We start from the raw sequence: 57,671 nt of genomic DNA, 5'->3' as shown, positions 1-57,671 counted from the left end.
TGGAATGTCTGTGCGGTGTAGGTGAGCGCATCGCACAGAATCAGGCGGCCTTCGGCATCGGTGTTGAGTACTTCGATGGTGATGCCGGAAAGGCTGGTGAGCACGTCGCTGGGACGATAGCTGTCGCCATCGGGCATGTTCTCGACCGCGGGTACCACGCAGACGAGGTTGAGCTTGAGGCCCATCTTCACCGCGGACACGAACGCGCCCAGCACGCCGGCCGCGCCGCCCATGTCGAACTTCATCTCTTCCATGCCCGGACCGGGCTTGAGGCTGATGCCGCCGGTGTCGAAGGTGATGCCCTTGCCGACGAAGGCGTACGGCTTTTCGTCATCCGCGCCGCCTTTGTATTCGAGCACGATCAGCTTGGGCTTGTTGGCCGAACCCCGGCCCACGGCCAGCAGCGAGCCGAAACCGAGCCGGGCCATTTCTTCGTGATCGAGAATCTTGCAGCTGACGTTCGCCTGGCCTTCGGCAAACTTCTCTGCCTGCTCGGCGATGTAGGCCGGGTTGCAGATATTGGGTGGAAGATTGGCCAATTCGCGCGCAAAGCGCACGCCTTCGGCAATCGCGGCTGCCTGATCGAGACCGGCCTGCGCGTGATCCGTACCCGCGAAGACGATGTTGCCCAGTTCCGGCTGCGCGCTCTTTTCGCGCGGCTTGAACGTGGCCGTGTAGCGATACGCGGCGTGATCGGCGGCCAATGCCGCGGTGCGCACGCGCCAGGTGGCGTCACGACCGGGCACATCGACTTCGGCGAGGAACGACACGGCCGCGTCGATCGGCAGGCGGCCGAGCGCACGGACTGCTTCGGCATTCACTTTCTGGAAGCGGGCGGCGTCGAAGGTCTTCTGCGTGCCCAGGCCGATCACCAGCACGCGCTTGGCCTTCACACCCTCGGGCGCGAACAACAACGTCGTGCTGCCAGCCTTGCCGCTGATGTCCCCGCTTTCCACCTGGCGCTTGATCGCTCCGCCCGCGGCGCTGTCCACGCGAGCCGCCGCGCTGGTCAGCAGGCCGTTTTCATAGACGCCGACCAGCACGCAAGGTGTTTCGACGGATTCGGGGGCAGCGGAGCCCAGGCTGAATTGAAGCGTCATCGTCAAGTTCCTACGGGAGACCGGCGTGCATCGAACCGGCTAGACTTAGGGTTTGCCTCCCCAAGGTCGGAGGGGCATGGAACCCACGATTCTATCGCATGCTGAGCATCCTAGACCGATACTTCCTGCGCGAGTTGGGCCAGACTGTTGGCGCCACGGTCATCGTGCTGTTGGTGATCATGGCCGGCACGTCCTTTGCCCACGTGCTGGAACAGGTGGCCAAGGGAAGCTTTCCGGCCAGTGTCATGTTCCAGGTGCTGGGCCTCAACATGGTGGACACCCTGTCCAGCATGTTGCCGCTGGCAGGGTTCCTGGGCGTGCTGCAGACCTTCGGGCGCATGTACCGTGAAAGCGAAATGCATGTGCTGTCGTCGTCGGGCATGGGCATGGCCGGGCTGCTGCGCCCCATGTCGATCGTGGCGGTGGTGATGATCGTCGCGGTCAGCCTGGTGTCGATGTGGCTCGGGCCGCTGGCGTCGCGCACTTCGGACAGCATGGTGGCGGTGGCCAATCGTTCGATCATCGCGGCAGGCCTGGATGCGGGCCGCTTCACGGAATTGCCGGGCAAGGGCGGCATCATCCTTGTCGACTATCTGAGCCGCGACGGCCAGGAACTGGGCAACACCTTCATCGCCGCCGAGCGCACCAATCACGATGGCAGCCTGGTGATGAAGATGGCGACCGGCAAGCACGGGCACCTGTATTCCAACAGCGATTCGAGCAATCGCTATCTCGCGCTGTTCCAGGGATGGCAGTACGAGATTCCGCTGGGCGCCGACAACTGGCGCAGCATGAAATACGAGCGCAACGACAGCGCCTTGTCGGCGATCCAGTCCGACGACGCCCAGGATCCGATCCATAACTTGAGCATGATCGACCTGATCAAAAACGACACGCCCGACGGACGTGCCGAATTGGCATGGCGCACGCTGGTACCGATGATGACGCTGGCGCTGCTGATGCTGGCGATGCCGTTGTCGCGGCAGACCCCGCGCGAGCCGCGCTATGGACGCATGTTGATCGCGGTGCTCGGTTTCTTCGTGTACTACAACCTGCTGGCCCTGTGCCGAGGTCAGCTCGCCAAGGGCCATTGGCATCACGCGTGGCCGATGTGGCTGCTCAGCTTCCTGCTGTTCGCCCTTGCAGCCGCGGCATTCCGTAACCATTACATCGCGCGCAAGCCGCGCAAGGCGAGCGCCTGATGGCGAGGTTGCGAATCAAGCGGGTGGATTGGCTGATCGGCGTGACCGTGCTCGGTTCGATGGTGCTGGTGTGGCTGGTGCTGATCGGGTTGGACGCGATGATCCAGTTCGTGCGCCAGCTCGGATACATCGGTCGCAACGGCTACACGCTCAGCAATGCGATTTTCTACATCGTGGTGACGATTCCGCGCCGCATGTACGAGATGTTCAGCTTCGCGGCGCTGATCGGCGGCTTGCTGGGCCTTGGCGGTCTGGCATCCACCGGCGAACTCACGGCTTTGCGCGCATCGGGCATGTCGCGCCTGCGCATCGCGGTGTCGGCAGTGGGCGTGGTGGCGGTGCTGGTCGTCGGCGTGGTGGTGATGGGCGAAACCGTCGGTCCGTGGGGCGACCAGCAAGCGCAGGCCCTGCAGTTGCGCCTGCGTTCGGGCGGCAACCTGGGTCTGACCAGCACCGGCCTGTGGGCACGCGATGGCGACCGCATCATCAACGCCAAGGACAAGGCGCTGCGCAACGCGGGCGATCATTCGTATGTGCAGTTGATCGACGTGCGGGTGTTTACGCTCACGCCCGACGGGCAGCAGTTGAGCCGTTTCGATGAAGCCAACACGGCCGAACAAGTTGGCAAGCAATGGGTGCTGAACAAGGTTCGCACCACGACGTTGGACGAGAGCGGCGTTCACAGCCAGACCTCGCCCAGCGAACGCTGGGATTCCAAGCTCGATCCCGAAGTGTTGCAACAATCGCTGGTGCAGCCGCAATACCTCGCCATGCGCGATTTGCAGCACATCATCGATTACAAGAAGAAAAACGGCGAAAACACCAGGCCGTACGAAACCCCGTTCTGGGGACGCGTGATGTACCCGCTAAACGTGCTGGTACTGGTGCTGTGCGCGATGCCGTTCGCCTTCGGTGCCTTGCGCTCCGGTGGCCTGGGCAAGCGCATCTTCATGGGCATGCTGCTGGCGATCAGCTGGTATTTCGTGCAGAAGGCGATCGTGAGTTTCGGCACGGTTTACGGCATTCCTCCGCTGCTCGCGAATGTGCTGCCGGCGATGTTGCTGGTGTTCATAGGCTGGTTCTACTTCCGCAAGAACGCCTGAGACGGCCGAGGCCATGTCGCCCGGCTTGCCGCGCTACGTTCTCGACACGAATGTGTGCCTGGATGCGTTCGTCTTCGACGACCCGCAGTGCGCGTCGCTGCTCATGGCGGCGCGTATCGGCGAGATCGAGTTGGTGACGCGCGACGATTGCCGCGCCGAATGGCTGGCCGTGCTGACCTATCCCCAGCTCAAGTTGAGTCAGGAGCGACGCGCACAGGCCGTGCAAGCTTTCGATACTTGCGTCCGCTGTTTGTGTCCGTCGGATATGACCGTGCATGGTGATGCCGTGCTGCCTCGTTGCAGCGACCGCGACGACCAGAAATTCCTGGAGCTGGCACACCAATCGGGCGCGGTGGCGTTGCTGACGCGTGACGACGCCTTGTTGCGCCTCGCCCGCCGCACTAAGCGAGAGGGGCTGTTTGCCATCCTGCCGCCCGCGTTATGGCGAGAGGTCGAAAGCGGCCTGGGATGACTTGCCGATTGCCGGCGTGACCGGCAAAGTGATGCATTCCTTCGTAAAGGTTGAGGTGTGATATGGACTGGGTCGATCTGCGCAGTGATACGGTGACGCGGCCGACACCGGCCATGCGCGCCGCGATGCTGGACGCCGATGTCGGCGACGACGTCTACGGCGAAGATCCCACCGTCAATGCGCTTCAGCAACGCCTGGCAAACGATCTCGGCTTCGAGGCAGGTCTGTTTGTGCCATCGGGTACGCAGTCGAATCTGCTGGCTTTGATGTCGCACTGCGAGCGCGGCGACGAATACATCGTCGGTGCCGACGCGCACACGTACAAATTCGAAGGCGGTGGCGCGGCCGTGCTCGGTTCGATCCAGCCGCAGCCGATCGCGCACGATGCCGATGGTTCGTTGCCGTTGGACAAGGTGGCCGCGGCGATCAAGCCGATCGACCCGCATTTTGCACGCACTCGCCTATTGGCGTTGGAGAATACGTGGCACGGTCGTGTGTTGCCGGCGGACTATCTGCGCGCCGCGCATCACTTCGCGCGCGAACGTGGACTTGCGCTGCATCTGGATGGCGCGCGGCTTTACAACGCCGCCGTAGCCAGCGGCGTGCCGGCGAGAGATATCGCGCGGCATTTCGACAGCGTGTCGGTGTGCCTGTCGAAAGGTTTGGGCGCGCCCGTCGGGTCCGTGCTGGTGGGTTCCGCCGCGCTGATCGAGAAGGCGCGGCGTTGGCGCAAAGTCACCGGTGGCGGTTGGCGTCAGGCTGGCATGCTCGCTGCGGCCTGCATGTACGCGCTGGATCATCACGTGGCGCGTCTGGCGGACGATCACGCACGCGCGGCGCGTCTGGCGGATGGCCTGCGCGAGATTCCGGGCATCACCTTGCTTGGGTTGCACACCAACATGGTGTTCGTCGATGTGCCGGCCGATCGCCTGCGCGAACTCGATGCGCATCTGCGCGCTGCATCGGTACGCATCAGCATCGGTTATCTGCCGACGCTGCGGCTGGTGACGCATCTGGATGTCGATGATGCCGGTGTGGCGCGCGTCATCGAGGCGTTCAAGACGTTCTTCGCGGCTTGAAGTTCGAACCCTCTCCCCTCTGGGGAGAGGGAGCCGCGCTCCGTGAGATTTGAAATCAGGCGCGCTTCGAAACCAGCGCCAGGTCCGAGCGCCGAATGAAATCCTTCACCTGCGGATACACCACTTCGCGCCAGCGACGTCCGCTGAAGATGCCGTAGTGCCCCGCGCCCTGGATCACGCGGTGCGCACGGCGTCCCGATGGAATGCCGGTGCACAGATCGTGCGCGGCTTCCGTCTGGCCGATGCCGGAGATGTCGTCCAGCTCGCCTTCGATGGTAAGCAGGCTGGTGCGCTTGATCGCCGAAGGGTCCACGCGCTCGCCCGACACTTCCCACAGACCGCGCGGCAGCAGGAATTGCTGGAACACGGTGCTGATGGTGTCGAGGTAATACTCCGCCGGCATGTCCAGCACGGCGTTGTATTCGTCGTAGAACTTGCGGTGCGTTTGCGCGTCGTCCAGATCGCCGCGCAGCAGGTTGAGATAGAAATCCCAGTGCGAATTCAGGTGGCGACCGGGGTTCATCGCAATGAAGCCGGCATGCTGCAGAAAGCCCGGATATACCTCGCGGCCATGTCCCGGATAGTTCGTCGGCACGGTGTGGATCACGTTGCCCTTGAACCAGCTCAGCGGCTGCGTCATGGCAAGGTTGTTGACCTGCGTTGGGCTACGGCGCGGATCGATGGGACCGCCCATCATCGTCATGCTGCGCGGCGTGGCTTCGCCGCGCGCAGCCATCAGCGAAATCGCCGCCAGCACGGGCACGGTCGGCTGGCACACCGAGATCACATGCAGCGATTCGGCGCCGATGTGGCGGATGAATTGCTCGATGGTCGCCACGTAGTCGTCCAGATGGAACGGACCCGCCGCCGCCGGCACCATGCGCGCGTCGATCCAGTCGGTGATATAGACCTTGTGATCGAGCAGAAGCGTACGCACGGTATCGCGCAGCAGCGTGGAGTGATGGCCCGACAGCGGCGCCACCACCAGCACGACCGGCTCGGTCTTCATCTTCTCGATGGTTTCCGGATCGTCGCTGAAACGCTTGAAGCGGCGAAGCTGGCAGAAAGGCGTTTCCAGATCGATGCGCTCGACGATCGCAATCTGGTTGCCCTGCGCATTGGTGATGCTGTGGATATCGAACGACGGCTTTTCGTAGTCCTTGCCGAGCCGGTGGATCAGCTCATAGCCCGCGGCCATGCGCTGCGCGCCCGGCACGCTGGCGAAGGGACTGCTGGGGTCTGTGAGCAGACGAGCGCTGGCTTCGGCGTAGTGACTCAGGGGGCCGAGGAAGGCGCGTTGCCATTCGTGTAGCTGATAAAGCATAAGAACGTGACCGCCAGTTCAAAGCTGCATGATAACTCGATACGCAGCGTAATGCTGCAATGCGTCAGGAATTTGACCCCTTGTAGATCAATGGCTTGCGGATTCGTTGTCGTCTTTTTGAAATATGACGAGCCCGCGGCCCCGATTTTCCTATCCGATTCGGCGGATTTCGGTGCGGGCTGCCAGGTCGTGTACGGCGCGGCGACGCGGATCGAGCAACGCCACGGCGAACCAGATACTCCAAGCCACCGCCAAGGCCGAGAGCGCCATGCGCAGACCGAGGGCCGGCGCCAGCAACAGCAGCAGCAAGGGCAGGGCGGCTGCGATGACGCGCACGAAAGTCTGTGCCAGCGATGGCTGCAATCCATTGCGAGTAGTCACCCGGATGCGCCACGGCCGCATGCCCAGCGTCTGCCCGCCGCGACGCCAGGACACGATGAAATACGCAGCAACGACCAGGGCCTGCAAAGGCTGGTACCACCACGCGATATGGATCTTGCCGCTCGTGGCGATCAATTGGCCCTGTGTCGCCAATTGGCAAAGCAGGCCCACCACCATCACGATGGCGATGACCGCGACGACGTCGTAAATCAATGCCATCAATCGGCGCCAAAGCGGGCAGGCAGCATCGGTGGTGTGGGCTTGTGTCATCGGATCGCTTGCATGGCGGACGCGCAATGCCCAGCATCGCATACATGAAACAGAGCATCAGCATCGCCGACGTCGACGTGCAGGACATCGACGCCTTCATCGAACGCGTCTGGTCGGAAGACGGTTTGGCCCAGCGCACGCTCGAAGCCTATCGGCGCGATCTCGAAGCGCTGGCTCGCTGGCTGGCTGGGCGCGGGCGGCGACTGCGCACGGCGCGGCGCGAAGACCTGTCGGCCTTCCATGGCTCCCAGCCGGTGGCGGTGCGATCGATGGCGCGTCGTCAATCGGCCTTTCGCCGCTACTACGCCGCGTTGGCGCGCGACGAACCGGGTTTCGACGATCCCACGCTGTTGATCGAGCGTCCGAAAATGCCGCGCAGCCTGCCCAAGGCGCTGGCCGAGCGCGAGATCGAAGGACTGCTCGATGCGCCGGATGTGTCCACCACGCTGGGATTGCGCGATCGGGCCATGCTGGAATTGATGTACGCGTCGGGATTGCGCGTATCGGAGTTGGTGGAACTGCCTCTCTCTGCATTGAACGCGCGCCAGGGTGTGCTGCGAATCACGGGCAAGGGCGGCAAGGACCGGCTGGTGCCGGTTGGCGAGGTGGCGCTGGAACGCGTCCAGGCCTATCTGACCGAGTCGCGCCCGGTGCTGGCCAAGGGCAGGCAACCCGCGGCGCTGTTTCTCAGCAAGCGCGGCGAGGGCATGACCCGCCAGATGTTCTGGACCCTGGTGAAGCGTCACGCGATGTCGGTCGGCATCAACGCCAAGCGCATTTCGCCGCATGTGTTGCGGCACTCGTTTGCGACGCACCTGCTCAATCACGGTGCCGATCTGCGCGCCTTGCAGATGCTGCTTGGTCACAGTGCGTTGAGCACCACGCAAATTTATACGCTGGTTGCCAAGGAAGGTCTGAAAAGGCTGCACGCCCAGCACCATCCGCGAGGTTGATCGCAGGGAGTCGTACCGGGAATGTGCGACAATTGCCGCCTCTCCCGGTATGCGAACTCGCATGAAGCCGGCACGCAGTGAGGTTGTGATGTCGAAGAAATTCTGGTTGACGCTGTGCTCCGGCGTGCTCGCTCTCCAGGCCGGTCTGGCCATCGCCCAATCCGCTGTATCGGTGCCGCCGCCTGCTGCGTCGACGCCCGAAAGCATCGTGCGGCAGACGATCATGCGGCTCGTACCCAAGGCCAAGATCGATCAGGTGACCCCTGCGCCGATGCCCGGCTTCTATCAGGTCATCACATCGGGCCACTTGGTATACGTCAGCGCCGACGGCAAGTACGTGATGAATGGCGATCTGATCGACGGCGTCAAAGGCACCAGCCTGACCGACGACGCCTGGGCGACCTATCGCAAGGCCGAGCTGGCGAAGGTGCCGGTGTCCGAGCGCATCGTCTTCGCGCCACCACATCCGAAGTACACGGTGACGGTATTCACCGACGTGACGTGTCCGTATTGCCGCGTGCTGCACAGTCAGATTGCGGCGATCAATAAGGAAGGCATCGCGGTGCAATACCTCGCATGGCCGCGTTCGGGCGTCACCGGTGAAGACGGCAAGCCGACGTCGACGTACAACGAGATGGTGTCGATCTGGTGTGCCAGCGATCGCAACGACGCGTTCACCCAAGCGAAGAAGGGGCGCGATCCGAAGCCCACGACGTGCAATAACCCGGTGAAGGATCAGTTCGACCTGGGGCTGAAGCTCGGCGTCACCGGCACGCCGGCCGTGTACGCGGAAGATGGAACGCAGATCGGCGGCTATCTTGCGCCTGAGCAGATGCTTGAAGCGGTGAAGGAGCACTCCGGCGCGGGTGGTTGATCCATCGACACCGCGTGAACGCATCCCAAGAATGCCCCTGATCCGGCCTCGTTGAGGTCCACACAGGGATGTGCCATGCGGAAATCTGCGCGAACGGCGGCCGTGCTACGTGCGCTGCCGTTTCTGATCGGTCTTGCTGTCAACCCGGCTCATGCGACGTCGGCGACGACGTCGCCGGTGATGTTGCCCAATCTCTATCATGCCGGTGCAGTGCTCAGCGAATACTGGGTGAGCGAAAAATACGACGGCGTGCGCGGTTATTGGGATGGCGAAAAGCTTCTCACGCGCAGCGGCAGCGTCATTCATCCTCCCGCCTGGTTTACGGCGCACTGGCCCAAGACGCCGCTGGATGGCGAACTGTGGGCCGGACGCGGCCAGTTCGATCACGCATCGGCCACCATCCGGCAACAGCCTGCCGATGACGACGCGTGGCGCCATATTCACTACATGGTGTTCGACGCACCCGGGCAACCCGGCTCATTCGATCAACGCATTCCCGCGCTCAAGCAGCTGATCGCGCAGATGGGCGTGCCCTGGGTGCAGGCGGTCCGGCAATTCAAGGTCGCCGGCGAGGTCGAGCTGAAGCGGCAGTTGGATGAGGTGGTGCAAGGTGGCGGCGAGGGTCTGGTGTTGCACCGTGGGACCTCGCTCTATCACGCCGGTCGCAGCGAGGACATGCTCAAGTTCAAGCCCTTCGATGATGCCGAGGCACGCGTCGTCGAGCACGTGCCCGGCAAGGGCAAGTACACGGGGATGATGGGTGCGTTGCTGGTGGAAATGCCCGACGGTACGCGTTTTCGCATCGGCACGGGGTTCACCGACGAACAACGCCGCAACCCGCCGCCCATAGGCAGCGTGGTGACGTTTCGGTACCAGGGGATGACATCCGGCGGCAAGCCGAGATTCGCGCGCTTTATGCGTGTTCGCAATGAGATGTAGACGCAAGCCCTTGTTTGCAGGGCGCACATGGCGTCGCTTCGGCGGCAAATCAACCGTGCGCGCGAGGAAGCGAAATGGGCCGTTTAGCGCCGATGCGGGGGTCTAAGGTACAATGACGCGATCCATCGCCTAGCGCCTTATCCCCCGCAATGATCGCACTCGACGGGCAGAGCGCCCTCTCGCCTTTTCGTCTGGAACGTCTTAATGCCCGCCTGGATGCTTTGCATCGCGGTGTTCGGGTGCAGGCGTGCTGGTTTGTCTATTTCATCGATGCCGCCGCTGCGCCGGAAGGCGAGCAGCGCAAGCGCCTGCTCGAGGTGCTTGAGGCCAGGGACGGTAAACCCGAAGCGGCTTCGCTTTGGGTTGTCCCGCGCCTGGGCACGATCTCGCCGTGGTCCAGCAAGGCCACCGATATTCTGCATGGCGCCGGTTTCGACGTTCGCCGCGTCGAGCGCGGCATGGCCTGGCAGGTAAGCGGTCTGCCAGCCGCAGGCGATGCGCGCTACAACGACGTGCTGGCGGTCTTGCACGATGCGATGACGCAATCGGTGCTCACCAGTCTCGATCAGGCGCAGGGCCTGTTCCTGGCCGGCAAACCCGGCGATCTGGTGCATATTGCGCTTGGCAACGATCCGCGCGCGGCATTGGCCAAGGCGAACACCGAACTGGGTCTGGCGTTGGCCGACGACGAGATCGATTACCTCGCCGAGCGTTACGCCGAGCTGGGTCGCGATCCGACCGACGCCGAGCTCTTCATGTTCGCGCAGGCCAATTCCGAGCATTGCCGCCACAAGGTGTTCAATGCCAGTTGGACGCTGGATGGCCAGGAACAGGACAAGAGCCTGTTCGCCATGATCAAGAACACGCATCAGCATTCGCCAGAGCACACGTTGTCTGCATACAAAGACAATGCAGCGGTGATCGAAGGCAACACCGGCAAGCGCTTCACCAGTGGCCAGGACGGCGTGTGGCGTGCCGGCGAAGAACGCATCGACTACGCCATCAAGGTCGAGACGCACAACCATCCGACGGCGATTGCGCCGTGGCCCGGTGCGGCCACGGGCGCGGGCGGCGAAATCCGCGATGAAGGCGCGACGGGTCGCGGCGCGAAGCCCAAAGCCGGTCTTGCCGGTTTCTCCGTGTCGGATCTGCGCATTCCCGGTCATCCGCAGCCGTGGGAAGTGGAGCGTCCGCTGCCGCCGCGCATGGCCAGCGCATTCGAAATCATGCGCGATGGTCCGCTTGGCGCTGCGGCGTTCAACAACGAATTCGGCCGTCCGTGTCTCGGTGGCTATTTCCGCACGTACGAGCATGAAACCGGCGAAGCCGGCGTACGTCGCGGATACGACAAACCGATCATGATCGCGGGTGGTATAGCCAATATCCGTCGCGAACATGTGCAGAAGCGCGACGTGCAGCCTGGCCATGCCGTGATCGTGCTGGGCGGTCCGGCGATGCTGATCGGCCTGGGTGGCGGTGCGGCATCGTCCGTTGCCTCCGGCGCATCGAGCGCGGAACTCGATTTCGCATCCGTGCAGCGCGACAACGCCGAAATGGAGCGTCGCTGCCAGCAGGTCATCGATGCATGCTGGTCGCGCGGCGAACACAATCCGATCGTCAGCATCCATGATGTCGGCGCGGGCGGCTTGTCCAACGCGATTCCGGAATTGCTCAACGACGCCGGAGTCGGCGGCGAGATCGATCTGTCGAAGGTGCCTTGCGACGATCCCTCGCTGTCGCCGATGCAGGTGTGGAGCAACGAATCGCAAGAGCGCTACGTGTTGGCGATCGCGACCGCCGATCTGCCCGAATTCGAAGCGTACTGCGTGCGCGAACGCTGCCCCTACGCCGTGGTCGGCACGGCCACGCAGGAGCGCGTATTGCGCGTGACCGATCCGCGCCGCGACTTGAGCGTGATCGATCTTCCGATGGACGTGCTGTTCGGCAAGCCGCCGCGCATGCATCGCGATGCCAAGCGCATCAAGCCGCGCATCGACGTGGTGCCGGACCTGAGCGGCATCGGCCTGGACGAAGCGCTGATGCGCGTGCTGCGCCTGCCGAGCGTGGGCAGCAAGAGCTTCCTCATCACCATCGGCGATCGCTCCGTGGGCGGTTTGTGCGCGCGCGATCCGATGGTCGGACCGTGGCAGGTGCCGGTGGCGGACTGCGCCGTCACGCTGCTCGATTTCGACGGCTACAAGGGTGAAGCGATGGCGATGGCCGAGCGCGCGCCGGTGGCCCTGCTCAACAGCGCCGACGCCGCGCGTCTTGCCGTGGGCGAAGCCATCACCAATCTCGCGGCTGCGCCCATCGACGATCTGGGCGAAGTGCGCCTGTCGGCCAACTGGATGGCGGCGGTCAATCATCCCGGCGAAGATGCTGCGCTGTTCGACGCGGTCAAGGCCGTGGGCATGGAACTGTGCCCGGAGCTGGATATTTCCATTCCGGTCGGCAAGGACTCGCTGTCCATGCAGACGGTGTGGAAAGACGGCGATACGCCGCAGCGCACCGTTGCGCCGGTGTCGCTGGTGATCACGGGCTTCGCGCGCGTGAGCGATGCGCGCCGCGTGCTGACGCCGCAACTTCGCCTCGATCGTGGCGATTCGGATCTGTGGCTGGTGGATCTGGGTGCGGGACGCGTGCGCATTGGCGGTTCGTCGCTGACGCAAGTATTCAATCGCGCCGGCGGCGTGCCGCCGGATCTCGACGATGCCAAGCATCTGAAGGCCCTGTTCGATCTGGTGCAGGAAGCCAATCGCAACGGCCTGCTGCTCGCGTATCACGATCGATCCGACGGCGGCGTGATCGTCACGCTGCTCGAAATGGCCTTCGCGGGTCATTGCGGTTTGGAGATCACGCTCGACGGTTGGGCGGAAGCCGCGCTCCGTGCGCTGTTCAACGAAGAACTGGGCGCGGTGATGCAGGTCGCCAGCGCCAACCGTGAAGCATTCGAGGCATTGCTGGTCAAGCACGGGCTGGCCGGCATGAGTCATCGCATCGGCCGCCCGAAAGAGAAGCTCGGCATCAAGCTGTTCCACAACGGTGACACGCTGTTCAAGTGGAACTGGACGCAGCTCTTCAAGGCGTGGAATGAAACCAGCCACGCGATGCAGCGCCTGCGCGACAACCCGACTGGCGCCGATACCGAATTGACCTGGCGCATCGACGATGCCGACGCCGGCATTTCGCCCAAGCTGACCTTCGATCCCGCGGAAGATATTGCCGCGCCTTATCTGAAGCGGTCCGCGCGTCCGCGCGTGGCGGTCCTGCGCGAGCAGGGCGTCAACGGCCAGGTGGAAATGGCGGCGGCCTTTACGCGTGCCGGCTTCGATGCGGTGGACGTGCACATGTCCGACCTTGCCAGCGGGCGCATCAAGCTCGACGACTTCCGCGGCTTCGCCGCGTGCGGCGGTTTCTCCTACGGCGACGTGTTGGGCGCCGGTCGCGGCTGGGCGACGTCGATTCTCTACAACGAACAGCTACGCGCGCAGTTCGCGGCGTTCTTTGCCGATCCCAGCCGTTTCGCGCTGGGCGTGTGCAATGGCTGCCAGATGCTCAGCCAGCTCAAGGACATCATTCCCGGCGCACAGCACTGGCCCAAATTCCTGCGCAACTCGTCCGAGCAATACGAGGCGCGCCTGGCCACGCTTGAAGTGCTCGATTCGCCGAGCGTCTTCTTCAAGGGCATGGCCGGTTCGCGCATTCCCGTGGTGGTGGCGCATGGTGAAGGGCGCGTGAGCTTCCCGCAGACATGCAGCCCGGCCAAATCGGGAAGCGCGGTGCGCTTCGTCGACAATCGCGGCAAGCCCACCGAAAACTATCCGCTTAACCCGAACGGTTCGCCGGGTGGCCTTGCGGGCTTCACCGCGGCCGACGGCCGCGTGACGATCCTGATGCCACATCCCGAGCGCGTGTTCCGCAGCGTGCAGATGAGCTGGCATCCGGAAACCTGGGGCGAGGATTCGCCGTGGATGCGCATGTTCCGCAACGCAAGGGTGTGGTGCGGCTGAGTCCAGCCCCATTGCGTCGATGGCCCCGTTGGTTGTGGGTCATCGCATGGGCCTTGTTGCTTGCGTGCCTGCCATGGTGGATCGACTTGCCATTGCTGCTGGCGCTTGCCACGACACAATGGGCGCAGGTACCACGCCTGCGGCCCTACAGCGGCATCATTCGACGCGCATTGCGCTGGGGATTGGCGGGCTTGCTGATCGCCAGTTATCGTGCTCTCGGCGGTCATGCGCTTGGACTCACGTTGACGTTGCTGGTGGCTTTGCTTGGTTTTTCGCTGCTGGTGCTGCTGGAATCGTGGCAGGATCGCAAGCCGCTGCGCAGCGTGGCGCTGGCCGCCGAATCGCCCGAGTGGCATGAGATGGCGTTGGCGCCGATTGGACCTGCGGCCGTCATCATCGAAGTTTCACCGCCTGTCTGGACTAGGCTGGAAGATACCGATCTTCACGCGCGCGCCGATCTGGCATGGACTGCAGAGCGCAGCTGGCGTATCGGGGAGCATACCAGGGTCGAAAATGTCGAACCCCAGGTTTCCGTGGCGCCGGGGCAGCGATGGCTGGCGTTCCCGATCGCCGCCGGACGTGGCATTGTGCTGTACGATCGCGCCCACGACAGGCAATACCGGCTGCGTGGCTGGCAGCTTTACGGTTGGCATGCACAAGAAGCGTGGCTCACACGTGGCGAGGACATGGCACCGCTGGCCCTCTCGCATGTGCTCGGCCAGGATCAGGTCGAGGAATAGACAAGGTTTTGTTTGACTCGCTCGTCGTGTCCATCGTCGCAAGGTCATCATGTCAGCACTCGATACCGCTACACCGGCGCTCACCGTCATCGTTGTCTCTGCCGACAGCGGTCCCAGTCTGCGCGACTGCGTGAACAGCGTGCTGGCGTGTTCGACGCCGCTCGAATTGCTGCTGATCGACAACAAATCCGGCGACGGCGTGCCGCAGGCGATTGCGCGTGCGCGCGAGAAGGATCAGCGGCTCAAGGTGATCTACAACCATGCCAATCTGGGCTTCGGTCCAGCCATCAATCGTGCGGTGGCGCAGGCGCATGGGCAGGCATTGCTGATACTCAATCCCGATTGCCTGCTGGAGGAATCCGCACTGCAGCGATTGCTTGCCGTGCTGGCTACCGAGCCCAAGGTGGGCGTCATTGGCGCAGTGGTATGCGATGCGAAGGGCGTGCCCGATCCGGCGTCGTATCGGCGCGATCCCGTCATGGCGCGTGCGCTTTCCACCCTGTTCAAGCGCAACGATGAAGGCGTGAACATCGACGGCAGCATGCCCGATCACGTGGTCGAGGCCGAGGCGATCTCCGGTGCGGTGATGTTGATGCCGCGCCGCGTGTTCGAGTGGCTCAACGGCTTCGACGAAAAGTATTTCCTGCATTGCGAAGATCTCGATATCTGCAGGCGCGCGCGCGACGGAGGATGGCGCGTGTTGCTGGCTGGCGATGTCCGCGTGCTGCATGGAAAGGGCGGTTCGAGCCGGCATCGTCCGGTGTTTGTGAGCTACCACAAACATCGGGGCATGTGGCGCTGGTTCCGCAAGTTCGATCCGGCGGCGCAAAGGCCGCATGTGGCGGCCACGGTTTGGTTGGGGCTGTGGGCGCACTTCCTGTTGCAGATTCCGGGGCAGTGGTATCGGATGGCCAAACGATGACGGCTGCCTCGCGTATAGGCACGCTGGCGACGATCGGTCTGCTGGTGATGACGGCGGTGTGGGGTTCCACCTTTGTCCTGATCAAGGATGTCGTGGGTCGCATGCCGGTGGCGGATTTTCTTGCCGTGCGCTTCATCGTCGCGGCGGTGGCGATGTTTGCCTTGTTTCATCGGCATGTGGCACGCCTGGGACGCAAACAGCTGCTTCGCGGTATCGCGCTGGGTGCGCTGTATGGCGTGGGGCAGTTATTGCAGACGTGGGGACTGTCGTTGATCTCGCCGAGCGTCAGCGGCTTTGTCACCGGGATGTATGTGGTCTTCACGCCGATACTCACCACCGTGCTGTTGCGGGAACGCTTGCCGGCCGCGGTGTGGTTGGCGGTCGGACTGGCGACGTTGGGGTTGGCGTTGCTTTCGCTCAACGGTTTTTCGGTCGACACCGGCGTATGGCTCACGCTCGCATCGGCGCTGCTCTATGGTTTGCATATCGTGGCGCTTGGCCGCTGGTCGCGTGCCGATGATGCGTTCGGTCTGTCGGCGGTGCAGATGGCGGTGATTGCGCTGGTGTGCCTGTTGGCGACCGCCGGTCACGGCGGTCCCACGTTGCCGCCCGATCGCAACGCATGGCTGGCCGTTCTCTACATGGCGTTGATTGCCGGTGCAGGCGCGATGCTGATGCAGACCTGGGCACAGGCGCATTTGCCGGCTACGCGCGCCGCGATCGTGATGACGACCGAGCCTGTATTCGCCGCCGCCTTCGCCGTGGCGCTGGGCAGCGACGTGCTGACCTGGCGCATGCTGCTGGGTGGCGGACTGGTATTGGCCGCGATGTATATGGTCGAACTGATGCCGCGCCGCGGCGCAGCCGCTGAACGTTCCGCCGAGGCCGTGCATCACGAAGTGTGAGGCCGGTTACCCTTCGCGCGGGATGGCGACGCCGGAGGCATCCTTCGGACGCTTTGCGTGCGGTTGCATGGCGATGCGAACCAGATACGCCACGATCGCGACATTCCCGATCAAGGCGGCCAGCTTCAGCCAATTGAAGCGCAGCAGCACCTCATAGATTTCCACCGGAATCAGCGAACCGGTGGCGATGACGGTGAACCATTCCGCCCAATGCTTGCGCAGCCACAGGCCCGTTCCTTCGGTGGCGAAGATGGCCGCATAAGCCAAAGCCACGATGCCGATGGCGACGAACTTGCTCGGTCCCATCTGCTCCAGCAGCTCGACCAGGCGCCAACGCAGGCCGCTGGAGTCGGTCAATGAAAGATGCTCCAGCGAGTGCACCAGGCGTTCGAAGTTCTCTTGCTGGTGCAGGCCGAATGCGGCCACCGCCACGAAGATCAGGCATACCGTCTTGATCGCCTTGTAAATGGCGATGATGCGCAAGCCGAGGCTGTGCCTGGCTTCAATGTCGGAACTTGGTCGGGTGATACGGTGATCGCTGGGGGACATGGGGACCGGTCACGGGCGTGCGTGAGGGCAAGTCTAACGGTTCGGGGATGGGGGAGGGCCAGGTCCTTAATGCGGACATGGCCCCGGTTTTCCAACATGCGGCCAGCCGGCCGTTCAGCAGCAGCGGCTGCCCATCTCCTCGTGGCGTGCGGCTTGCCGCTCGCGGGAGAACTCGGCGCAGGTGAGAGTCTCCCGGGGCATTGACCGGAACGCATGGTGTTGTAAGTGCCGTTTTCGCCATCTCTGGCGGTGCACCGTATCGAGCCTTGCAGGTATCGGGCGTGCACGGTTGGTGTTGTCATCGGCCTGTGGAAGGCTTGTGTTAACGCCGTCCCGGCTACAGTAAAAAAGAACAAGCATTCCGTGCGCGAGGTTTGCATGATCCGTGAAATCCTGAAGATGGGCGATCCACGTCTGCTGCGTGTCGCCCCACCCGTACCCGACAGCATGATCGGCACCGCCGAACTCGATGCTCTGATCGCCGACATGTTCGAAACCATGCATCACGCCGGTGGCGTCGGGTTGGCCGCGCCGCAGATCGGTGTGGACATGCAGCTGGTCATCTTCGGCTTCGACAGTTCCGAACGATATCCGGATGCGCCGCCGGTGCCGCAGACCATCCTGCTCAATCCGGTCATTACGCCGCTGTCGCAGGACATGGAGGAGGGTTGGGAAGGCTGCCTTTCGGTGCCGGGCCTGCGTGGCGCGGTCAATCGCTATTCGCTGATCCGCTATGAGGGCATCGATCCCAAGGGGCAGCGCATCGATCGCACCGCGGAAGGATTTCATGCGCGCGTCGTGCAGCATGAATGCGATCATCTGATCGGACGGCTGTATCCCTCGCGCATCACGGACTTCAGCAAGTTCGGTTTTACCGAGGTGTTGTTTCCCGGGATGGATCCGGCCGTCGACGAATGATCGGATTCACATGCGCTTCCGGCCAGGAAGGCCGGAAGCGCATCGGGCAACTTAAACCGGCTGCGGATGAAGCAGGAACCAGCCCAAAAATACGACGCCCGCGATGACGCAGTAGGTGCCGAACGAAGCCAGTCGTCCACGACCTTCGAAGTAGCTCATCAGAAACTTCAGGCTCAGCCACGCGGCGATCGCCGTCAGTATGCCGCCGAGGAACGCGTCGGCAAGCTGCTGCGGGGCGTGCAACAGCTTCGGTATTTCGAGCACGCCTGCAGCGAGAATGATGGGCGTGCCAAGCAGGAAGGAAAATTCCGCCGCTTTTTCCTTGTCCAACCCGGTGGCCGAGCCGGCGATCATGGTGAGTCCGCTGCGCGAGAATCCGGGAATCAGCGCACCGATCTGCGCAAGGCCGACAAGAAACGCCTGCCGGAAGCTCAGCTTTTCCGGCGGCTTGTGCGCACGCGTCCGCTGCAGGCGATCGCCGAGCCACAGCAACAGGCCGTTCGCGATCAATGCCATCGCCACGATCCGCAGATCGTGGAAGACGAGCTCGAGCCGCTTCTCGAGCAACAGCCCGACCACGCATGCCGGAATGGTGCCGATGATCAGCGACCACATCAGGTGGCCGTCGTCATTGGGGCGTCCGGCCAGCGATCCGAAAAAGCCGCGAATCAGCGCAACCCAGCGTTGACGGAAGTAACCCAGCAGCGCAAGCGCCGTGCCCAGGTGCAGGGCGACCAGAAAGGGAATCAGCTGCGGGGCATGTTTGTCGATGTGCATGCCGAACAGTCCGGGGACCAGCAGGGTGTGTCCCAGACTGCTGACGGGAAAGAGTTCCGTCACACCTTGCAACACGCTCAGGAAAACCAGAAACCAAAGACTCACGCATCATTCCTTTCAAGGGCCATTGGGGGATTATGTCAGCCTAAGTCGCTTGCGTGACAGGAATAGGCTGGCCATTATCGGGCGATTCAAGATGGGGAGTCCGAATGGAGAGGATGTCTGTCGGGGCGGGGAAGGGTGTCGAGGCGGGAAGTCTTGGGCCGCGCAATCCCGGCATCGATCTGCTGCGCGGCTTGTCGATTCTGTTGGTGGTGCTGCACCACATCGGCCTGCGCATTCCTCTCAAGCATGGTGTCCTGGCCGATTACGTGCCGGTCTTTCTCCTCAACGCCATCAACTACAACGGCTACGAATCGGTTTTTGTCTTTTTCGTGATCTCGGGGTTCCTGATTACGGGCAATGCACTCCAGCGTTGGGGTGGCCTGAATCGCGTGGATGCCCGGGCGTTCTACGTCCGCCGCTTTGCGCGCATCGCACCGTGCCTGTTCGTGTTGCTGGCGGTGCTCAGCGTCCTGCATCTGTCGGGCGTTCACCATTACGTGATCCAGCGCGAGGGGCAGAACCTGCCTCGAGCCTTGCTCTCCGCCGTGGGCCTGCATCTGAATTGGTATGAAGGCCACTACGGATATCTGCCCGGCAATTGGGACGTCTTGTGGTCGTTGTCCATCGAAGAGGCGTTCTATCTCGGATTTCCGCTGGCATGCCTGCTTGTGCGGCGCACGTGGATGCTTGCGCTGATGCTCATCGTGCTCGCACTGTCGCTGCCGTGGACGCATGCGGCATTGGCAAGTAACGAGGTATGGCAGGAGAAGGCTTATCTGCCGGGCATGGCGGCCATCGCCACGGGCGTGCTCGGTGCTTTGATTGCACGGCGCTGGCAACCGAATCGGCGTTGGGTCATGCGTACTTGGATCGAGGTGGGCTGCCTCGGCTTGGCTGCCATTTTATTTATCGAGGAATGGCTATGGCCCACGCTGCACGATGCGTGCTTGCTGCTGCTGACCGTGTCGGTCATGTGTCTGCTGATCGGTTTGCAGTGGCGGCAGAGTGCTGGTGCTTGGCGTGCATGGCGCGGGCTGAACTGGCTGCGATCCTTTGGCCGCTTGAGCTATGAAATTTATCTGAGCCACATGTTTGTGGTGACGGCAGCCGTACGCCTGTTCCATCTATGGAGCGGCGACATGAAATGGGGTGTGCTGTGGTATTTGCCGACGGTGCCTTTGTGCTGGCTGCTCGGCTACCTGGTCGCGCGTGTGATTTCGGTGCCCAGCGAACGCTGGATTCGCGCGCGGTGGCTGAAATCGCCGGCGACATCCATGCCTGCCGTACCGGTAGTCGCTTCCGTCGAGAGCGCCTAAAGCGGCAGAGGCATGCAGCTGCAAGCTGCATGCCTCGAATCGTCAATGCGATTTGAGCTTGAACTGCTGGGTGATCAGATCGAGCTTGGCCTTCATGTCCTCGGGCTTGTGCGTGCCCTGGGTTCCGTAGAAAGCCGTATAAAGTTCGGCCGGCGCATCGTTGGCCGGGGCGTCGATGACGCTGGCGATATCCATCTCGTCGCCGTCGTTGTAGGCCACGCCGTCGTAGGGATGCTGTTTGTGCAACAGCTTGCCCCAGTTCTGCTTGTAGTTGTCGTCGAGATCGGCACTCGGCGCGACATGGCGCCGGATGCTGATGCGATCCGGATCCGTGTTGTTCAGGCGGATCTGCACATAGCCCGCTTCCAACACAAACTTGTCGTTCTTCTGGTAATAGCCGACGCCAACGGAAAGCAAATTGTCCGGCCCGATCGTCTGCAACGAGGCCGGATAGCTGAAGTTGATGCTGCTGGAGTCGTAGCCGAAGCGCTTGCCGTAATCGAAGTCGATGTGCGTGTCTTTCAGCACCTCCGGCAGCAAGGACTTGTCGGACAGGAATTCTTTCCACTGGGCCAGCGTGCCGCCGTAATCGACGTTGAAGAAATCGGTCAACGCTTTCATGTCGATCAGGCTGTCATGCGTCACCATCGAAGGATTGATGCGCATCATGATGGCGTAGCCATCGGTGACCGGCAGCGCAAACACGACCACTTCGCCATTGATATGCGGTTGCGGCCAGATGAACACCTTCCAATGCCGCTGCCAGCTGTCGGTGTAGGTGGTGTCGGTGGTGGGCTTGCCCATCGAGGTGATCTTGATCTTTTCCGGGCCGACTTGCCGGTACCAGTAGCCGGTCTTGAGCACCAGATCCATCATCGCCTTCGGGTCGCCGTAGAAAACCGAGGCCTTCATGTCGTCGGGGCGGCGCAGATGCATCAGGAAGTTGTGGCCGACATAGCCGCTGGCGACATAGCCGTTGCCGCTGAGCGGAACCCGATTGAGTTCGCGTCCCGCGTAACCCCACTGGCCGCTGCGGTTATGCACGATCAGTTCCGGGAAGAGGCTCAACTCGGGCGTGTCGTGCAGAATCTGCCTGGAGCCCGCGCCGTGCGGAAATAGATCGCCCGCTTGTTGTTGCAACAGGGCCTTGAGTTGTTGTTCGTTGTAAGCGTTCTGCAGCTTCAGATAGGTGGCGCTGAAGTCGTCGTAGCTTTTCGGCAGCGGAAACTGGGCCTTGAAGTTGCCGTTCTGGTCGTAGTCGAGCACGTCCAGCTGGTAAGACATGCGCTTGTCCATCACCGCCAGCTTGTCCGGTGCATTGAGCACTTCGCTGATCGGCAAGGCGTAGTTGAGGTTTTCGTTCGCCGACTTCATCAACACGACGCCGATGACCTTGCCGTCCTGGTCGAGCAGCGGACCGCCGCTGTTGCCGGGCGAGGCGGCAGCCGAGAAGCGCATCCACTTCCAGCGACCGTTTTCTTCCTCGGGCGTATCGGAAGTGTAAAGACCATCGCGGATCACCACGCCGGTTCCGAGTGCGTTGCCCACGGCGTAGACGACGCTGTTGACCGCCGGCTTGATGTTGGTGTCCAGCGAGACGTTGCCGGGCTGCTCCTTCAGCGAGAACATCACGAAGTCCTGCTGTAGCGAGAACTTCAGGATTTTGTCGATGGCGTAAACGTGGCCGTTCGCATCGCGCAGCGCGGGCGGTCCGGTCAGATCGCCGATGCCGACCATCAGCACGTGGCCAGCGGTGACATAACGATTGTTGCCCAATGAAAAAGCGGTGCCCACCGAGAAATATTTGTCGGTGCGTTCCTGATAGGGCAGCAGATCGAGCGGCAGCGGCTTTTCGTAGATCAGCGGATCGTTGACCTCCTTTGGGATAACCACTTCGAACGTCGCCGCATTGATCTTCGCGGCCAGGCTGGGATCGGGGCTGGCGGCGTGGGCAGGACCTATCAGTCCCACCGAGATCACGACCAGACACCATGCCAGCGACAACTTGCGCACGAACCCAACCATTCTTGCGGTCACGTTTCGATCCCACCCATTCGATGCCGGCATACGTTTCCTTCGCATGGTTGCCGACCGGCGCCACGCCGGATCTCCGCGCTGGATACTGACATAGCGGCAGGGCTTTGGGGATGGGGGGATTACGCGATTGCGGGGCGAAAACCGACGCGTTATGGCGCGCGGTTGTTAGCCATTTCAAGGTTGCAAACGGCTTGCAACGCAATCGCGAAAGAAACGTGCCAGTCAGGCTGGTTCAGGCAGGGAAAAACCGCATCCATCGACCCTTCGCAGGGTTGCAAAAACGTCAACTTGCGGCGACCGCACCGGACGCCGGTGCGAGTCTTCCTTCGAACGGGGAGTGCCGACCGCGTTAGTGCTGGCGATAGCGGTTGATGGTATCGCGCAACGCGATGGTGGCCGTGCGAGCGGCCTGGGCGAAATCCGCGCCGCTGCCTGCGTAGAGAATGGCGCGCGAGGAACTGATCATCAACCCGGCGCCTGCCGAGGTGCGGCCGTTGCGAACCACGGCTTCCACGTCGCCGCCCTGCGCGCCGATGCCCGGAACGAGCAATGGGACATCGCCGACCAGGGAACGCACTTGCGCGAGCTGCTCCGGCCACGTGGCGCCCGTGACGAGCGCGCAGTTGCCGTGCGTATTCCAGTCGCGCGCAATCATTTGCGCGACATGCTGATAGAGCGGCTTGCCGCCGATGTCGAGATCCTGCAGATCGGCGGCACCGGGATTGGAGGTGTGGCACAGCAGGATCACGCCTTTGTCGGCGCGATCGAGAAACGGCTGCACCGAATCGCGGCCGAGGTAGGGATTGAGCGTGACGGCGTCGGCGCCGTAACGATCGAAGGCTTCGGTGACGTAGTGCTGCGCGGTGCTGCCGATATCGCCGCGCTTGGCATCGAGGATGACCGGCACGCCCGGATGTTTGGCGTGAATGTGCGCAATCAGCCGCTCGAGCGCATCTTCCGCGCGCAGTGCAGCGAAGTGGGCGATCTGCGGTTTATAGGTGCAAACGAGATCGGCGGTGGCATCGACGATGGCACTGCAGAATTCGAACACGGCATCCGCGCGGCCTTTCAGATGCGCGGGAAATTTCGCCGGTTCCGGATCGAGTCCCACGCAGACCAGCGAGTTGTTGCCGGTCCATGCCTGTTGCAGGGATTGCATGAAATGCATGGTCTCTCTCCTTGTCGCCTTATTCCCTCTCCCCTTCGGGGAGAGGGTGGGGTGAGGGGACAATCTTGCGGTGTAGATGAATCAGGACGCGATTCTATTGAGGCCTGGGCAAGGCGTGACCCCTCACCTCAATCCTCTTCCTCGCTCCTCAGAGCGGGGCCATCCATGGCCCCTCCCCGCGTCCCGGGGGAGAGGAGGCAGACGCAAAAGCCGTGCTTTAAGCCAGCTTCTTGTACTTCACACGATGCGGCTTCGAAGCTTCCTCGCCCAGGCGACGCTTCTTGTCCGCTTCGTATTCGTTGTAGTTGCCGGGGAAGAATTCCACGTGCGAGTCGCCTTCGAAAGCGATGATGTGCGTGGCGATGCGGTCGAGGAACCAGCGATCATGCGAGATCACCATCGCGCAGCCCGGGAACTCCAGCAGGGCGTCTTCCAAGGCGCGCAGGGTTTCGATATCCAGGTCGTTCGAAGGCTCGTCGAGCAGCAGCACATTGCCACCCTGCAGCAGGGTCTTGGCCATATGCAGGCGGCCGCGTTCACCGCCGGAGAGGTTGCCGACGATCTTCTGCTGATCGGTGCCCTTGAAGTTGAAGCGGCCGATATAGGCGCGCGACTGGATCTCGAAGTTGCCGATGGTAAGGATGTCCGATCCACCCGAGACTTCCTGCCATACGTTGTTTTTCGCGTCGAGCGCGCCGCGCGACTGGTCGACGTAGGCAAGCTTCACGGTGTGACCGAGTTTCACTTCGCCGTTGTCAGGCTTCTCGACGCCGGTGATCAGTTTCATCAGCGTGGATTTACCGGCGCCGTTCGGACCGATCACGCCGACGATGGCGCCCGGCGGCACCTTGAACGACAGATCGTCGATCAGCAGGCGGTCGCCGAACGACTTGCTCACGTTCTTGAACTCGATCACTTCCTGGCCCAGGCGCTCGCCCGGCGGGATGAAGATTTCGTTGGTTTCGTTGCGACGCTGGTAGTCGACGGAGTTCAGTTCCTCGAAGCGGTTCAGTCGCGCCTTGCCCTTGGACTGACGGCCCTTGGCTGCGGAGCGCACCCATTCCAGTTCCTTCTCGATCGCCTTCTGGCGCGACTTTTCCTGCTGCGCTTCCTGCTTCAGGCGCTGGTCCTTCTGTTCCAGCCACTCGGTGTAGTTGCCCTTCCAAGGAATGCCGCGGCCGCGGTCGAGTTCGAGAATCCACTCGGCGGCGTTGTCGAGGAAGTAGCGATCATGGGTGACGGCTACCACGGTGCCGGGATAGTCCTGCAGGAAGTGCTCCAGCCATTCCACCGATTCGGCGTCCAGATGGTTGGTGGGCTCGTCGAGCAGCAGCATGTCGGGCTTGGAGAGCAGCAGGCGGCACAGCGCCACGCGGCGCTTTTCGCCACCGGACAGCGGGCCGATCTTGACGTCCCACGGCGGCAGGCGCAGCGCATCGGCGGCCACTTCGAGCTGGCGCTCCAGCGCGTGGGCGTCGTTGGCGGCGAGGATGTTTTCCAGCTCTTGCTGTTCGGCGGCAAGCTTGTCGAAATTGGCGCCTTCCTCGGCGTAAGCCGCGTAAACCTCTTCAAGACGCTTCTGAGCGTCGAGAATGACGGATACGCCTTCCTCCACCGCTTCGCGAACTGTCTTGTCGGGATCCAGCTGAGGCTCCTGCGCCAGGTAGCCCACCTTGGTGCCGGGCTGCGGGCGGGCTTCGCCCTGAAAATCGGTGTCCACGCCCGCCATGATGCGCAGCACGGTCGACTTGCCCGCGCCGTTCAGGCCCAGCAGGCCGATCTTGGCGCCCGGGAAGAAGCTCAGCGAAATGTCCTTGATGATCTGGCGCTTCGGGGGAACGATCTTGCTGACCCCGTTCATGGTGTAGATGTATTGCATGCTGGCTCCGAAAGCGTGCGCGTGGCCGGCCCGGGTGGATGGGCGACGCGCGGGGCGTGGGTATCAAACCCGGCATTATAGCGGCTGCGTGGTCATTCCCGGTGACGGTTGACGGCCCGGACGTCGCTCCCGTGCAGCCAGATGGCCATCGTTGCGCCATTTTTCGCGCCATTGACGGTCAGCTCCGGCCGCCATGCTCCACGGATCACGGATGGAGCGATCAATGGAAGCTGCCGGCCCCCTCAAACGTGGGGACGATGGGCTGAACTGGCTTCGACGCTGGGATGGCCGCATAGCGGTGTGGGCCCAATCGCGCGGCCGCTACGCCACCGCGTTGCACGAGTTGGCGTGCTTCGGCGTCAAGCAGGCGTCGGCCTGCCTGTTCGGCGGTTGCATGGTGGCCTTGCTGTGGCTGACCTGGGCGTTCTATCCGCGTGGCGCGGCGCTGGCGCGCTACGACTTCCTCACGCTCGCCGCGCTGGCGATCCAGTGCGTGCTGATCGCCACGCGGCTGGAAAGTCGCGACGAGGCGAAAGTCATCCTGATGTTCCACGTGGTCGGCACGGTGATGGAGCTGTTCAAGACCTCCGTGGGATCGTGGGTCTACCCGGAAGCCTCTCTGTTGCGCATCGCCGGCGTGCCGTTGTTCTCCGGTTTCATGTACGCATCGATCGGCAGCTATATCGCGCGGGCGTGGCGGCTGTTCGATTTTCGTTTTGTGCGGCATCCGCCTTTTGCGGCGACGGTGTGGCTGGCGATTGCGATCTACGTGAATTTCTTCACGCACCACTTTTTGCCGGATGTGCGCGTTCTTCTGTTCATCGCCGTTGCCGTGCTGTTTGGACGCACGTGGGTTTATTTCCGCATCCGCGATGTGCATCGGCGCATGCCGCTGTTGCTCGGTTTCGTGTTGGTCGCGACGTTCATCTGGTTCGCCGAGAACATGGGCACGTTCACTGCCGCTTGGCGCTATCCGGCGCAGCGACACGCGTGGAGCATGGTGCCGCTGTCGAAGCTCGGTGCATGGTTGCTGTTGATGATTATCAGCTATGTGATGGTGAGCGCGGTGGCGATGCGGCGACCCGCGCTGGATGATTGCGGGTTACGTGGCCCACGTAATTAGTGCTTTTGTCGATCCGGCGATGCCATCGCCTTTGCGCAGGGAACATGAAGCTTACGTCGAAGCGGTGATGCTCATATCACGACGCGTGTTTGAATGGTTGAACGATTGCGACGAAAACTATTTCCTGCATTACGTTCGTTTTGCTCTACGAGCATGTGGTGTGCCTTGATTGTCGCCAGTTGCTGCAAGTCAGACCATGCCTCAATGCAAGGCTGCGAATCGCCCAAACTTCCGAGCAGGTTCATTGTGTCTTGATCAGCTGTGGATGCCTGCATGAAAACGTGGGAAAACCTCAAAGCCTCACCTCGGTTTTCAGTTTTCAGTTTTGACAACGCATCTACTTTTTTGAATTGGGCAGAAGCCTTCCCTGGTGGATCGCTGTCGACATTTCAATGTATGACTTTTTTCGCTCAATTTTACAGGAAAAACCTCACATACGATGCATGCTTTTTGTAGTAATTTTTCTACGAACAAGTATTAGGCAAACGGAGTCGGTGTGTTCGTTTGTGCTGGGTGTCGAGGAGTGCGCATGACATCCATAAAGGGCAGGCCTGGTGCTGGGCTACGTCGAGGTCTCGTCGATAGGCGAGAGTGACTTCGTCGTCAAAACTGCAGCCGCATGCGTTCGACACGGTTTTGTTCGCGGCGCAGTGACATCAATGAAAGAAAGAGGTTCTATCGTTCATGCAAAATGTAACCATGATCCGCAGCCTTGATGATCTATCATATGTATGTCAGCAGGTTCCGCGGATATTAACTTTATTCAGTGGTGGCTTAGACAGCACATTCCTCCTCAAGGAATTAGCGAGAAGCGCAGGCACTGAAATTTTTTGCCTAACCATTGACCTGGGTTGCGGTGTCAATCGGTCAGATCTTGAAGAACTTGCACATCGGTTTGGCGCTCGCTCCATTGTAGTAGATGGTCGCGCAACCTTCGCACGCGATGCCGTTCTGTCGGCTATTCGAGCCAATGCTCGATATATGGGTATGTATCCCATCAGCTCGTCCCTGTCGCGTCCGATCATCGCTCGCTATGCCGTTGAGTTCGCCATGAAGCTTGGTTGCGGAGCAATCGTGCACACGGCCAATCAGTCGCAGAACAGTTTGCGGCGATTGAATGGCTCCATCGAACAGCTTGGTTTCTCTGGTTATTACGGGACGCCATATGAGTTTTCAGCGCTTACCCGCGAGGAGAAAATTGCCGGACTCAAAGCTGTCGGCTTGAGTAGCTTTCAAGCTCGCGGTGTTAGCGGTGATGCCAATTTGTGGTGCCGGGAATTTGAATCCGGGTCTCTTGATAACCCAGAAGCATTTTGTGTCCCTGACGGATTATTCGACTGGACGGCGGAGAGCTTGTCGCGGCGCTTCAGTTCTGACTTCGCTATCCGTTTTGAACGTGGCGTGCCGGTCGCCATCGATGGGATAGATATGCCATTAGTGGAATTGATCGAGGCGACAAATCTCAAAGTGGGTAGCTTTCAAATCGGCCGCTACGCGGGACTTGAGCATTTGGAAAAGGGGGAAAAGGTGCTAGAGGTTCGTGAAGCACCCGCGGCCTTCATCCTGATGGATGCGTACCGTCATTTGGAGACCGCCGTGCTCAATGCAGAGGTGCTGCGCGAGAAAATTTCACTTGAACAATTATGGGTCCGTGAAGCTATTGAAGGACGTTGGTACGACGAACTGAGAACCGCGGCCGAAAGTTTCATCGCAAGCGCCGCGTCGAGAATCTCCGGCACGGTTGAATATCGTCTACGCCAGGGCGCGGCAGACGTGTGCTCGATACAAGCCAAGAACGCGCGCTACCTCACTGACCGCGACACATGGGAGAAAGCCGTCGCAGCCATTCGCGGGGCACGCCGCCTTAGCGACATGCCGGTCGTCACCGACACCAAGACGGAGATGGTTGCAGCATGACTAGCGCCATGAACTCCCAGAGTAAAATTCTGCAATCCAGAGCATTCTTGCATGGCGGTCCAGCAGACCTATTCGGCACTGGCTTCACTACATCCCCCGCCTGGAACCTGCTTGCGGATAGTTGGAACGACCTGAAACAAGACGAATACATGGCTGATGGCGGAACCTACCGATACCGGCGCTACTCTGAGTTCCAGGTCGATTCCACGGATCGGTCGGTAACGGTGCTGCCCCATGTCCCGTATCGGCAAAGCCGGGAATACAATCCTTTAAATGGAGGAATTGACCGATGGTATCGGGCAATTCGTGAAGACATCCAGAAAAATTCGGCATTCCAAGATGCGCTTCTTTCTTGTATCGATGTGCTAGCGCCATTGCAGCCACGCTCGCGATGGACAGTCAAAGTCTTCCAGAACCGGATCTTTGCTAAAGCCGGAGAAGTTGGCAAGCCAACACCCGAAGGCGTTCACCGCGATGGATGCGATTTTGTCCTGTCGCTTCTGATTAAGCGCCACAACATTGTCGGCGGCGAAAGCTCCGTCTATTCAAGTGACGGTGAACAGGTCGAAGCCTCGGTCATGCTGAAGGATGGGGGCGACTTCCTATTCCTGGACGATCAGCGAACGAAGCACTGTGTCCAACCCATTGCGCGCCTCGTCCCAGTCGATGAAGGCTATCGCGACATGTTGATTGCGATGTTCGCACCGTGAGTACAAACGAAGCAATTCTCGACGGCCGTCGTGCTTATTTGTGGGCGGAGGTCATGCTCCTCCTAGTCGCGTTGGTGTGGGGCGCGAGCTATGGCTTAGCTAAAACAGCAGTGCTGTTTTACCCCGTGCTTGGCTTCTTGGCTGTCCGCTTTTGCATCACGTCGGCTCTCTTGCAACCAGCATGGCGGGGATTGACAAGGCACAGGAGAGTGGCGGTATTGAAAGCTGGGGTTCCCCTTGGCCTTATTCTCTTATCCATTTTTGTCAGCGAAACGTATGGTCTGTCGCTGACGCGGGCGTCAAACGCCGCCTTTCTCATCAGCATGTGTGTGGTGTTCACGCCCTTTGTGGAATGGATCGTGCTGGGATTTCGCCCGAGCATCGCTGGCTTTGTGGCGGCGGGTGTTTCTCTGGTCGGAGCGTGGTTATTGACCTCAGGGGCGACCCTGTCGTTGAACGGTGGTGATGCCCTGATACTGGCGGCGGCAGTGTTACGGGCCATGATGGTGACGTTTACGAATAAACTGACCAGAGGACGAGACATTCCCGCATTTCCGTTAACCGGAGTTCAAACCGGGGTCGTCGGATTGGGCTGCGTGATACTCGGGATTGCCGTGTTGCCTGGCGGACTTCCAGAACTTCCTCATGCGCCCCTCTTCTGGTCCTCAACCGGATTCCTTGTGGTGTTTTGTACGCTATTCGCTTTTTTCGCGCAAAATTACGCGCTCCGGCGTACGTCTCCCACCAGGGTCTCTCTCCTTATGGGAATGGAGCCCGTTTTTGGTGCTCTCTTCGCCGTCTACTGGCTTCACGAAACTCTGAGCGCCAGAGCGTGGTTGGGCGGCGTGTTGATTATGTCTGCTTCGGTATGGGCTGCATTGCGACGTTCGTCATCCATGCCAGAGATCAAAAGAATGGTTCAAAAGAATAAAAGAACAGTTCCTAGTTCACTTACTGACACTGGTTTAGGCGATAGATAAGGGCATGATGGGTGTTCACGATTGGTGTCGTTTGCCCCCTCTGCCGAACATGAGTGTTGTCCAAAGACGGAGAATCTCCTCATGGGCAACTCGAAAAAATCCGCTTTAGGCTCGAATGACCCGGGCTTGTATCTCGGCGGGCCATTGATCCATCGTCCGTCCCAGGCTGGCGGCTTCTGCCTCGATCCGCTTCACGTTGTGACAGACGATCTCGTCGTGGGGAAAGCGTTGGCAGCAATCGAGAGCGCTTGAATTGCGGAGCGACACCTACAACGGACAAGCTGGTGTAGCCGTCCGCCGAAAAGCCTGTGGCGCTGATGCGTGCGGGATCAATCAGGCTTTTCCACCACGGACTGTGGAGCAGCATACTGACGTCGCTTTCGTGCGCCGCACGGCTCCCGCCCCCCAGCAGAAGTGGTTGGACCTTTCGCTGATCCCAGGCAATGTGGGGATGGATAGCCAGGGCGATATTCCATGCGCCTCAATACGTTACGGTTTCGGCTTGGACAGCCCGCATCGTCCGCTTATGCAGATTTCGCGGTGGCCGCAAACCCCCGCGACTATTACAATTTCGCGTCTGAACCCCGCTCGCCACCCCAAGAGGCTCGAATGTTCCCGAAGACTGACACCATCGCCGGCTATGACGATGAACTGGCCAAGGCCATTGCCGACGAAGCCCGACGCCAGGAAACCCACGTTGAGCTGATCGCCTCGGAGAACTACGCCAGTCCGCGCGTGCTGGAAGCCCAGGGTTCGGTGCTCACCAACAAATACGCCGAAGGCTATCCCGGCAAGCGCTACTACGGCGGTTGCGAGTATGTGGACGTGGCCGAGCGCCTCGCCATCGAGCGCCTCAAGCAGTTGTTCGGCGCCACCTACGCCAACGTGCAGCCGCACTCCGGTTCGCAGGCCAACCAGGCGGTGTACTTCGCGCTGCTCAATCCGGGCGACACCATCCTCGGCATGAGCCTGGCGCACGGCGGCCACCTCACGCACGGCGCCAAGGTGAACATCTCCGGCAAGTTGATGCATGCCGTGCAGTACGGCGTGAACGAACAAGGCCTGGTCGATTACGACGAAGTCGAGCGCCTCGCCCTCGAGCACAAGCCGAAGATGATCGTTGCCGGTTTCAGCGCCTATTCCCAGGTGATGGACTGGGCGCGTTTCCGCGCCATCGCCGACAAGGTCGGTGCCTATCTCTTCGTGGACATGGCGCACGTCGCCGGCCTGATTGCCGCGGGTGTTTATCCCAGCCCGTTGCCGCATGCGCACGTGGTCACCTCCACCACGCACAAGACGCTGCGCGGACCACGCGGCGGTTTCGTGATCGCCAAGGACGCTGGCGAAGAGATCGAGAAAAAATTGCAGTCCATCGTGTTCCCCGGCATCCAGGGCGGCCCGCTGATGCACGTGATCGCGGCCAAGGCCGTCGCGTTCAAGGAAGCGCTGGAGCCCTCGTTCAAGGATTACCAGGCGCAGGTGGTGAAGAACGCCAAGGCGATGGCCAAGACGCTGATCGAGCGCGGCTACAAGGTCGTTTCCGGCGGTACCGAAAACCACCTGATGCTGATCGACCTGATCGGCCGCGACGTCACCGGCAAGGATGCGGAAGCCGCGCTCGGCAAGGCGCACATCACGGTCAACAAGAACGCCGTGCCGAACGACCCGCGCTCGCCGTTCGTGACCTCCGGCCTGCGCGTCGGCACGCCCGCCGTGACCACGCGCGGCTACAAGGAAGCCGACGTGATCGAACTCACTCAATGGATCTGCGACGTGCTCGATGCGCCGGCCGACGAATCGGTGATCAAGGCCGTACGCGAGAAGGTCGCCGCGCAGTGCAAGAAGTTCCCGGTGTATGCCTGAGGCGAGAGCCATGCAGGCGCTGCGCGTGGGTTTGATCGGCGATCGCGATGACGGCGTCGTCGCGCATCGGGCGATCCCGCTGGCGCTTGCGATGGCCGCAGAGGCGACTGCGACACCCATCGAGGTGTCCTGGATCGGCACGGACACCGTCGGCAACGGCGAGGTCCTGAACCATTTCGACGCGTTGTGGTGCGTGCCGGCCAGTCCGTACCGGAGCATGGACGGCGCGCTCACCGCCATTCGCCATGCCAGGGAAGGGGGCATCCCTTTCCTTGGCACCTGCGGCGGCTTTCAGCACGCCGTGGTGGAATACGCCCGCAACGTGCTCGGCTGGGCCGATGCGGACCATGCCGAGACCGCGCCGGATGCCGCCCGTCCGGTGATCGTGCCGCTCCTGTGCGGGCTGGTCGAGGTGCAGGACCGGGTGCATCTGGTGCCCGGCTCGCGCATCGCGGCCATCTACGGCAAGGACGCGATCCAGGAGGGCTACCACTGCCGCTACGGCCTTGGCAGCGGTTTCAGCGGGGCGATTGCCGGTCGGAACTTGCGCATTACCGCCGTAGACGATCAGGATGATGCCCGTGCGCTGGAGCTGGACGGTCATCCGTTTTTCATCGCCACCCTGTTCCAGCACGAACGCGCCGCGTTGAACGGCGTTTGTCCGCCGCTTGTGGAAGCGTTCCTGCAAGCGGCCAGCGAGATGCGCATAGGGAAAGCCGCCTGACCCATGCATTGTCCTTTCTGCCAGCATGAAGACACCCGTGTGATCGATTCACGCCTTGCCGAAGACGGTGCCACGGTGCGCCGCCGTCGCGAGTGTCCGAAATGCGGCGAACGCTTCAATACGTTCGAAACGGCCGAGCTGAAGTTGCCCGCGATCGTGAAAAGCGGAGAGCGGCGCGAAAGCTTCGACGAGCGCAAGCTGCGCACCAGTTTCGAGCGCGCGCTGCAGAAGCGTCCGGTGGCAAGCCATGACGTGGATGCGTCCGTGCGCGCGGTGATCGACGACCTGCGCAAGAGCGGCGAGCGCGAAGTGCCGTCGCGTCATGTCGGCGAACTGGTGATGCGTGAGCTGAAGAAGCTCGATCAGGTCGCCTACGTGCGCTTTGCTTCGGTCTATCGCAAGTTCGAGGACGTGCATGCGTTCCGCGAAGAGATCGAAAAGCTGGAGCGCGATCTTCCCGGGCTGGAGAATCTGCAGCTTTCGCTGCTGGGTGATGCCGCTGCGGCTGCGGCGGTGAAGCGTCACCGCAAGAATTGAGTGCAGCGCGAAGCGACTGCGTCACGTCCACCCATTTGCTTCAACACCCTCACCGTCATTCCGGCGCAGGCCGGAATCCAGTCTTAATAAACCGTGCGAAGCACTCGAAATAGATTTCGTGTCCTTCGGACGCCTATTGATACTGGATTCCGGCCTGCGCCGGAATGACGGTGAGGCGGGATCAGCGCTCTCGTCGGTCAGCCAAGACTTTCCAACCAGGGTTCGTCCGTTCCTTCTTCCACCCCTTCAAGCAAGAACGTGGACAGATACCGCTCACCGGTATCCGGCAACATCGCCAGAATCACGCTGCCTTTCTCGGCCGTTTCCGCAAACTTGAGCGCGGCAGCCACCGTGGCGCCAGCGGAAATGCCGACGAAGATGCCTTCTTCCTTCGCGAGGCGGCGCGAGGTGTCGCGGGCAAGCACATCGTCAACCGGCAGGTCCAGATCGAACACCTTGCGATTGAGCACCTCGGGCACAAAATCCGGCGTCCAGCCCTGGATCTTGTGCGGTTGCCACGGTTGATCCTTGAGCAGGGAAGCGCCGGCAGGCTCGGAAACCACGATCTTCACCTCAGGACGTGCGAGCTTGAGCATCTCGCCGACGCCGGTCAGCGTGCCGCCAGTGCCCCAGCCGGTGACGAAGGCATCCAGCCGACGGCCAGCGAAGTCGCGCAGGATTTCCGCTGCCGTGGTGTTGCGGTGATAGGCGGGATTCGCCGGATTCTGGAATTGCCTAGGCAGAAACCAGCCGTATTTCTCCGCCAATGCTTCGGCGCGCTTGACCATGCCGCTGCCGCGCTCGGCGGCTGGCGTCAGGATCACCTTCGCGCCGTACGCACGCATCAGCTTGCGTCGCTCGACGGAGAACGTTTCGGTCATCGTCGCGACGAAGCGATAACCGCGCGCGGCGCAGACCATCGCCAGCGCCACGCCTGTATTGCCCGATGTGGCTTCGACCACGGTATCGCCGGGTTTGAGCAGGCCTTTCTTCTCGGCGTCGAGGATCACCGCAATAGCGAGACGATCCTTCACCGAGCCGCCCGGATTGAACGCTTCGACTTTCGTATAAAGCGTGACATGGGCTGGCGCGACGCGATGAAGGCGAACGATGGGCGTGTTGCCGATGGTGTCTAGAATGCTTTCGTGGATCATGGTTTATATCCTGGTCGGAAGCGGCAAGAACCCGGCAAGCGTACTCCTGCCATACGTGACGCGACAAACGGTGCGTGATCGCGCAAACTCACAGCTTATGAGTAGACGTCCAGACACGTTCGGTACCATTGATCATATGCATATGGCGCAAGCTCTGCGCCTGGCCGAGCGCGGTCTCTACACCACGCAGCCGAATCCGCGCGTGGGCTGCGTGATAGCCAACGGTGAGCGGGTTCTCGGCCAGGGCTGGCACCAGCGGGCCGGCGAACCGCACGCCGAAGTGTTTGCCTTGCGCGAGGCGGGTGAGCAGGCGAGAGGCGCGACGGCCTATGTCACCCTGGAACCATGCGCGCATTGGGGTCGCACGCCGCCATGCGCGGATGCGTTGGTCGCGGCAGGCGTAGCACGCGTCGTCATTGCAGCCGAAGACCCGTTTCCGCAGGTCGATGGCCATGGCGTGGCGAAGCTGCGCGCGGCAGGCATCGAGGTCGAGACCGGGTTGATGCGCGATGCAGCCCGCGAACTCAATATCGGTTTCTTCAGTCGCATCGAGCGCAAGCGTCCGTGGGTGCGCGTCAAACTTGCCATGAGCTTGGACGGCCGCACCGCGTTGGCCAACGGCGCGTCGGTATGGATCACCGGTGACGCGGCGCGCGCGGATGTGCAGCGTTGGCGGGCACGCAGCTCGGCCATTCTCAGTGCGAGTGGTACCGTGCTCGCAGACAATCCGCGTTTGACGGTTCGGGCATTGTCATCGGAAGGAAACGAGCCTGTCGCGTTTACGCCGCCGATGCGCGTAGTTCTCGATCGTCACTTGCGAACGCCGGCAGGCAGTCACGTACTGGACGGACACGTGCAAACCCTGCTTCTGCATGAAGCCAACGCGTCGGCCACCGATGAACGTTTTGCGCGTGTCGAGCGGGTTGTCGTTGACGAAAAGAATGGCGGGCTCTATCTACACGCAGTCATGAGGTTGCTGGCCGAGCGAGGTTGCAACGAAGTGCATGTCGAAGCCGGCCCGATGCTCTGCGGCGCACTGTTCACGGAAGGCTTGGTCGATGAACTGCTGATCTACGTGGCACCGGTGCTGCTGGGCGACAGCGCCCGCCCGTTGCTGGGTTTGCCTACGCTCACGGACATGGCCGACCGCTGGCAGCTCCAGGTTCTGGACCAGCGCCAGGTCGGCCAGGACTGGCGAATCCGCCTGCGTCCGCAGGCGTGAACGCTGAATTCCGCCCGGGTGGCCGAAGAACCGGCTCCCAGGTGTTAAACTAAACAGGCCGGTTTTCGGCACTCAAGAACAAACGTCTTCAGGGCGGGGTGGAATTCCCCACCGGCGGTAGGGGTCGCAAGACCCAAGCCCGCGAGCGCTTCCGGCCCCGCCGGAAGGTCAGCAGATCCGGTCAGAAGCCGGAGCCGACGGTTTACGCAGCAGCGGTTCGCCGCTGGGCGCACAGTCCGGATGAAAGAAGACGGCTGCATGCATCGCGCAAGCGGTGCATGTGCCTCATGCCTTGGGGCGTTCCCACACCGCTTTGCGTGGAGAACGTTTCATGATCAATCGTTGCTTCAAGTTCGCGGCCATCTTCGTCCAGGAGGTGCGCTGATGTTCACCGGAATCATTCAAAGCGTGGGCCGCATCGTGCGGCAGGAGCCGCGCGGCGGCGATGTGCGGCTGCATGTCGATACCGCCGATCTCGATCTCGCCGACGTGCAGCTGGGCGACAGCATTGCCGTATCCGGCGTATGTCTTACCGTCGTCTCGCTGGACGCACACGGATTCGGTGCGGACGTTTCCAACGAAACGCTTTCGCTTACAACGCTGGGCAAGCACAAGGCCGGCGATCCGGTGAATCTGGAAAAAGCGTTGCGCCTGGCCGATCGCCTGGGCGGGCATCTCGTATCCGGCCACGTCGACGGCGTGGGCAAGGTGGTCTCCGTGACGCCGGATGGCCGCTCGCTGCGCTGGACTTTCGAAGTGCCGGCGGCACTCGCGCGCTACATCGCATCCAAGGGTTCGATCTGCATCGATGGAACCAGCCTGACGGTCAACGAAGTCGCGGGCAACCGCTTCGGCGTGAACCTGATTCCGCATACGGTGGAGCACACCGCGTTCCATGCGCGCCGTGCGGGTGATGCCGTGAACATCGAAGTGGATGTGGTGGCGCGGTATGTCGAACGGTTGATGGGCAGCGGCGAATCGTCGCGCATCGATGAGAACTTTTTGAAGCAGCACGGTTTTGCGTGATTTTCGTCGCGACTCTTCCTTTGCGTGCAAGGGAAGAGAGGCGCCTTCGCGAGTGTGCGTAACCCCTCCCCAACCCTCTCCTGCAAGCAGGGAGGGAGCAGAGCTAAGGAACAAGACATGGCATTCAACACGATTCCCGAAATTCTCGAAGACATCCGTGCCGGCCGCATGGTTGTCATCCTCGACGACGAAGACCGCGAGAACGAAGGCGATCTGATCATGGCCGCGCAAATGGTGCGGCCGGAAGACATCAACTTCATGGTGCGCGAGGCGCGCGGCCTGGTGTGCCTCACGCTGACCGAACAGCGCACGCGCCAGCTTGGCCTGCGTCCGATGGTGAGCGACAACACCTCGCCTTATCACACCAACTTCACCGTTTCGATCGAAGCGGCGGAAGGCGTCACCACCGGCATCTCCGCGCACGATCGCGCGCGCACCATCCAGGTGGCGGTGAAGGCGGATGCGAAGCCGCAGGATCTCTCGCAGCCGGGTCACATTTTTCCGTTGACGGCACAGCCGGGCGGTGTGCTGACGCGCGCCGGACATACGGAAGCGGGCTGCGATCTCGCCGCGCTTGCGGGCCTTGAACCGTCGGCTGTGCTGATCGAAGTGCTGCACGAAGACGGCTCGATGGCGCGTCGTCCCGAGCTCGAAGTGTTCGCCAAGAAGCACGGCCTGAAGATCGGTTCGATTGCCGATCTGATTCGCTATCGGCTGGAAACCGAGAAGACCGTCCAGCGCGTTTATGAAGAAGACGTGCAGACGGAGTTTGGTGCATTCCGACTGGTGGCCTATCGCGATGCGATTCGGCACGGCCTGCACTTTGCGTTGGTGCGTGGTGCCGTGGACGATGGGGCGCCTGTGCTGTCGCGCGTGCATGTGCGCAACACGCTTTCGGATGTGTTGCATCTTCAGCGCGATGATCTGGGGCTCACTGTCACGTCGGCGTTGCGGCGCATTGCCGATGAAAACCGCGGCGTGTTGCTGGTGCTTTCCGGCGAAGACACGCCAGAAGCGCTGTTGCGCCGACTCAATCGTCAGCCCGCCAATCAGGCCCCCGAGGAAATGCAGCAGCAGGAGTGGCGCCAGCATGGACTCGGGGCCCAGATTCTTACCGATCTCGGCGTGCATCGACTGCGTGTGCTGGGTACGCCCCGCAAGCTGGTCGGGTTGGCCGGGTTCGGGCTTGAGGTGGTTGAGCACGCGGGCTAGCACACTCCAGAACACTCCTCACCGTCATTCCGGCGCAGGCCGGAATCCAGTGGCGACTTCGTTGCCTCGTGCGACGTGTTCAAAACAGGCCAAGATGCACAAAACGATGAGGTTTGGACTTGTCGCAAACCCCGCGACTGAGGTCACTGGATTCCGGCCTGCGCCGGAATGACGGTAAGGAGTGGCTGGGTACGTCGGAGGAATGGACATGTCAGGATTTTGCCTCCCCATTGCCGCCCCGCACACCGTCTTCATGGCATGCTCTATGGCATGGTTCTGTTCCGCTGAAACGAGGTCGAGATGAAAGCCACGGATCTGCTCTTCACGCGCAAGCAAACGATCACGCTATGCCTGGTGGCCCTGTCGCTTGCGTGCATGTCGGGCGCCATCGCGCAACAGTCCAATGCAACGGCATCATCACTCGCGCCGGACCAGCGCGCCGACAAGCTCATGCAACGCATGTCGCTCGACGACATGTATCACATGGTGCAGAGCTACAACACCATGATGTCGGCCCAGCAACCGCCGGGCGGCATCGGCACCGCGGGTTACGTGCCGGCACTGCCCAAGCTTGGCATTCCAGCGATGCAGCAAAACGACGCGGGCATCGGCGTGCACAACTATCCGCTGGATGCGGGCCCCGGCAAGCAGCCCCGCCACGTGCGCGGCGACGCCGGCAATGCCACGCCGCTGCCCTCGACCATGGGCATCGCCGCCACCTGGAATCCGCAGATCGCCTACGACGGTGGACGCATGATTGCGGGCGAAGCGCATGCGCAAGGCATCAACGTGTTGCTGGCCGGTGGCATCAACCTCACGCGCGAGCCGCGCGATGGACGTACCTTCGAATACCTCGGCGAAGATCCGCTGCTCGCCGCGCGCATCGACGGTGGAGAAATTCGAGGCATCCAGTCGCAGCATGTCGTCTCCACCATCAAGCACTACGCGTTGAACGACCAGGAAACCAACCGCCTCACGGTCAGTTCCAACATCGACGAGCGTGCGATGCGCGAATCGGATCTGCTGGCCTTCGAACTGGCCATCGAAGATGGCCACCCCGGTTCGGTGATGTGCGGCTACAACAAGGTCAACGGTACGTGGGATTGCTCCAACAAGCATCTGCTGAACGACATCCTCAAGGGCGATTGGAAATACCCGGGCTGGGTGATGACCGACTGGGGTGCCGATCACGGTGTGATGGATGCGATGGCCGGCACGGATCAGGTATCGGGTGTCGATCAGAACCATGTCAGCCTCGGCAATTCGTACAGCAGTTTCGGTGCGCTGCTGCAGGCCGTCGCCAAGGGCGACGTTTCGCGCAGCCGCCTGGATGACATGGTGCACCGTATCCTGCGCTCGATGTACGCGGTGGGGCTGTTCGATCATCCGCCGGTGATCAAGCCGCTCGATGCCGAGGCCGATGCGCTGGTCGCTCAGCGTGCGGAAGAGCAGGCGATCGTGTTGCTGAAGAACGACCGCGACCAGTTGCCGTTGCACGAGGACATCAAGACCGTGGCGATCATCGGCGCCCACGCGGACGTCGGCGTGCTGTCCGGCGGCGGCTCGGCGGAAGTGTGGCCCATCGGCGGCCCGGCCATTCCCGCGGTGAAGGGGCCCGACTGGCAGTGGAAAGTCTACGATCCTTCTTCGCCGATGAAGGCGCTGCAGAAGCTGTTGCCGAACGCGAAGATCACTTACGACGATGGCAGCGATCCGGCCAAAGCCGCGGCGCTGGCGAAATCATCCGACGTTGTTCTGGTGTTCGCCACGCAGTGGACGTGCGAAGGCGTCGATCAACCGAACCTTTCGCTGCCGGACAAGCAGGACGACCTGATCGATGCGGTGGCAGCGGCCAATCCACATAGCGTCGTCGTGCTGGAAAACGGCGGCCCGGTGAAGATGCCGTGGCTGTCGAAAGTCGGCGCGGTGGTCGAAGCCTGGTATCCGGGCGCGCGTGGCGGCGATGCTATTGCCGAAGTACTTGCCGGCAAGGTGAACCCTTCCGGCCGCTTGCCTGTCACCTTCCCGCAGGGCGAACAACAACTGCCGCGTTCACAGATCACCAACGCACAGGAAGTCGACTACAACATCGACGGCGCCGCTGTCGGTTACAAGTGGTACGACGAAAAGAAACTCGAGCCGCTGTTCCCGTTCGGCTTCGGTCTCTCGTATAGCCGCTTCGATTACAGCGATCTGCGCGTAAGCACGCAGGGCGATCATGTCGCGGTGAGCTTCAAGGTCACCAATCTCGGCGATCGCGCGGGTATGGATACGCCGCAGGTCTATGTCGGCATGCCGGCGGACAGCGGCGAAGCGCCGCGCCGTCTCGTCGGATTCCAGAAAGTGTCGCTGCAACCGAAGCAAAGCCGCACGGTGAGCGTGGCGATCGATCCGCGTCTGCTGGCGGTCTTCGATGTGCCGGCGGACAAATGGAAGGTCGCATCAGGCAGCTATCCCATCGAAGTGGGGCACTCCTCGCGCGATCTCGTGTTGAACGCCGCGGCCCATGTCGCGGCGGCAGAGATCGCCCCGTAAACACATCCACGACGATCAAGGAACAACGACATCCATGCCGGACCATCACACCAGCCGTGTTCGACTGATCGCCCCGTCCGGCTATCCGCACGATCGCGATGCGATGACGCGCGGCGTTGCACGCCTGCGCGATGCGGGATGCATCGTGGATGGCGTGGATGTACTCGACCGCACCGAGCTGCGTTACGCCGGCAGCGACGCGCAGCGCGTGGCGGACATCAACAACCTCGCCGCCCTGGATGAACTGCCCGATATCGCCTTGTCCATCCGTGGCGGCTATGGCGCAACGCGTTTGCTGGAACATGTCGATTACCACGCGCTGCGCGAACGTCTCGCCGGGGCACCGATGGTGATGGTGGGGCACAGCGACTTCACCGCATTGCAGATGGCGCTGTATGCGAAGGCCGGAGTGGTGACTTTCGGAGGCCCCATGCTCGGCCCCGACTTCGGTCCGGTCGAGTTGAGCCCGCTTACGTGGCGTCACTTCTGGCGCACCATCAGCGCACCGCAAGGCACGGCGAGTTGGGAATGCGGCGAGACGGCCGAATGCGATGTCGAAGGACCGCTGTGGGGCGGCAACCTGGCCATGCTGTGCAGCCTCCTGCAAACACCTTACTTCCCGCGCATCGAGGGCGGCATTCTGTTCGTGGAGGACGTAGGCGAGCCGCCGTTCCGCATCGAGCGCCTGCTGTATCAGCTGCACCTGTCGGGCGTATTGGGCCGGCAGCGGGCCTTGATCCTGGCGGATTTCACGCAGTGCCGGCCGAGCCCCTACGACAACGGCTACGACCTGGACGACGGCTTCAGCCAGATCCGGCGCATCGCCGGCATCCCGGTGCTTTCCGGCATGCCTTTCGGGCACGCCGCCGACAAATTCACCCTGCCGTTCGGTGTTCCGGCGAGGCTGCGCGTGGTGGGAACGCGCGCCAGCCTGGACTTCCACGGCTACCCCCACCTTCGCCGGGCCCACGAACCCTCCGTGGCCTGACCGAGCAACCCTGTCCCCAAACCCGTAAAATAGCCGGCTCGCACGGGCCCCAACCCCAGGAATCCAGCACCATGAACACCATCGAAGGCGATTTCGCCACGCCCAAAGGCCGTTTTGCCATCGTCGCGGGCCGTTTCAATGGCTTCGTCGTCGAACCGTTGGTCGCCGGTGCGCGCGATGCGCTGGTGCGCCACGGCGTGAAGGACGATGCGATCGATCTGATCCGCGTTCCCGGCGCCTGGGAAATTCCGCAGGCGGCGCACAAGCTCGCGCATTCGGGCAAGTACGCGGCGGTCGTCGCGCTGGGCGCCGTGATCCGCGGTGCCACGCCGCATTTCGACTATGTCGCCGGCGAGTGCTGCAAGGGCCTTGCGCAGGCCTCGTACGGTTCGGGCGTGCCGGTGGCTTTCGGCGTGCTCACCACCGACACCATCGAGCAGGCCATCGAGCGCTCCGGCACCAAGGCCGGCAACAAGGGCGCCGACGCCGCCATCGCCGCGCTGGAAATGGTCAATCTGTACGGAAAGCTTTGATGAACCAGCGTCCGGAAGGCATCGATCTCGCCGCGCGCTCGCGCGCCCGTCGCCGTGCGCTGCAGGCGCTGTATGCGTGGCAGATGAGCGGCAGCTCGATGACCTCGGTGATCGATCAGTTCCGCCACGAGCAGGATATGGAAGTGGCGGACCTGGAGTACTTCGAAGACCTCCTGCGTGGCGTGGAAAAGCACCTCGATGTGCTGGACGAAGCGCTCAAGCCTTATATCGACCGCGAGGTGTCGCAGATCGACCCGATCGAACGGGCCGCGCTGCGCCTGGCTGCCTATGAACTGCAGTTCCGTCCGGATGTGCCGTATCGCGTGATCATCAATGAGGCGATCGAAGTCACCAAGCGCTTTGGTGCTGATCATGGGCATAGTTACGTCAACGGTGTGTTGGATAAGCTTGCTGCGCAGTTGCGGGTGACTGAGAAGCAGCGGTAGTGAGAGTTGTTTTTCCTGAAGACTGAAGTTATGACTGTCTTTTCAGGCCCCCTCACCGTCATTCCGGCGAAGGCCGGAATCCAGTGTCGATACGTTGTGCGAAGCACTCCAAATTGGTTTTGTGTCCTTTGGACGAGTATTTGCACTGGATTCCGGCCTTCGCCGGAATGACGGTGGAGCAAGGTTGGGCATTGCCGAAAATGTGCAGGCGCATTGGTCAGAAAGAGAAGAGGGAGTAAACCGGTCCCATGGAATTTTCCCTCATCGACCGTATCCGCGAACTCACTGCGCAAGCGCGCGATGATGTGCATCTGGGTATCGGTGACGATGCCGCGTTGCTCGGTGTGCCGGCAGGGCAGGAACTGGTCGTTGCGATCGACACGCTGGTCGACGGCGTGCATTTTCCGCATGGTACCGCTGCCGCGGATATCGGTTGGAAATCGCTGGCGGTAAATCTGTCCGATCTTGCGGCGATGGGTGCCACGCCTGCCTGGGCGTTGCTGGCACTCACCTTGCCGAATGCCGACGTTGCCTTCATCGAAGGACTGGCTGCCGGCTTTGCGCAATTGGCGCAGCCGTATCGGCTTGCACTGGTCGGTGGCGACACGACGCGCGGTGCGCTCACGCTCAGCGTTGCCGTCCACGGTTTCGTGCCGCCAGGTCAAGCGTTGCTCCGTGCAGGTGCACAGATTGGCGATGCAATCTGCGTTACCGGCACGCTCGGTGATGCCGCGGCGGGCCTCAAGCTTGTGCAAGAAGCTGCAGGCGCTGATGCCCGCGCGACGTATCTGATCGAACGCCTCAATCGTCCGACGCCGCGCGTCGCTGCGGGCCTTGCGTTGCGTGGAAACGCCAACGCATGCATCGATATCTCCGACGGCCTGCTTGCCGACATGGGGCATATCTGCGCAGCGAGTCGCGTGGGAGCGGAGATCGACGCGTCGTTGCTGCCACGTTCCTCGGCGTTGCTCGATCTCTTCGGCGAGCAGGCATCACGCGATCTTGCATTGAGCGGCGGCGACGACTACGAGCTGTGCTTCACCGTTCCCGCGAAGCATGTCGCCACGGTACAGGCCGACCTTGCCAGACTAGGCTGCGGTGCCACCAAGATCGGCCGCATCGTCGAAGGCAGCGGCGTCGAAGTGCACGGTGCCGACGGCCAACGGCTGGCATTCGAACATCGCGGCTGGGATCATTTCGGCACATGAGCGATCGCAAGACACTTACCTCCGAGCAACGGCACGCCTTGCTGTCCACGCCAGCGGGCTGGTTGGCCTGCGGTTTCGGCTCGGGTCTCGCTCCTGTCGCACAAGGCACCTTTGGATCACTCGCGGCGATTCTGCCATGGCTGTTGCTGCGCCATTTGTCATTGCCGATCAATGTGCTCGTGATCGTTATCGGCTTCGTGATCGGCGTAATAGCTTGCGACATCGCGGGACGATCCCTGGGCGTGGACGATCACCGCAGCCTTGTCTGGGATGAATTCGTCGGCCAATGGATCGCGTTGCTTCCCGCGCTTCTTGCGCCATGGTGGATCGTGGTCGCAGCTTTCGTTCTGTTCCGTTTTTTCGACGTGTTGAAGCCTTGGCCGATTCGTTGGCTGGACCGTCACGTAAAAGACGGGCTAGGCGTGATGCTGGATGATGTTCTTGCGGGTGCGATTGCCGCGATCGTTTTGTGGTTGCTGATGAGCGCGTTGCAGCGCCACGCGATCATCGTCTAGCGACCCAACTGAATACGTGCTTTTTCCCGTTCACGGCGGGGCGAGATCGTCTCGTTCGCCTTTGTCGATCTGCGGTAATCTGCGGGTTCGAATCCAGTGACCAGAGGGCAGGCAATGGCTGTTGCAGTTGCGGCGAACAAAAAGCGTTACATGTGGGTTCTGATCTGGGCGCTGGTGGGCGGATACGCCGGTACGGTGATCGGCTATCAGTCAGTGAGCCAATCGGGCGCTTCCGCGCCGCCGAACGGTGGATCACCCGATCACTCCAGTTACTTCGCGCAACACTTCAGCACGGATGCACTTAGTCCTGAAGCGAAAGCCGCCGTCGTGCGTGCCAAGCTCGCACCGGTTCCGTTTGGCAAGATCGTCGTGCACACGCGCGATCAGATGACCCCGATCCAGCCTGGCCAGGGTTCGCCATCCACGTACACCTCTGAGGTCACGTTCGAAAACGCAGGCCAGGGCCTTGTGCGTCGCATGGAGCTCATGCAGACGAACAAAGGGGAACGCGCGACACGCCTGGAGCTGACGTATCGCGGCTATTTTCCGTTCCTGACGCAGAGCATTTCCTCCAATGCGTCCGCGCTTCCCCCTGTGATGGAGGCGCGCAAGGTCGTGCGTTTCGATACGCAGACCGATGGCCATATGAATTTCACGTACTTCTATGGCGTGGCCGGAAAAGAAATCTCCACGGATCCCGGACAGGTTGTCTGCGATGCCGGCAAGCGTTACGCCGCGTCGCAAATCAATCCGGCGATCGAAGGGCAGGCGCTGGAACTCGAGTGCCAGATCATCGATGAAAATGGCGGCGTGACCAATAAAGTGACATTCGCCTATCTCGATAAATACCGGATAGCGCTATTGCTGCAGGTCAAGAGCCCCGACAGCACGCTCGATAGCGTCATCGAAGATTTCAAGCCCGAGTAACCTCTGTCGCTTCATGGGCCGTGCGCCAATGCGGCATTCGACTTGTCGCGCATCCTGCTTGGGCCGCCACGGGGAATTATGGTTGCGGGCCATGCACGAATTTGTGACATGTTGCTGTTGTACTGGTAGTAGCCTTTGCGGATAAACCTGCTTGCGCATTCGCCGGAGAAAGGATCGGTGCGCGACGCAGGTATCCGGGACTTGCTTACCATCGGGAGATTTTCATGCAATACCGTCGCCTTGGCCGCACCGGCTTGCAGCTGTCTGCACTTTCCTTCGGCGCGTGGGTCACCTTCGGGCGGCAGGTCGGACGCTCGGAGGCGCGCGAATTGCTGGCATTGGCCTGGGATCGCGGGGTCAATTTCTTCGACAACGCGGAAACCTACAATCACGGCGAAGCCGAACGCCTGATGGGCGATGTGCTGGCGGACCTGCGCTTTCCGCGCGACAGCTATTGCGTCTCGAGCAAGGTGTATTTCGGCGCAGCGGAGAAACCGCGTCCCACGCAGCGTGGTTTGTCGCGCAAGCATGTGATCGAAGCCTGTCATCAGGCGCTGGAACGTCTGCGCGTGGGGCATCTGGATCTTTATTTTTGTCACCGCCCCGATCCTGACACGCCGATCGAGGAAACGGTCGCCGCGATGGATACGCTGATCCGCCAGGGCAAGGTGCTGTACTGGGGAACAAGCGAATGGTCCGCCGCCGCGATCCACGAGGCGCATCGCATCGCGCAGGCCATGCACATGTATGCGCCGGTGGTCGAGCAACCGCAGTACAACCTGCTGCATCGCGAACGTGTGGAGCAGGAGTACGCACCGCTGTACGCAAGCTATGGGATGGGCACCACCATCTGGTCGCCGCTCGCATCCGGTTTGCTGAGCGGCAAATACAACCAGGGCGTGCCGCAAGGCTCGCGCCTGACGCAACCGGGGTACGAATGGTTGCGGGACATGGTGCTGGGCGAAAGCGGCGAGCGCGTGGACAAGGTGAAGGAGTTGCCTGCCATCGCCGCGGAACTGGGCGCGACGCCCGCACAGCTTGCCATCGCGTGGTGCCTGACCAATCCCCATGTTTCCACGGTGTTGCTGGGGGCCAGTCGAAAAGAGCAGCTGGAGCAGAACCTCGCCGCACTGGACGTGCTGCCGCGCTTCGACCTCGCCCTGAAGGAGCGGTTGGAGCGGATGTTTGCCTAGCCGGACCCGGCCTCCACCGGGCGACAAGCGCCCGGATCAGGCGGCTTGACTATTAAATGAGAATTATTATCATTTGATCGTCACCCGACGATGGAGCTGAGTCATGTCCGCCAGCACGCTAACCCTTTCCCGCCCCACGCCTCCGCCCATGCTCCCGACGACGGACACGGTCCCCGTGACTCCCGTGCGGCGCATCTCCAGCCAGCGCCTGCTGGCGGGCGAGCGCGAGCTGGTGATCCAGCATCTGGGCAGCGAGTACCACCTGCGCCTTACGCGCAACGGCAAGTTGATCCTCACCAAGTAATCCGTCGCTTGTTCGACGCGTCGCTCTTCCTTGCACAGGGTAGGGCGTGTTGAATAATCCACACCTGTTGCCAGCGCGCACTTCATGCCAGCCGGGTCTTCACTCAGGAGATCGCCATGTTCGGCTGGCTGGCCGCTCATTCCACACCGCTATGCCGTCATGTGTCGCCGACGATTTTGTCGCGACGCATGCGGCGAATTACACCGCAACGCCTGCTTCGGACGCTTCCGGATCTGGGTGTCGTGCTCTACCTGCATGCCACGTCGTCCGCGGTCATCTCCGAAGCGCATCCGCCAGGATTGCTCGTGGCACAACGCGCGTTCGCGCCGTTGCTGGATACGCATTGGTTGTGCGCCACCAGCGTGGTGACCGACGACGGCCCGCGCGAATGGTGGGAGTGCATCGATCGCCTTGGTCGCCCGCGTGCACGCCTGCATCTGCTGCCGGATACCGACTATCTCGCATGGGATGCGGTGACTGCGCCCCACGAATCGGACATCGGCCCATCGGCCGGACGACCCGGGCAGTGGCTTCGGCCCAACAGCGCCAGGGTGGTGAGTTTCTCTCTGTGTCGCTTTGCCGGCCTCTACGTGTTGGATTACGTGCCCGCGGCCTCTTTGTCGCCGCTCGGAAGCCGCGTGGCGCTGCATATCGCGAATGCCGAATCGGCCGTGCTTCAGAAATAGCCTGTCCGCGCGGCCTGTCCATTTGTCCGGCCAAGTGTCCGCGGACAGCGGCATCGCAAGCGACCATTTAGGCAAGTCATTGATCAGTCGTCAATAATTCGCGCTCCTCGCGCTGGCACGCAGATTGCTGAGAAGGGTGTGGGGCCGCACTGTCCGCGGCCAGGGACTTCACCATGATTCGTGATACTTCAGCGCAGGACCGACTGATCCAGGTCAAGCCGAGCCGCAAGAAGAAGCTGCTGTGGATAGGCGGCGGCGTGGCGGCCTTGATCGTGCTGGCGCTCGTCTTGCCCGGCATTGCGCGACTGTTCTCGGCCGACGCATCCGTCAGCGCCTCGCGCCTTGCCTTCGCCACCGTGGAGCGCGGCCCGTTCGTGCGCGATATCGCGGCGGAAGGCCAGGTGGTCGCGGCGGTCAGCCCCACGATGTATGCCACGTATGGCGGCGCGGTCACCTTGCAGGTGCATGCCGGCGACACGGTAAAGAAGGGCCAGGTCCTGGCCGTGATCGACAGCCCGGAGCTCGTCAACAAGCTCGCTCAGGAAGAATCCAACGCCGATGCGATGGAAGTGGATTACCTGCGCGCGCAGAACGATGCGCTCAAGCAAAAGTCGCAGATGCAGAAGGCGTATGACAACGCCAAGATCGACGACCAGACCGCCAAGCGCGATCTGGATCGCTATCAAAAAGCGTATACGCAGGGCGGTGTTCCGCAGATGGATGTCGACCGCGCCAAAGACGCGGTCGAAAAGGCCGATATCGCGCTGCAGCATGCTCAATCGGATCTCAACCTCAACAACAACACTGGCAACTTCGACATCCAGGCGAAGAAGCTCGCGCATGATCGTCAGGTCCTGTTGGTGCAGGATTTGAAGCGCCAGGTCGACAACCTCAATGTGCGCTCGCCGGTCGATGGTCAGGTCGGCCAGCTTTTCATCGCCGAACGCGCGACTGTCGCGAAGGACGCGCAACTGCTCAGCGTGATCGATCTGTCCGCGCTCGAGGTGGAAGTGAAGGTGCCGGAAAGTTTCGCGCGCGATCTCGCCATTGGCATGACGGGTGAGATCAGCGGCAACGACAACAACTGGAAGGGCATCGTCAGCGCCATCTCGCCTGAAGTCGTCAACGGCGAAGTCGCTGCGCGCGTGCGTTTCGATGGCAGCACACCCAAGCAGCTGCGCCAGAACCAGCGCCTTTCCGTGCGCATCCTGCTCGACCATCGCGAGAACGTGCTCACCGTGCAGCGCGGTTCGTTTGTCGACGAATCCGGCGGCAGCTACGCCTACGTCGTGCGCGACGGCATCGCCACCAAGACGCCCATCCGCGCCGGCGAAAGCAGCATCGACAAAGTGGAAATCCTCGATGGCCTGAAAGAAGGCGACAACATCGTGATCTCCGGTACCGACAACTTCAAAGGCGCGCAGCGTGTCGTGATCAGTCGCTGACAGTTACTCCCTCCTCTGTTCGCAGAGGAGGGCTGGGGTGGGGTGAGTCTTTACGACGAGCCTTCACCCCGTCCCAGCCTCCTTCAGCCAAGAGAAGGAGGGGCAAAACCCAACCGAAGGATAAAACTCATGCTGAAGATGACGCATCTCTCCAAGGTCTATCGCACCGAAGTGGTGGAAACCTACGCGCTCCGCGACTTCAACATCGACGTGAAAGAAGGCGAGTTCGTGGCCGTGACCGGTCCGTCCGGTTCGGGCAAGACCACCTTCCTCACCATCGCCGGCCTGCTGGAAACCTTCACGGGCGGCGAGTATCACCTCGATGGCATGGAAGTGAGCCAGCTCAATGACAATGCGCGCTCGAAGATCCGCAACGAAAAGATCGGCTTCATCTTCCAGGCCTTCAACCTGATTCCCGATCTGAATGTGTTCGACAACGTCGAAGTGCCGCTGCGCTATCGCGGCATGAAGACGCCCGAACGCAAGGAGCGCATCATGAATGCGCTGGAGCGCGTGGGCCTCGCTTCGCGCGCCAAGCATTATCCGGCCGAACTCTCCGGCGGTCAGCAGCAGCGCGTCGCCATTGCCCGTGCGCTTGCCGGCAGTCCGCGTTTGCTGCTCGCCGACGAACCGACCGGCAACCTGGATACGCAGATGGCGCGCGGCGTGCTGGAACTGCTGGAAGAAATCCACCGCGAAGGCGCCACCATCGTGATGGTGACGCACGATCCGGAACTGGCCGCACGCGCGCAGCGCAACGTGCACATCATCGACGGCCAGGTGGTGGATCTCGCGGAAGATCCGCGCTTCCACACCGCCTATACCGCAGCCGCCGGCCAAGTACGCGGCTGATCGAAGTCGATCCTCCCCTGCGGACAGGGGAGGGCTGGAAGCAGGAGCGCTCGCCCGCGCCGCAACGCGGGTGCGCGACATCCGGTCGTCAGACACGTCAACATCCATGGGATCTTCATGTTCAACTACTACCTACAACTCGGCTTGCACAGCTTGAAGCGCAACCCTGCGCTTACCGCGTTGATGGTCATGGCGATTGCTTTTGGCGTATCGGCGTCGATGGTGACGTATTCGGTGTTTCGCGCGGTGTCCGGCGATCCGATACCGGAAAAGTCGTCGCAGCTGTTCGTGCCGCTGATAGACAGCTGGGGGCCGCAACAAAATGACCATGGCGAGCCGCCGGGCGCTTTGAATTATGTCGACGCGATGGCGTTGATGCGGGCCCACCAGTCCTCGCGGATGACTTTGATCTACTCGCTGATGCTTTCCGCGCTGCCGCATGATGCCAACAGCGTTCCAAGCCAGGCGACGGGCTATGCGGTGACCGGCGATTTCTTCCCGATGTTCGACGTGCCGTTTTTGTATGGCAGCGCCTGGAGCAATGCCGACGACGACAGCCGCGCCGCGGATGTGGTGATCTCCGACTCTTTCAACCAGCGCATGTTCGGCGGTGCCAACAGCGTGGGGCGCGAAATCACCCTTTCCGGCCATGACTATCGCGTGGTGGGCATCACCGGGCATTGGAACCCGAGTCCGCGCTTCTACGCCGTGTGGGGCGAGAGCGGTTTTGGCGATCCGCCGGATTTCTTCCTGCTGCTCAATCGCGCGCTCGATCTGAAAATCGACAACACCGGTCGCAACAGCTGCCGCGGGCACCTGACATTCAGGAGCTGGGACGAGTGGCTGCAAAGCAACTGCATATGGCTGATGCCGTGGGTGGAACTCAATACGTCTGCCGACGTGGCGCGCTACCGGCAGTTTATCGAGGGCTATGCCGCCGATCAGCAGCGCGCCGGACGCTATGGCTGGGCCCCCAATGTGCGCCTGGACGACGTGCCGCAATGGCTGGAGAAGCAGCATGTGATACCGGAGGAAAGCCGCATCTCGCTGGTGGTGGCGCTTTGCTTCCTGGTGATCTGCCTGGTCAACACGATCGGCTTGCTGCTGGCGAAGTTCATGCGCCGGGCCGGAGAGATCGGCGTGCGCCGCGCGCTCGGCGCGACCCGGCATGAAATTTACTCGCAGTATCTGGTGGAGGCCGGTTCGGTCGGTCTGGCCGGAGGCATCGTGGGATTGCTGCTGACCGCGGCAGGCATGTCCGGCGTCGGGTTGTTGTTCGAACCGGAGATCGCGCGGCTGGCGCATCTGGATATTTCGCTGGTGGCACTGACCGTGGCGGTCGCCGTCGTCGCGACGGTGGTGGCGGCGGTCTATCCGGCGTGGCGTGCCGCGCAGGTACAGCCGGCCTGGCAGCTGAAATCGAATTGAGGCGGAGAAATGAGCATGCATATCCAACCCATTCTCGCCGCGCTCCGCAAACACAAGGCGGGCACCTTGCTGATCGCACTGCAGATCGCGTTGACGCTCGCGATCGTGTGCAACGCGCTGTTCATCATTCACCAGCGCCTCGCGCATATCGCCGAGCCCACCGGCGTCGATGAATCGAATGTCTTCGTGATCGAAAACATGTGGGGAGAGCAGTACAACAAGCAGCAGGCCGCGGCCAACGTAGAGCAGGATCTGGCCACGCTGCGCAACCTGCCGGCGGTGCAGGACGCCACGCAAAGCGACAGTTACCCGTTGTCGACCGTCGGCGGCAGCGACAATTTCATTACGCTCAAGGTCGACCAGGTCGAGCCCACCACCGATGCAACGGTCTATTCCGGCGACGAGCATTTCCTGCACACGCTCGGATTGAAGCTGATCGCCGGACGCGATTTCCGCGCCGACGAAGTCAAGGACGCGGGTCAGCGTGACGTGGTGGTGCCGCCGGTCACCATCATCAGCAAGGCCATGGCGGACAAGTTGTATCCGAACGGCGATGCGCTGGGCAAAAGCTTCTACTCCATGAGCAGCACGCCGGTGACGATCGTCGGTATCGTCGAAACGATGCAGCGCTCGCGTCTTGGCGCCTGGGCCATCCCGTATGCGGAACAGTCGATGGTATGGCCCATACGCGATGCATCGCCCCTGGGTGTGTTCTACATCGTGCGTGCCAAGCCGGGCCAGCTGGCAGCGGCGATGCAGGAGGCGCCCAAGGCGCTGTACGCGGCCAACCGCATGCGCATCATCAATCCCAAGGACGGCCTGATGAGCTTTGCGCAGGTGCGTCGACGCGCCTACGACAGCGATCGCGGCATGGCCATCCTGATGGGCATCATCTGCGTGGTGTTGTTGGCCATTACGGGCGCGGGCATCGTCGGACTCACCAGCTTCTGGGTGGGGCAGCGTCGCCGGCAGATCGGCGTGCGCCGCGCGCTCGGCGCAACGCATCGCGACATCCTGCATTACTTCCTTACCGAGAACCTGTTGATCAGCGTCGGCGGCATTGGGGTCGGCATCGTGCTGACCTTCGGCCTGAATCTGTGGCTGGTGACGCGCTTCGAACTGGGGATCATGCCGCTGACCTACGTGCTGAGCGGGGTGGTGTTGCTGATCGTGCTCGGCCAGGGCGCGGTATTCGCACCTGCATTGCGCGCTTCGCGCGTACCACCGGTGGAGGCGACGCGTCCGGCATGAACACGCAACGTTTCACATTGAGAGGGGAGTAAGGGCTGCATGCTCGCCTATTACCTGCGACTTGGTCTGCATAGCCTGCGGCGCAATCCGATCCTGACGGCTTTGATGGTGATGGCCGTCGGTTTCGGTGTGGCGTCGTCGATGACCACTTACGCGGTGTTCCGTGCCGTGTCGGGCAATCCGTTGCCCGACAAATCGACGCAGCTGTTCGCACCCCAGATCGACGTATGGGGGCCGGATAGTCGCGCGCGGGGACGAGATATTCCTGATGCGCTGACTTATAAAGATGCCACGGCCCTGATGCACGAACACAAGGCCGCGCGTCAGACGGCCATCTATCCGGTGGGCTTCACGCTGGTGCCGCGCGATGCTGCCCGGGAACCGTTCGCTGTCAGCGGCTATGCCGCCTACGCCGACTTTTTCCCAATGTTCGAGGTGCCTTTCCTCTATGGCAGCGGCTGGAACGCCGCGCAGGATGAGGCGCGCGCTACCGTGGTTGTTATCAGCAGCAAGCTCAATCAGCAATTGTTCGGCGGTGCGAATAGCGTCGGCCAGACGGTGCATCTGGATGACCATGATTACCAGGTGATCGGCGTGGCAGCGGATTGGAATCCGCGGCCTCGCTTCTACGATGTGAATAATTCCAGCGGATTTACCGATCCACCCGATTTCTTCCTGCCGTTCACCCGGGCGATCGACACGCAGACCGAAACGGCCGGCAACGACAACTGCTTTGGAAGCGGTGGGAGGAAGCCTGGGTTCGACGGATGGCTGCAATCGGAATGTGCATGGGTGTCCTATTGGGTTGAGCTGCCGGATGCGGCAGCCGTGCGCGCCTATCGCAGCTACCTGCTTGGCTATGCCGATGAACAGCGCCAGGCGGGACGTTTTCACTGGCCGTCATATGTAACGCTGCGCAATTTGACTGAATGGATGGATTACGAACGCGTCGTCCCGCCGGAGACGCGCATCTCACTCGTGCTATCGCTAGGTTTTCTTCTGGTTTGCCTTGTAAACACGGTCGGTCTGATGTTGGCCAAGTTCATGCGTCGCGCGGGGGAAATCGGTGTGCGCCGTGCGCTGGGTGCGTCGCGACGGGAAATATGGCTTCAGTATCTGGCCGAGGCGGCCATCGTAGGCGTAAGTGGCGGGCTGGCCGGTGTGATGCTCACCGGGTTGGGAGTGCTTGGCGTCGGCCTGGTGTTTGAGCCTGACATTGCCCGACTCGCACATATCAATCTTGGCCTGGTGGGGCTGACCTTGCTTTGCTCGCTGGTCGCGACACTGGGCGCCGCGTTCTATCCGACATGGCGGGCGTCGCGCGTGCAACCCGCGTGGCAGCTGAAATCCCATTGAGGCGATGACGATGCAGATCCGACCCATCCTCGCCACGCTCAAGCATCACAAGGCTGGTACCTTGCTGATTGCGTTGCAGATCGCGCTGACGTTGGCAATCGTCTGCAACGCTTTATTCATCATCCATCAGCGGCTGGCGCATCTTTCGCAACCGACCGGGCTGGACGAAAGCCATTTGCTCGTTATCCAGAATCAGTGGGCCAACAAACCTACGAAAGGCGACATATCGTCGTTGTTGGCGGATGATCTGGCGACGCTGCGCAAGGTTCCAGGCGTAGCCAATGCTTATGCAACCGATGGATATCCGTTGAGCAGCGGCGGTATTACGTACGGTATCGGCCATAGCCCGGACAAGCTGAATTTCGTCTCCAACACCGCGATTTACTTCGCGGACGAAAATGCGCTGCCCACACTTGGGCTCAAGCTTGTGGCAGGGCGTAACTTCCGATCCGACGAAATCGGCGAGATTGGCGGGCGCGACAAGATCGCGCCGCAGGTTCTCATCATTACCAGCGAGCTGGCCAGGCGTTTGTTCCCCGGCGAGTCGGCGGTCGGAAAGATGGCATATGTCAGCGACAAGCCGAGCATCATCATCGGCGTGGTCGAACGCATGCAGACGCCATATGTCGACAGCGCGATGGCGCAATGGTCCGATTGCTCGACGTTGATGCCGTTCCATCAGCTGGTCACGCCGACCAACTACGTGGTCCGCGCGCAGCCAGGTCAGTTGGACGATGTCGCCAAGCGCGTGCGCGCGGCGTTGTATGCGGCCAACCGTCTGCGGGTGATAAGCCCCGAAGATGGCGTGAAGACTTTCGCGCAGGTGCGCGCGCAGGCCTATAAGAGCGACCGCGGCATGGCCATCCTGATGGCGTCGATCAGCGTGATTCTTCTGGCGATCACCGCAGCAGGTATCGTCGGGCTTACCAGTTTCTGGGTCGGGCAGCGGCGCAAGCAAATTGGCGTGCGCCGTGCGTTGGGCGCGACGCGCCACGACATTCTCAGCTACTTCCTTACCGAAAACTTGCTGATCGGCGTGGGCGGCGTGCTGCTCGGCGGCGTACTCGCGTTGGGATTGAATCTTTGGCTGATGAAACAGTTTGAAATGGCTCGGCTGGCACCGGGGTATGTGCTGGCCGGGGTGGTGACGTTGCTGTTGCTGGGGCAGTGTGCCGTGCTGGCGCCTGCGCTGCGTGCATCCAACGTACCGCCTGTGGAAGCAACGCGATCAGTTTGAAGGACGAAGCTCTCGCGAGAGAGTCATCAACACAATGAGGGAGGCGCCCATGTTGGGGTATTACATTGATCTGGCGGTACGCAGTCTCAAGCGAAGTCCCGGACTTACGCTGTTGATGATACTCACGGTGGGGTTTGGCGTGGCTGCGTCCATGGTCACGTACTCCGTGTTTCGCGCGGTGTCGGGCGATCCCATTCCATGGAAGTCGTCGCAGCTTTACGTGCCGCAGATTGAAATGTGGGGGCCGAAAGGACACGGCGGTGCCGGGGACAACGGCGATCCGCCGGATGCGCTCGACTACACCGACGCCATCGCGCTGATGCGCGATCACCGCGCCAAGTACCAGTCGGCGATGTACATGATCACGCCGTCGGTCGTGCCGTCCGAGGCGGGCAAGCATCCCATCAATGTCATGGGGCATGCGGTCTTCAACGAGTTCTTCGCCATGACGGATGCGCCGTTCAAATACGGCAGCGGCTGGGGCGCGGCCGACGACGAGCAGCGCGCGGCCGTGGTGGTCATCAGCGAAAAGCTCGATCAGAAGCTGTTCGGCGGCGCCAACAGCGTGGGCAAGATCATCGATGTCGATGGCAAGGACTATCGCATCGTCGGCGTGCTGAACAAGTGGGCGCCCCAACCGCGCTTTTACGACGTGGTCAACACCGGCGGTTTCACCACCAACGCCGATGATTTGTTCATTCCGTTCATGCGTGCCATCGATGTGAGCATGGCCAACGACGGCAACACCAACTGTTCCGAAATACCCGCGCAGTCGGGCTTCAAGGGGCTGCAGCTTTCGTCGTGCATCTGGATCAGCTACATGGCCCAGTTGGACAGCACGGCCGATGCCAAGACCTATAAGGACTACCTGGACGGTTACGCCCGCGAGCAACAGCATTCCGGTCGCTTCGCCTGGGCGCCGAACAATCGCTTGCGCAATCTGCACGATTGGCTCGACGCGGAACATGTGGTTCCCACCGATACCGAGGTGTCGCTGCTGGTGGCCATCGGCCTGCTGGTGGTTTGCCTGGTGAATACGGCGGGCCTGCTGCTGGCGAAGTTCCTGCGCCGCAGTAACGAAATCGGTGTTCGCCGCGCCATCGGTGCGCCGCGCGCGGCGATCTATGCGCAATTCATGGTCGAGGCGGGAATCGTCGGCCTGAGCGGCGGCGTGCTCGGTCTTTTGTTGACCGGCATCGGCATTCATAGCGTGAGCTGGGTTCTGCCGAAGGACATCGCGAACCTTGCGCATCTGGACTTCGAGCTTCTGCTGCTGACGCTGGTGGTCGCCGTGGTGTCCACCATGCTCGCCGGCATCTACCCCACTTTCCGTGCCTCGCGCGTTCAGCCCGCCTGGCAGCTGAAGTCGAACTGAGGACAAGGACACGCTCATGAGCCTCCATCCCATTCTTGCAGCGCTACGCAAACACAAGGCCGGCGTCGTGCTGATTGCCTTGCAGATCGCCCTGACGCTGGCGATCGTGTGCAACGCGGTGTTCATCATCTACAGCCGCGTGGAGAAGGTGCACCGGCCGACGGGCATCGACGAAAGCAATCTGCTGCTGATCACCCAGCAATGGGTGGGGGCGCCGAGCATGGATACGCCGGCGGGCGTGCAGCAGCTCGACAGCATGCTCCGTCAGGATCTCGATACGCTCAGGCGTCAGCCGGATGTCACGTCGGTCACGTCGATCACCTCGTTGCCCTTGCTCAATTCGAGTTGGGTGGGAGGCGTTGCCGTGAAGCCTGGCGAGCAGACGCCGGGGAAGAACGATGTACACACCGCCATGTACTTCGGCGACGAGCAGATGATCGGAACGCTCGGACTGCAGATCGTTGAAGGACGCAATTTCAACGCATCCGAAATCGCCCACAAAGGCATGCGCGACCAGGGCGAGCCGCCGATTGTCATCGTGACCCAAGATTTGGCCAAACGGCTGTTCCCTGATGGCTCAGCGGTGGGGAAGGTGGTTTATTTCGATGGCAGCAGCACGCCCAGCACGATCATCGGCGTGGTCAGGCGCATGCAGACGCCGGCCGTCGGCTGGGGCGACAACTTCACCTGGTACTCGACCTTGATGCCGTTCCGGATCAATGCGACGTTCTCACGCTACGCCGTACGCACGCGGCCGGGTCAGCTGGACGCCGTGGCGCGCACTGCCGCCGCGGCGCTTTACAACGGCAATCCGTTGCGTGTGATCGATGAAGACGACGGCGTCAAGCGGTTCGGCGATATCCGCGGCGATGCTTACCGGGCGGACATCGGCATGGCGGTGCTGATGGGCGTGGTGTGCCTGATTCTGCTTGCGGTCACCGCAGCGGGAATCGTCGGCCTGACCAGTTTCTGGGTCGGACAGCGGCATCGCCAGATCGGCGTGCGGCGTGCGCTGGGCGCGCGCAAGATCGACATCTTGCATTACTTCCAGCTGGAGAACCTGATGATTGCCGGTGTCGGTGCGGTCGTCGGTGTTGTGATGGCGATCGGTTTGAATCGCCTGCTCATGAGCAAGTTCGAGATGCAGAGTTTGCCCGTGTACTACGTGCTTCTTGGCTTGCTCGTGGTAATGGTGCTTGGGCAAATTGCGGTATTCGTTCCTGCGCGTCGCGCTTCGAACGTGCCGCCAGTGGTGGCGACGAGATCGGTGTAACGCGAGCTTTTCTTTACATGGAAGTCTACCTTGGGAGGGGTGCAATGCTTGGTTACTATCTCGATCTTGCTGTGCGAAGTCTCAGGCGCAACAAGATTCTTACGGCACTGATGATCGTGACGCTTGCGCTCGGTATTGGCGCGTCGATCACCACGTTGACCGTGCTGAAGCTGCTGTCTGGCGATCCGCTGCCGGAGAAGAGCGCAAACCTTTTCTATGCGCGCGTGGATCCCAATCCGTTGGAAGGCTATGTCCCGGGGCAGACCAAGCCCGATAGCATCATGTCGTACACCGATGCCATGAACCTGATGCATGCGCATCGTGCGGTGCGGCAGGCTGCGATGGCGCTTATCGACGCGAAGATCGATACGCAGCATCCCAACGATCATCCTTATTTCGCGGATGGCGTGATGACGACGGCGGATTTTTTCGCGCTGTTCAATGCGCCATTTCAGTACGGAAGCGGCTGGACCGCCGATGACGACGAAAGCCGTGCAACGCTGGTCGTAATCGCCGATTTTCTCAACAACAAGATGTTCGGCGGTGCCAATAGCGTGGGCAAGACGATACGCATCGACGATCGCGACTTCCGTATCGTCGGCGTGCTGAAGCACTGGGCGCCGCAACC

Annotated in this window: 52 protein-coding genes and 1 riboswitch (2 of these 53 cut by a window edge); of the genes, 43 read left to right on the top strand and 9 right to left on the bottom strand. The window is 61.7% G+C overall.

Going from position 1 to position 57,671, the window contains the following annotated elements; all coding sequences use genetic code 11:
- Positions 1 to 1,100 carry the 5' portion of a leucyl aminopeptidase gene (locus DWU99_RS14000; protein ID WP_115478691.1) on the bottom strand. 388 nt of this gene lie to the left of the window's left edge, so only the first 1,100 of its 1,488 coding nucleotides appear in the window; the start codon lies at positions 1,098 to 1,100; its stop codon lies beyond the left edge, outside the window.
- A 98-nt stretch (positions 1,101 to 1,198) separates the two neighbouring features.
- Here DWU99_RS14000 and lptF point away from each other — a divergent pair, with 98 nt between their 5' ends.
- The 4 genes from lptF to ltaE all read left to right on the top strand — a co-directional run bounded on the left by lptF (position 1,199) and on the right by ltaE (position 4,956).
- Entirely contained in the window at positions 1,199 to 2,302 is a 1,104-nt protein-coding gene (lptF, locus tag DWU99_RS13995; RefSeq protein ID WP_115478690.1) for an LPS export ABC transporter permease LptF, read from the top strand.
- Positions 2,302 to 3,405, top strand: coding sequence for an LPS export ABC transporter permease LptG (gene lptG, locus DWU99_RS13990; protein WP_115478689.1), 1,104 nt, complete (start codon positions 2,302 to 2,304; stop codon positions 3,403 to 3,405). Before lptF ends, lptG begins: the two co-directional genes overlap by 1 nt.
- Before the next feature lie 13 nt (positions 3,406 to 3,418).
- Complete coding sequence (locus DWU99_RS13985; protein WP_115478688.1) at positions 3,419 to 3,877, top strand: putative toxin-antitoxin system toxin component, PIN family; 459 nt, start codon at positions 3,419 to 3,421, stop codon at positions 3,875 to 3,877.
- Between the two features lie 62 nt (positions 3,878 to 3,939).
- The gene (ltaE, locus tag DWU99_RS13980) at positions 3,940 to 4,956 is read left to right on the top strand and encodes a low-specificity L-threonine aldolase (protein WP_115478687.1); all 1,017 of its coding nucleotides are present in this window, start codon (positions 3,940 to 3,942) and stop codon (positions 4,954 to 4,956) included.
- A 55-nt stretch (positions 4,957 to 5,011) separates the two neighbouring features.
- Here the strand turns inward: ltaE and DWU99_RS13975 are convergent, their stop codons facing one another.
- Complete coding sequence (locus DWU99_RS13975; RefSeq protein ID WP_115478686.1) at positions 5,012 to 6,280, bottom strand: polyhydroxyalkanoate depolymerase; 1,269 nt, start codon at positions 6,278 to 6,280, stop codon at positions 5,012 to 5,014.
- Between the two features lie 150 nt (positions 6,281 to 6,430).
- Positions 6,431 to 6,931, bottom strand: coding sequence for an RDD family protein (locus DWU99_RS13970; RefSeq protein WP_115478685.1), 501 nt, complete (start codon positions 6,929 to 6,931; stop codon positions 6,431 to 6,433).
- Positions 6,932 to 6,975: 44 nt separating this feature from the next.
- On the opposite strand from DWU99_RS13970, the gene xerD reads away from it, so the two are divergent.
- From xerD to DWU99_RS13935, 7 genes are all read left to right on the top strand, one after another.
- Positions 6,976 to 7,884 (top strand): site-specific tyrosine recombinase XerD, encoded by a 909-nt coding sequence (gene xerD / locus DWU99_RS13965; protein WP_233511144.1) that lies wholly within the window; start codon positions 6,976 to 6,978, stop codon positions 7,882 to 7,884.
- 88 nt (positions 7,885 to 7,972) lie between these two features.
- Positions 7,973 to 8,758, top strand: a complete 786-nt coding sequence (locus DWU99_RS13960; RefSeq protein ID WP_115478894.1) for a disulfide isomerase DsbC N-terminal domain-containing protein — start codon at positions 7,973 to 7,975, stop codon at positions 8,756 to 8,758.
- Between the two features lie 75 nt (positions 8,759 to 8,833).
- On the top strand, positions 8,834 to 9,697 hold the full coding sequence (locus tag DWU99_RS13955; RefSeq protein WP_115478683.1) for a DNA ligase: 864 nt from the start codon (positions 8,834 to 8,836) through the stop codon (positions 9,695 to 9,697).
- 149 nt (positions 9,698 to 9,846) lie between these two features.
- Positions 9,847 to 13,707 (top strand): phosphoribosylformylglycinamidine synthase, encoded by a 3,861-nt coding sequence (purL, locus tag DWU99_RS13950; protein WP_115478682.1) that lies wholly within the window; start codon positions 9,847 to 9,849, stop codon positions 13,705 to 13,707.
- The gene (locus tag DWU99_RS13945; protein WP_115478681.1) at positions 13,665 to 14,447 is read left to right on the top strand and encodes a hypothetical protein; all 783 of its coding nucleotides are present in this window, start codon (positions 13,665 to 13,667) and stop codon (positions 14,445 to 14,447) included. Before purL ends, DWU99_RS13945 begins: the two co-directional genes overlap by 43 nt.
- 49 nt (positions 14,448 to 14,496) lie before the next feature.
- Positions 14,497 to 15,369 carry a glycosyltransferase family 2 protein gene (locus DWU99_RS13940; RefSeq protein WP_115478680.1) on the top strand — a complete coding sequence of 291 codons (873 nt, stop codon included), beginning with the start codon at positions 14,497 to 14,499 and terminating at the stop codon, positions 15,367 to 15,369.
- Entirely contained in the window at positions 15,366 to 16,274 is a 909-nt protein-coding gene (locus DWU99_RS13935) for a DMT family transporter (protein ID WP_115478679.1), read from the top strand. The genes DWU99_RS13940 and DWU99_RS13935 overlap by 4 nt, the downstream gene beginning before the upstream one ends.
- Before the next feature lie 6 nt (positions 16,275 to 16,280).
- Here the strand turns inward: DWU99_RS13935 and DWU99_RS13930 are convergent, their stop codons facing one another.
- Positions 16,281 to 16,823 carry a DUF2127 domain-containing protein gene (locus DWU99_RS13930; RefSeq protein WP_115478678.1) on the bottom strand — a complete coding sequence of 181 codons (543 nt, stop codon included), beginning with the start codon at positions 16,821 to 16,823 and terminating at the stop codon, positions 16,281 to 16,283.
- A gap of 378 nt (positions 16,824 to 17,201) precedes the next feature.
- Between DWU99_RS13930 and def the strand changes: the two genes are divergently transcribed.
- Positions 17,202 to 17,741 (top strand): peptide deformylase, encoded by a 540-nt coding sequence (gene def / locus DWU99_RS13925; protein ID WP_115478677.1) that lies wholly within the window; start codon positions 17,202 to 17,204, stop codon positions 17,739 to 17,741.
- A gap of 51 nt (positions 17,742 to 17,792) precedes the next feature.
- Here def and DWU99_RS13920 read toward each other — a convergent pair whose 3' ends face one another.
- The gene (locus DWU99_RS13920; RefSeq protein WP_115478676.1) at positions 17,793 to 18,623 is read right to left on the bottom strand and encodes an undecaprenyl-diphosphate phosphatase; all 831 of its coding nucleotides are present in this window, start codon (positions 18,621 to 18,623) and stop codon (positions 17,793 to 17,795) included.
- Positions 18,624 to 18,727: 104 nt separating this feature from the next.
- Here DWU99_RS13920 and DWU99_RS13915 point away from each other — a divergent pair, with 104 nt between their 5' ends.
- Positions 18,728 to 19,939, top strand: coding sequence for an acyltransferase family protein (locus tag DWU99_RS13915; protein ID WP_115478675.1), 1,212 nt, complete (start codon positions 18,728 to 18,730; stop codon positions 19,937 to 19,939).
- A 42-nt stretch (positions 19,940 to 19,981) separates the two neighbouring features.
- Here the strand turns inward: DWU99_RS13915 and DWU99_RS13910 are convergent, their stop codons facing one another.
- From DWU99_RS13910 to ettA, 3 genes are all read right to left on the bottom strand, one after another.
- Positions 19,982 to 21,976: a S1 family peptidase gene (locus DWU99_RS13910; protein WP_233511143.1), complete on the bottom strand. Its 1,995-nt coding sequence runs from the start codon at positions 21,974 to 21,976 to the stop codon at positions 19,982 to 19,984.
- Positions 21,977 to 22,325: 349 nt separating this feature from the next.
- Positions 22,326 to 23,144, bottom strand: coding sequence for an orotidine-5'-phosphate decarboxylase (gene pyrF, locus DWU99_RS13905; protein ID WP_115478673.1), 819 nt, complete (start codon positions 23,142 to 23,144; stop codon positions 22,326 to 22,328).
- A 217-nt stretch (positions 23,145 to 23,361) separates the two neighbouring features.
- Positions 23,362 to 25,023: an energy-dependent translational throttle protein EttA gene (gene ettA / locus DWU99_RS13900; RefSeq protein ID WP_115478672.1), complete on the bottom strand. Its 1,662-nt coding sequence runs from the start codon at positions 25,021 to 25,023 to the stop codon at positions 23,362 to 23,364.
- A gap of 223 nt (positions 25,024 to 25,246) precedes the next feature.
- Between ettA and DWU99_RS13895 the strand changes: the two genes are divergently transcribed.
- The 8 genes from DWU99_RS13895 (at position 25,247) to nrdR (ending at position 32,877) form a co-directional block, all read left to right on the top strand.
- A complete protein-coding gene (locus DWU99_RS13895; RefSeq protein ID WP_115478671.1) occupies positions 25,247 to 26,146 on the top strand; it encodes a DUF817 domain-containing protein in 900 nt (299 codons plus the stop codon).
- 684 nt (positions 26,147 to 26,830) lie between these two features.
- Positions 26,831 to 28,063, top strand: a complete 1,233-nt coding sequence (locus tag DWU99_RS13890; protein WP_115478670.1) for an argininosuccinate synthase-related protein — start codon at positions 26,831 to 26,833, stop codon at positions 28,061 to 28,063.
- On the top strand, positions 28,060 to 28,773 hold the full coding sequence (locus DWU99_RS13885; RefSeq protein WP_115478669.1) for a 2OG-Fe dioxygenase family protein: 714 nt from the start codon (positions 28,060 to 28,062) through the stop codon (positions 28,771 to 28,773). The genes DWU99_RS13890 and DWU99_RS13885 overlap by 4 nt, the downstream gene beginning before the upstream one ends.
- The gene (locus DWU99_RS13880) at positions 28,770 to 29,753 is read left to right on the top strand and encodes a DMT family transporter (protein ID WP_199535803.1); all 984 of its coding nucleotides are present in this window, start codon (positions 28,770 to 28,772) and stop codon (positions 29,751 to 29,753) included. Before DWU99_RS13885 ends, DWU99_RS13880 begins: the two co-directional genes overlap by 4 nt.
- Positions 29,754 to 29,834: 81 nt before the next feature.
- Positions 29,835 to 30,005: a hypothetical protein gene (locus DWU99_RS21005; RefSeq protein ID WP_158543289.1), complete on the top strand. Its 171-nt coding sequence runs from the start codon at positions 29,835 to 29,837 to the stop codon at positions 30,003 to 30,005.
- A gap of 357 nt (positions 30,006 to 30,362) precedes the next feature.
- Positions 30,363 to 31,616 (top strand): serine hydroxymethyltransferase, encoded by a 1,254-nt coding sequence (glyA, locus tag DWU99_RS13875; RefSeq protein WP_115478667.1) that lies wholly within the window; start codon positions 30,363 to 30,365, stop codon positions 31,614 to 31,616.
- Between the two features lie 10 nt (positions 31,617 to 31,626).
- A complete protein-coding gene (locus DWU99_RS13870; RefSeq protein ID WP_115478666.1) occupies positions 31,627 to 32,340 on the top strand; it encodes a CTP synthase C-terminal region-related (seleno)protein in 714 nt (237 codons plus the stop codon).
- Between the two features lie 3 nt (positions 32,341 to 32,343).
- Positions 32,344 to 32,877, top strand: a complete 534-nt coding sequence (gene nrdR, locus DWU99_RS13865; RefSeq protein ID WP_115478665.1) for a transcriptional regulator NrdR — start codon at positions 32,344 to 32,346, stop codon at positions 32,875 to 32,877.
- Positions 32,878 to 33,074: 197 nt separating this feature from the next.
- Here nrdR and cysK read toward each other — a convergent pair whose 3' ends face one another.
- The gene (gene cysK, locus DWU99_RS13860; protein ID WP_115478664.1) at positions 33,075 to 34,031 is read right to left on the bottom strand and encodes a cysteine synthase A; all 957 of its coding nucleotides are present in this window, start codon (positions 34,029 to 34,031) and stop codon (positions 33,075 to 33,077) included.
- Between the two features lie 142 nt (positions 34,032 to 34,173).
- On the opposite strand from cysK, the gene ribD reads away from it, so the two are divergent.
- The 22 genes from ribD to DWU99_RS13750 form a co-directional block, all read left to right on the top strand.
- Complete coding sequence (ribD, locus tag DWU99_RS13855) at positions 34,174 to 35,253, top strand: bifunctional diaminohydroxyphosphoribosylaminopyrimidine deaminase/5-amino-6-(5-phosphoribosylamino)uracil reductase RibD (protein ID WP_115478663.1); 1,080 nt, start codon at positions 34,174 to 34,176, stop codon at positions 35,251 to 35,253.
- 80 nt (positions 35,254 to 35,333) lie between these two features.
- Positions 35,334 to 35,509, top strand: a riboswitch (FMN riboswitch).
- A gap of 128 nt (positions 35,510 to 35,637) precedes the next feature.
- Positions 35,638 to 36,279: a riboflavin synthase gene (locus DWU99_RS13850; RefSeq protein ID WP_115478662.1), complete on the top strand. Its 642-nt coding sequence runs from the start codon at positions 35,638 to 35,640 to the stop codon at positions 36,277 to 36,279.
- A gap of 117 nt (positions 36,280 to 36,396) precedes the next feature.
- Positions 36,397 to 37,491: a bifunctional 3,4-dihydroxy-2-butanone-4-phosphate synthase/GTP cyclohydrolase II gene (gene ribBA / locus DWU99_RS13845; protein WP_115478661.1), complete on the top strand. Its 1,095-nt coding sequence runs from the start codon at positions 36,397 to 36,399 to the stop codon at positions 37,489 to 37,491.
- Positions 37,492 to 37,791: 300 nt separating this feature from the next.
- The gene (locus DWU99_RS13840) at positions 37,792 to 40,026 is read left to right on the top strand and encodes a beta-glucosidase (protein WP_115478660.1); all 2,235 of its coding nucleotides are present in this window, start codon (positions 37,792 to 37,794) and stop codon (positions 40,024 to 40,026) included.
- A gap of 34 nt (positions 40,027 to 40,060) precedes the next feature.
- On the top strand, positions 40,061 to 41,014 hold the full coding sequence (gene ldcA / locus DWU99_RS13835) for a muramoyltetrapeptide carboxypeptidase (RefSeq protein WP_115478659.1): 954 nt from the start codon (positions 40,061 to 40,063) through the stop codon (positions 41,012 to 41,014).
- A 71-nt stretch (positions 41,015 to 41,085) separates the two neighbouring features.
- The gene (ribH, locus tag DWU99_RS13830) at positions 41,086 to 41,547 is read left to right on the top strand and encodes a 6,7-dimethyl-8-ribityllumazine synthase (RefSeq protein WP_115478658.1); all 462 of its coding nucleotides are present in this window, start codon (positions 41,086 to 41,088) and stop codon (positions 41,545 to 41,547) included.
- The gene (gene nusB / locus DWU99_RS13825; protein ID WP_115478657.1) at positions 41,547 to 41,993 is read left to right on the top strand and encodes a transcription antitermination factor NusB; all 447 of its coding nucleotides are present in this window, start codon (positions 41,547 to 41,549) and stop codon (positions 41,991 to 41,993) included. The genes ribH and nusB overlap by 1 nt, the downstream gene beginning before the upstream one ends.
- Positions 41,994 to 42,241: 248 nt before the next feature.
- Complete coding sequence (thiL, locus tag DWU99_RS13820; protein ID WP_115478656.1) at positions 42,242 to 43,201, top strand: thiamine-phosphate kinase; 960 nt, start codon at positions 42,242 to 42,244, stop codon at positions 43,199 to 43,201.
- Positions 43,198 to 43,716, top strand: a complete 519-nt coding sequence (locus tag DWU99_RS13815) for a phosphatidylglycerophosphatase A family protein (RefSeq protein ID WP_115478655.1) — start codon at positions 43,198 to 43,200, stop codon at positions 43,714 to 43,716. Before thiL ends, DWU99_RS13815 begins: the two co-directional genes overlap by 4 nt.
- 114 nt (positions 43,717 to 43,830) lie before the next feature.
- Positions 43,831 to 44,643 carry a hypothetical protein gene (locus tag DWU99_RS13810; protein ID WP_115478654.1) on the top strand — a complete coding sequence of 271 codons (813 nt, stop codon included), beginning with the start codon at positions 43,831 to 43,833 and terminating at the stop codon, positions 44,641 to 44,643.
- A gap of 224 nt (positions 44,644 to 44,867) precedes the next feature.
- Entirely contained in the window at positions 44,868 to 45,836 is a 969-nt protein-coding gene (locus DWU99_RS13805) for a potassium channel beta subunit family protein (protein WP_115478653.1), read from the top strand.
- A gap of 148 nt (positions 45,837 to 45,984) precedes the next feature.
- Positions 45,985 to 46,140, top strand: coding sequence for a hemin uptake protein HemP (hemP, locus tag DWU99_RS13800; RefSeq protein ID WP_233511156.1), 156 nt, complete (start codon positions 45,985 to 45,987; stop codon positions 46,138 to 46,140).
- Positions 46,141 to 46,256: 116 nt separating this feature from the next.
- Complete coding sequence (locus DWU99_RS13795) at positions 46,257 to 46,826, top strand: hypothetical protein (RefSeq protein ID WP_115478651.1); 570 nt, start codon at positions 46,257 to 46,259, stop codon at positions 46,824 to 46,826.
- 173 nt (positions 46,827 to 46,999) lie between these two features.
- On the top strand, positions 47,000 to 48,271 hold the full coding sequence (locus DWU99_RS13790) for an efflux RND transporter periplasmic adaptor subunit (protein WP_115478650.1): 1,272 nt from the start codon (positions 47,000 to 47,002) through the stop codon (positions 48,269 to 48,271).
- Between the two features lie 129 nt (positions 48,272 to 48,400).
- The gene (locus DWU99_RS13785; protein ID WP_115478649.1) at positions 48,401 to 49,123 is read left to right on the top strand and encodes an ABC transporter ATP-binding protein; all 723 of its coding nucleotides are present in this window, start codon (positions 48,401 to 48,403) and stop codon (positions 49,121 to 49,123) included.
- Between the two features lie 117 nt (positions 49,124 to 49,240).
- Entirely contained in the window at positions 49,241 to 50,551 is a 1,311-nt protein-coding gene (locus DWU99_RS13780; RefSeq protein ID WP_115478648.1) for an ABC transporter permease, read from the top strand.
- Between the two features lie 9 nt (positions 50,552 to 50,560).
- Positions 50,561 to 51,802, top strand: coding sequence for an ABC transporter permease (locus DWU99_RS13775; RefSeq protein WP_115478647.1), 1,242 nt, complete (start codon positions 50,561 to 50,563; stop codon positions 51,800 to 51,802).
- Positions 51,803 to 51,841: 39 nt separating this feature from the next.
- Positions 51,842 to 53,158, top strand: a complete 1,317-nt coding sequence (locus tag DWU99_RS13770) for an ABC transporter permease (protein WP_115478646.1) — start codon at positions 51,842 to 51,844, stop codon at positions 53,156 to 53,158.
- Between the two features lie 10 nt (positions 53,159 to 53,168).
- Complete coding sequence (locus tag DWU99_RS13765; protein WP_325048474.1) at positions 53,169 to 54,395, top strand: ABC transporter permease; 1,227 nt, start codon at positions 53,169 to 53,171, stop codon at positions 54,393 to 54,395.
- A gap of 49 nt (positions 54,396 to 54,444) precedes the next feature.
- A complete protein-coding gene (locus DWU99_RS13760) occupies positions 54,445 to 55,770 on the top strand; it encodes an ABC transporter permease (protein ID WP_115478644.1) in 1,326 nt (441 codons plus the stop codon).
- A gap of 16 nt (positions 55,771 to 55,786) precedes the next feature.
- The gene (locus tag DWU99_RS13755; protein ID WP_115478643.1) at positions 55,787 to 57,043 is read left to right on the top strand and encodes an ABC transporter permease; all 1,257 of its coding nucleotides are present in this window, start codon (positions 55,787 to 55,789) and stop codon (positions 57,041 to 57,043) included.
- Positions 57,044 to 57,087: 44 nt separating this feature from the next.
- A protein-coding gene (locus tag DWU99_RS13750; protein ID WP_115478642.1) for an ABC transporter permease crosses the window boundary here: on the top strand, positions 57,088 to 57,671 show its 5' end (the start). 721 nt of this gene lie beyond the right edge of the window; the window shows 584 of its 1,305 coding nt (coding positions 1–584); its start codon is at positions 57,088 to 57,090; its stop codon lies off the right edge, out of view.

Origin of the sequence: Dyella psychrodurans (genome assembly GCF_003363265.1) — a bacterium.
GTDB lineage: Bacteria > Pseudomonadota > Gammaproteobacteria > Xanthomonadales > Rhodanobacteraceae > Dyella_B > Dyella_B psychrodurans.
The sequence above is the reverse complement of the archived record's forward strand: the minus strand, read 5'-3'. Positions and strand labels throughout refer to the sequence as shown.

Bases quoted from the DNA above. Each gene is read 5' to 3' on its own strand.
- lptF (WP_115478690.1), top strand. From the start codon at position 1,199: ATGCTGAGCATCCTAGACCGATACTTCCTGCGCGAGTTGGGCCAGACT.
- lptG (WP_115478689.1), top strand. From the start codon at position 2,302: ATGGCGAGGTTGCGAATCAAGCGGGTGGATTGGCTGATCGGCGTGACC.
- DWU99_RS13985 (WP_115478688.1), top strand. From the start codon at position 3,419: ATGTCGCCCGGCTTGCCGCGCTACGTTCTCGACACGAATGTGTGCCTG.
- ltaE (WP_115478687.1), top strand. From the start codon at position 3,940: ATGGACTGGGTCGATCTGCGCAGTGATACGGTGACGCGGCCGACACCG.
- DWU99_RS13975 (WP_115478686.1), bottom strand. From the start codon at position 6,280: ATGCTTTATCAGCTACACGAATGGCAACGCGCCTTCCTCGGCCCCCTG.
- DWU99_RS13970 (WP_115478685.1), bottom strand. From the start codon at position 6,931: ATGACACAAGCCCACACCACCGATGCTGCCTGCCCGCTTTGGCGCCGA.
- xerD (WP_233511144.1), top strand. From the start codon at position 6,976: ATGAAACAGAGCATCAGCATCGCCGACGTCGACGTGCAGGACATCGAC.
- DWU99_RS13960 (WP_115478894.1), top strand. From the start codon at position 7,973: ATGTCGAAGAAATTCTGGTTGACGCTGTGCTCCGGCGTGCTCGCTCTC.
- DWU99_RS13955 (WP_115478683.1), top strand. From the start codon at position 8,834: ATGCGGAAATCTGCGCGAACGGCGGCCGTGCTACGTGCGCTGCCGTTT.
- purL (WP_115478682.1), top strand. From the start codon at position 9,847: ATGATCGCACTCGACGGGCAGAGCGCCCTCTCGCCTTTTCGTCTGGAA.
- DWU99_RS13940 (WP_115478680.1), top strand. From the start codon at position 14,497: ATGTCAGCACTCGATACCGCTACACCGGCGCTCACCGTCATCGTTGTC.
- DWU99_RS13935 (WP_115478679.1), top strand. From the start codon at position 15,366: ATGACGGCTGCCTCGCGTATAGGCACGCTGGCGACGATCGGTCTGCTG.
- DWU99_RS13930 (WP_115478678.1), bottom strand. From the start codon at position 16,823: ATGTCCCCCAGCGATCACCGTATCACCCGACCAAGTTCCGACATTGAA.
- def (WP_115478677.1), top strand. From the start codon at position 17,202: ATGATCCGTGAAATCCTGAAGATGGGCGATCCACGTCTGCTGCGTGTC.
- DWU99_RS13915 (WP_115478675.1), top strand. From the start codon at position 18,728: ATGGAGAGGATGTCTGTCGGGGCGGGGAAGGGTGTCGAGGCGGGAAGT.
- pyrF (WP_115478673.1), bottom strand. From the start codon at position 23,144: ATGCATTTCATGCAATCCCTGCAACAGGCATGGACCGGCAACAACTCG.
- ettA (WP_115478672.1), bottom strand. From the start codon at position 25,023: ATGCAATACATCTACACCATGAACGGGGTCAGCAAGATCGTTCCCCCG.
- DWU99_RS13895 (WP_115478671.1), top strand. From the start codon at position 25,247: ATGGAAGCTGCCGGCCCCCTCAAACGTGGGGACGATGGGCTGAACTGG.
- DWU99_RS13890 (WP_115478670.1), top strand. From the start codon at position 26,831: ATGCAAAATGTAACCATGATCCGCAGCCTTGATGATCTATCATATGTA.
- DWU99_RS13885 (WP_115478669.1), top strand. From the start codon at position 28,060: ATGACTAGCGCCATGAACTCCCAGAGTAAAATTCTGCAATCCAGAGCA.
- DWU99_RS21005 (WP_158543289.1), top strand. From the start codon at position 29,835: ATGGGCAACTCGAAAAAATCCGCTTTAGGCTCGAATGACCCGGGCTTG.
- glyA (WP_115478667.1), top strand. From the start codon at position 30,363: ATGTTCCCGAAGACTGACACCATCGCCGGCTATGACGATGAACTGGCC.
- DWU99_RS13870 (WP_115478666.1), top strand. From the start codon at position 31,627: ATGCAGGCGCTGCGCGTGGGTTTGATCGGCGATCGCGATGACGGCGTC.
- nrdR (WP_115478665.1), top strand. From the start codon at position 32,344: ATGCATTGTCCTTTCTGCCAGCATGAAGACACCCGTGTGATCGATTCA.
- cysK (WP_115478664.1), bottom strand. From the start codon at position 34,031: ATGATCCACGAAAGCATTCTAGACACCATCGGCAACACGCCCATCGTT.
- ribD (WP_115478663.1), top strand. From the start codon at position 34,174: ATGGCGCAAGCTCTGCGCCTGGCCGAGCGCGGTCTCTACACCACGCAG.
- DWU99_RS13850 (WP_115478662.1), top strand. From the start codon at position 35,638: ATGTTCACCGGAATCATTCAAAGCGTGGGCCGCATCGTGCGGCAGGAG.
- ribBA (WP_115478661.1), top strand. From the start codon at position 36,397: ATGGCATTCAACACGATTCCCGAAATTCTCGAAGACATCCGTGCCGGC.
- DWU99_RS13840 (WP_115478660.1), top strand. From the start codon at position 37,792: ATGAAAGCCACGGATCTGCTCTTCACGCGCAAGCAAACGATCACGCTA.
- ldcA (WP_115478659.1), top strand. From the start codon at position 40,061: ATGCCGGACCATCACACCAGCCGTGTTCGACTGATCGCCCCGTCCGGC.
- ribH (WP_115478658.1), top strand. From the start codon at position 41,086: ATGAACACCATCGAAGGCGATTTCGCCACGCCCAAAGGCCGTTTTGCC.
- nusB (WP_115478657.1), top strand. From the start codon at position 41,547: ATGAACCAGCGTCCGGAAGGCATCGATCTCGCCGCGCGCTCGCGCGCC.
- thiL (WP_115478656.1), top strand. From the start codon at position 42,242: ATGGAATTTTCCCTCATCGACCGTATCCGCGAACTCACTGCGCAAGCG.
- DWU99_RS13815 (WP_115478655.1), top strand. From the start codon at position 43,198: ATGAGCGATCGCAAGACACTTACCTCCGAGCAACGGCACGCCTTGCTG.
- DWU99_RS13810 (WP_115478654.1), top strand. From the start codon at position 43,831: ATGGCTGTTGCAGTTGCGGCGAACAAAAAGCGTTACATGTGGGTTCTG.
- DWU99_RS13805 (WP_115478653.1), top strand. From the start codon at position 44,868: ATGCAATACCGTCGCCTTGGCCGCACCGGCTTGCAGCTGTCTGCACTT.
- hemP (WP_233511156.1), top strand. From the start codon at position 45,985: ATGCTCCCGACGACGGACACGGTCCCCGTGACTCCCGTGCGGCGCATC.
- DWU99_RS13795 (WP_115478651.1), top strand. From the start codon at position 46,257: ATGTTCGGCTGGCTGGCCGCTCATTCCACACCGCTATGCCGTCATGTG.
- DWU99_RS13790 (WP_115478650.1), top strand. From the start codon at position 47,000: ATGATTCGTGATACTTCAGCGCAGGACCGACTGATCCAGGTCAAGCCG.
- DWU99_RS13785 (WP_115478649.1), top strand. From the start codon at position 48,401: ATGCTGAAGATGACGCATCTCTCCAAGGTCTATCGCACCGAAGTGGTG.
- DWU99_RS13780 (WP_115478648.1), top strand. From the start codon at position 49,241: ATGTTCAACTACTACCTACAACTCGGCTTGCACAGCTTGAAGCGCAAC.
- DWU99_RS13775 (WP_115478647.1), top strand. From the start codon at position 50,561: ATGAGCATGCATATCCAACCCATTCTCGCCGCGCTCCGCAAACACAAG.
- DWU99_RS13770 (WP_115478646.1), top strand. From the start codon at position 51,842: ATGCTCGCCTATTACCTGCGACTTGGTCTGCATAGCCTGCGGCGCAAT.
- DWU99_RS13765 (WP_325048474.1), top strand. From the start codon at position 53,169: ATGCAGATCCGACCCATCCTCGCCACGCTCAAGCATCACAAGGCTGGT.
- DWU99_RS13760 (WP_115478644.1), top strand. From the start codon at position 54,445: ATGTTGGGGTATTACATTGATCTGGCGGTACGCAGTCTCAAGCGAAGT.
- DWU99_RS13755 (WP_115478643.1), top strand. From the start codon at position 55,787: ATGAGCCTCCATCCCATTCTTGCAGCGCTACGCAAACACAAGGCCGGC.